Below are 57,293 nucleotides of genomic sequence, written 5' to 3' on the forward strand. Positions count from 1 at the left end.
AGCGAGTCGGTCCCACCCCTTCCCATCCCGAACAGGACCGTGAAACGACTCTACGCCGATGATAGTGCGGATTCCCGTGTGAAAGTAGGTAATCGTCAGGCTCCCTAAGCCAGAAACCCCCGCCCGACAAGGCGGGGGTTTTTGCATTGGCGCGGCGGAAATGCATAGGGGAGCGGAGTGGTAGCCTGGCTGGAGTTTCCCCATCGCCTGTCCCAAGTAGAAGCGCTCGCCGCTCCCGGCACGCCAATCAGCCAGTATCATCCGCGATCCCTTGGCCTATTGCTGCTATCTCCGATCAAAGCTGCAATTTCTCTCTCCCGCACCTCGGGCAGCACACTCGTAGGTGATTAGCTTGCCAAAGTCGACAACGAGCGTCGGGTCGCCATGCAAATACGCCGGGACGACGCACCGGACCACCGAAACTGGATCGACTCCCCCATCGCGTTCCGGCCAAATACCTCAGAAACCGCACGGAATGAACGCTTTATTCGGCGTGTCCACGTAAAATTTGCGAATCCCCATCTCTGCACACAAAACGATGAACGCCGCCATTCAGGTAGCTAGGGCCGTTTGCCCGCATGATTGTCCGGACACGTGCGCAATGCGTGTGACCGTCGAAAACGGCAAGGCGATCAAGGTCACGGGCGATCCCGACCATCCGCCGACACAAGGCGTGTTGTGTACGAAAGTCAGTCGATACGCCGATCGCGTTCATCACCCCGACCGCCTCACCGTCCCGCTCAAGCGCGTCGGCGCCAAAGGGGAAGGGCATTTCGTACCCATCAGCTGGGACGAGGCGTTCGATGAGATCGGCCGTCGTCTCGGTGAAATCGCGGCGCGCGCGCCGGAAGCGATCATGCCGTACAGCTACGCAGGGACGATGGGGCTCGTGCAGGGGGAGGGCATCGCCCAGCGATTCTTCCACAAGCTCGGCGCCTCGCGGCTCGAACGCACGATCTGCGCGGCGGCCGGTGCAGCGGGGTTACGTTACACCTATGGCGGCAGTCTCGGCATGCACCTCGAGCATTTCGAGGAAAGCGAGCTGATTCTGATTTGGGGAGCAAACCCGATCGCGTCGAGCCTGCACTTCTGGACGCGCGCGCAGGAAGCGAAGCGCCGAGGCGCACGTCTTGTCGCCATCGATCCGTATCGTTCGCTGACAGCCGAGAAGTGTCATCAGCACATCGCGTTGAAGCCTGGTACCGACGGCGCGTTCGCACTCGGCATGATGCACGTGCTGATGACCGAAGACCTGCTCGATCACGATTACATCGCAAGCCATACGCTCGGCTTCGACGCGCTCAAGGAGCGGGCGATGTCCTATCCGCCGGAACGCGTTACGCAGATCTGCGGGATCGACGCGTCGGAGCTGATCGACCTTGCACGTCGTTACGGTGCCACCCGCAAGGCATCGATCCGCCTCAACTACGGCATGCAGCGCGTTCGCGGCGGTGGCAACGCCGTACGCGCGATCGCAAGCCTGCCAGCGCTGACGGGCGCCTGGCGGGACCGCGCCGGCGGGCTGTTGCTCTCGTCGTCGGAATCCGCGCCGGTCAACCAGGCTGCGCTGCTTCGCCCGGATTTGATGCCGGGCTGGCCGCACAAACTGCCGCGCATCATCAACATGAACGCAATCGGCGACGCGCTACTGCATCCGGGCGATGCCACCTTCGGGCCGAAGGTCGAAGCGGTGATCGTATACAACTCGAATCCGGTGGCGGTCGCGCCGGATTCATCGAAGGTCGCGGCAGGGTTTGCGCGTGATGATCTGTTCACAGTTGTTCTCGAGCATTTCAAGACAGATACCGTCGATTTCGCCGATATTGTGTTGCCGGCCACCACCCAGCTCGAGCATCTGGACATCCACAAATCGTACGGCCACACCTACGTGATGGCGAACCTGCCGTCGATTCCTCCGGTGGGAGAGACACGGCCGAATACGGAGATCTTTCGTGGCATCGCGCGCAGCATGGGGCTCGACGAGCCGGCGCTTTATCACAGCGACGAAGAGGTCGCGCGCGCGGCGCTCCGCTGGGACGATCCGGTGCTCGATAGCGATTGGGACACGCTCAAGCGCGATGGCTGGTTGAAGCTCAAGCTGCCGGAGGCGCCGTTCGCGAACGGTGGTTTCCGCACGCCGTCCGGCAAGTGTGAGTTCTACAGCCCCCGACTCGAGCAGATGGGCGCGGATCCCGTGCCCGACTACCTGCCGCCATTCGAGTCGGCCGAGGCCGCGCCCGAGCTCGCCGCGCGCTATCCGCTCGCGATGATCTCGCCGCCGGCTCGCCACTTCCTGAACAGTACGTTCGTGAACGTCGACAGCCTGCGTCATACCGAAGGCGAGCCGCATCTCGACATCCACCCGTCTGACGCCGACGCGCGCGGGATCGCGGAAGGTGACGTCGTTCGCATCTTCAACGACCGCGGATCGATGCAGGCGCTCGCGAGAGTTACCGATCGCGCCCGCGCGGGGCTCGTCGTCGGGCTGTCGATCTGGTGGAAGAAGCTGTCGCCGGACGGCAGGAACGCGAACGAAGTGACGAGCCAGGCACTCACCGATCTCGGCAATTCGGCGACGTTCTACGACTGCCTTGTGGAAGTTGAGCGCATTTGATCGGATATCCCCGTATGATCAGACGAATTTCCATGGAAGTTCGAAGTGGACATCTAACCCTGTTGTCTCGGAACGAGCGAGCCGTTACGATGCGTTTTAGCACGACCATTCGAAAATCAGTGAGGAGACGCGCGGTATGGACAAAATTTGGCTGAAATCGTACCCACCCGGCGTTCCAGCCGAAATTGACGCGTCTCCTTATCCCTCTGTTCCCGACCTGCTCGACGAAAGCTTCCGGCAGTATCGCGACCGCACGGCATTCGTCTGCATGGGCAAGGGCATCACGTACGGCGAACTCGACAAGCTGTCGCGCCAGTTCGGCGCATGGCTGCAATCGCGCGGGCTTGCGCGCGGGGCGCGCGTCGCGATCATGATGCCGAACGTGCTGCAATACCCCGTGGCGATCGCCGCGGTACTGCGCGCGGGCTACACCGTCGTCAACGTCAACCCGCTCTATACGCCGCGCGAGCTCGAGCATCAACTGAAAGACAGCGGTGCGGAGGCGATCGTCATCCTCGAGAATTTTGCATCGACGCTGCAGGCCGTCATCGCGAATACGAGCGTCAAGCACGTTGTCGTCGCTTCGATGGGCGATCTGCTGGGCATCAAGGGATGGCTCGTCAACTACGTCGTGCGCAACGTGAAAAAGATGGTGCCTGCCTGGCAGCTGCCGTCGTTCACGCGCTTCAAGGCCGCGCTGTCGGAAGGTGCGCGCCAGGCATTCAAGGCGCAGAAGATCGGCCCCGATGACGTCGCGTTCCTGCAATACACGGGCGGTACGACCGGCGTGGCGAAGGGGGCGACGCTGCTGCACCGGAACATCGTGTCGAACGTGCTGCAGGCGGGCGCCTGGCATCATCCGGCTCACGAGAAGTTCCCGGACGTGAAACAGTTCGTGACCGTTGTCGCGCTGCCGCTGTATCACGTGTTCGCGCTGACCGTCTGCGGCTTCCTGACGATGCGTACCGGTGGCATGGGCATCCTGATCCCGAATCCGCGCGACATCGCCGGCATGATCAAGGAGCTGAAGGGCTACCAGATCTCGACGATCCCGGCGGTCAACACGCTGTACAACGCACTGCTGAACCACCCGGAATTCAATCAGCTCGACCTGTCGAAGCTCGTGATCGCCAACGGCGGCGGCATGGCGATCCAGGAAGGTGTCGCGAAACGCTGGTATGAAAAGACCCATACCGCGATTATCGAAGGTTACGGGCTGTCTGAAACGTCGCCGGTGGCGACCTGCAACCCCGTGACGGCGACCGAGTACAGCGGGACGATCGGCTTGCCGCTGCCGTCGACCGAGGTGGCGATTCGCGACGACGCGGGCAACGACGTCGCGCTCGGCGAACCGGGCGAGATCTGCATCCGCGGCCCGCAGGTGATGGCCGGTTACTGGAACCGGCCGGACGAGACCGCGAAGGTCATGTTCGCGGACGGCTTCTTCAAGACGGGCGACGTCGGCGTGATGGACGCGCGAGGTTACGTGAAGATCGTCGACCGGAAGAAGGACATGATCCTCGTGTCGGGCTTCAACGTGTACCCGAACGAAGTCGAGGACGTGGTGGCGTCGCATCCGGGCGTGTTCGAGGTGGCGGCCGTCGGGGTACCCGACGAACATTCCGGCGAAGCCGTGAAGCTGTTCGTCGTGAAGAAGGATCCGGCGCTCACCGACAAGGACATCCTCGCTTACTGCAAGGAGCGGCTCACCGGCTACAAGCGGCCGAAGCTGGTCGAGTTCCGTACGGAGCTGCCGAAAACGAACGTCGGCAAGATCCTGCGGCGCGAACTGCGTGACGGACGCGCGTAACGGCGGCCGATCGGAACGAAAAAGCCCGGCCTGTGCCGGGTTTTTTGTTTGCGACCGGAAGAGGCTGTTTCCGCGCGAGGCGGCTTCTGGGGGAGGTGTTCGATACGGCGGTAATGCGCTACGACGCGGCAAGGACGGCACGGTGCCTCCTCGACGAGCGCATCGTAGTCGATACGATTCGCTGCGCTCCGGCTTCGCGGCTGCACCGACCGGAAAAGAAAAAGGCGCCCGAAGGCGCCTTCAATATGCTGCGGCTTGTCAGGCAAGCTGATTAGAACTTGTGACGGATACCGACGCGTGCTGCGACCTGGTTGCTGGTGCTCGAACCTGCGAGACCGTTGATCGCTGCGGTTGCCTGGATCACGTTGCCGTTCGCGTCGAGCACGTTGCCCGATGCGTGCTGGTACACGCCGATCGCGTAGACGTCGGTGCGCTTCGACAGGAAGTAGTCGACACCCAGCGAGCCCTGGTGGTACTTGGCTGCCGAGCTGCCGTTGATCTTGCTGCCTTGCGTGTAGTCGTACGCTGCGCCGAGAATCAACGCCGGGGTCAGCTGATACTTGAAGTTGAGTTCGCCGTTGTTGAACGTCGCGGACTGGTTCACGAACGGGCCTGCCGAGAAGCCCTTGAACTTCGTGTTCGAGTACGTTGCACCGATCGTCGCTGCGCCGAACGTGTAGGCGCCGCCGGCACCGATGACCTGGTACGTGTTCGCGTTGTTCGCGTACGCGCCGTAGATCGGCGACGAGACCGACGAAGACGCCGAGCCGTTGTTGAACATGCCGCCGAACTGGTTCGGCGTGCGTGCGTTCAAGTAGCCGACGCCCAAGACCAGCGGGCCGTTGTTGTAGCCTGCGCCGAGCGACCAGACCTGGTTCTTCGAGAACTGGCCTGCCTGACCGCCGAAGCTGTACAAGCCGCCGAACGAGAAGCCGCCGTAGGTCTGGCTCGTGAACTTGACTGCGTTGTTCACGCGATACGCGTTGTTGAAGTTGTCGAGGTCACCCGGGTGAGCAGCGATGTAGCCACCCCATTGGTCGCCTGCCTCGAGCGGGCCGACGAAGTCGACGACGGAGTCGTATTGACGACCCAGCGTGACCGTACCGTACTGGCTCGACAGGCCGACGTAAGCCTGACGACCGAACATCAGGCCGCCCTGACCGAGCTTGCCGCTGTTCACGTCGAAACCGTTTTCGAGGGTGAAGATCGCCTTCAGGCCGCCACCGAGGTCTTCGGTGCCGCGCAGGCCGAAGCGGCTGCCTTGCATCACGCCGCTGGCCATGCTGTACAGGTGCTTGCCGCCCGCGTTGTTGTTGAAGAGCAGGCCTTCATCGATGATGCCGTAAAGCGTCACGCTGCTTTGCGCATGGGCAGCGCCAGCAAACGCGCCCAGCGCGACGAGCGCGAGAAGCGACTTTTTCATTAACGGATCTCCAAAATTCACTGAATTTTTTCTGGCGGGGCGGATAGTTATGTTCTGTTGACGGGCCCCATCAACTTCGCAAGAAGTCGCACGTAATGTAGCAAAACCGTTTTTTGCCACAAAGCGAAATGCCGCAGCTCAAGGTCGCCATGTTTCCTTTATGCAACAATGGTTAAAATCACGGGTTAACCGCAATTTCCGCTGAATAATCAAGTCGGTTACGCAGCGGACTCGTGCCCTTGCCGCTCGCGGCAGCACCTGCAGCCAGGAGAACAGGATGGTGTTGGATGAACTGATCAGCGAATTCGATCGCGGCCTGCGATCGCTGACCGGCATTAGCCGGATGAGCCGGCCGGTGCCCGCGCCGGCGGAGGCGCCGGCCGTCGAGCTGACGCCTGCGGAGCGTACGCATGCCGCCGGGCTGATGCGCGTGAACCACGTCGGCGAGGTCTGCGCGCAGGCGCTGTACCAGGCGCAGAAACTCACCGCGCGCACGGCGTCGGCGAAGGCGATGTTCGAGGAGGCCGCACGCGAGGAGGAGGATCACCTCGCGTGGACCGCGCATCGCCTGAAAGAACTCGACTCGCGCCCGAGCCTGCTGAACCCGCTCTGGTATGCGGGTTCGCTCGCAATCGGCGTGGCGGCCGGCGCGCTCGGCGACAAGGTCAGCCTCGGCTTCATGGCCGAGACCGAACGGCAGGTCGAGAGCCATCTCGAAGGCCACATGTCCGAGTTGCCGGCGGCCGATACCGCGTCGCGCGCGATCGTCGACCAGATGCGTATCGACGAGGTGAAGCACGGCAAGGCCGCGGCCGACGCAGGCGGGATCGAGCTGCCGCTGCCCGCGCGGATGCTGATGCGCGCCGCGTCGAAAGTCATGACGAGCACTGCGTACTATCTGTGAGATTCCCACCGGGGCGATGCGTGACGTCGCCCCGGTTCCCCGCCGCTGATACCGCCCGTTTATTCCTCGTTTTCCCGCCCCCGAAAGCCCCGTCCGCACACCCGTCTGGCCTGTCTTTCTCACGTATCACCTTCACAAGTTGCACTAGCTCATTCATTTATAACGGTTTTTGGAATGAGGGGGCGCATGAGCATGTGCGCGTAAGTCCTTGTTCTAACTAACAAAATTCGTCAAAAAAGCGGGCCGCTCCCTTGACCGTGCCACACCCTTCCTCTAAAGTGGGAGACAGTGTGAGAAAGTGTATTTTTGTGTGATTTGGCGGGCTATTCCGGCTAAATTCTCAGCATGTAGCGGGTGCTTCGGTGCCCTGAACGGGAGAGCGGAAAGTGTTCCAAGGGGCGTCGGCGCTGACGCTCGATGCGAAAGGGCGGATGTCGGTGCCGGCTCGCTATCGCGAAGCGCTGCAAGGACAGGCAGAAGGACGGGTGACTGTGACCAAGCACCCGGACGGCTGCCTGTTGCTGTTTCCGCGCCCCGAATGGGAGGTATTCCGCGCCAAGATCGCCGCGCTGCCGATGGACGCGCACTGGTGGCGGCGCATTTTTCTCGGCAATGCGATGGATGTCGATCTCGACAGCGCGGGCCGGATTCTCGTATCGCCCGAGCTGCGCATGGCAGCCGGACTGGAAAAGGAAGTCATGTTGTTGGGAATGGGTAGTCACTTCGAGCTGTGGGATTCGCAAACCTACAACGCGAAGGAGCAGGCAGCGATGGCGCAGGGCATGCCCGACGCGCTGAAGAATTTCACGTTCTGATTGCGGTGACGGAGACGCCCGCGATGGGAAACGAATTGCAGCATCGGACCGTGTTGTTGGACGAAGCGGTCGAATCGCTCGTGACGCGACCGGATGGCGTTTATGTCGACGGTACGTTCGGGCGCGGCGGCCATAGCCGCGCGGTGCTCGCGCGGCTGGCGCCGGGCGGGCGGCTGATCGCGTTCGACAAGGATCCGAGGGCGATCGAGACGGCGCAGGGTATCGAGGATGCGCGCTTCTCGATCGTGCATGACAGCTTTGCATCGATGCGTGACGCGCTTGCGGCGCGCGGCGTCGAGAAGGTGTCGGGGGTGTTGCTCGACCTGGGCGTGTCCTCGCCGCAGGTGGACGATCCGGCGCGCGGCTTCAGCTTCCGCGCCGATGGTCCGCTGGACATGCGGATGGATCCGACGCGCGGCGAGTCGGCGGCGGAATGGCTCGCACGGGCTTCGGTGCAGGAATTGACGGAGGTGATACGGGATTATGGGGAAGAACGGTTTGCTTTTCAGATTGCAAAGGCGCTTGTTGCTCGCCGGGCAGAGTCCGACCGTCTTGGGCCTCTCGACACCACGGGCGAGCTTGCCCAAATCGTGGGTCACGTCGTCAAAACCCGTGAGAAGGGCAAGGATCCGGCAACCCGCACCTTTCAGGCTATACGGATTCACGTCAATCAAGAGCTTGCGGACCTGCAAGTCGTACTAGACGCGGCATTGTCGTTGCTGGAGCAAGGGGGGCGGCTGGTGGTCATCAGCTTTCATTCACTCGAGGACCGGATCGTCAAGCGATTCATGCAGGCGCACGCGAGTGCGCCTGCGGTCGATCGTCGCCTGCCGATCCGCGCCGTCGACCTCCCGAGCCCGCCGCTCAAGATCATCAGCCGCCAGTTTCCGAGTGAAGCGGAAGTCGCTGCGAATCCGCGCGCCCGCTCCGCCGTGATGCGCATTGCGGAGCGCGTCACGCCATGAGCCGCTTCAACATCTTCCTGCTGATCATCGTGATGGGTTGCGCGCTATCGGTCGTCAATTCGACGAACCAGCAGCGCCAGATCTTCATCCAGCTGCAGCGTGCGCAGTCGCAGGAGCGTCAGCTCCAGCAGGACTACGCGCAGCTTCAATATCAGCAGAGCGCGCTGTCGAAGACGTCGCGCATCGAGCAGCTCGCGAACGATTCGCTGAAGATGCAGCCGATCACGACCGGCCGCACGCAATACCTGACGCTGCCGCCCGGCGCCGCGAAGGCGATCGATGCGCCGATCCCGGCTTCGGCGGACACGGTCGGCAAGGGCAAGGGAGGCGCGCGATGAAGCCGTCCCAGAAGCGCCAGAACGTGAAGTTCTCGTCGAGCCCCGTGCTGGGCGTGCATCTGCCGATGTGGCGCTCGAAGCTCGTCGTGTTCCTGCTGTTCATGGCGTTCGTCGCGCTGGCCGCGCGCGCGTTCTGGATCCAGGGGCCCGGCAACGCGTTCTATCGGAAGCAGGGCGAAAGCCGCTACCAGCGCACGATCGATCTGCCGGCGACGCGCGGCAAGATTCTCGACCGTAACGGGCTCGTGCTCGCGACGAGCCTGCCCGTGCGCGCGATCTGGGCGATTCCCGACGCGGTGCCGGACGATCTCGATGCCGACAAGGTCAACCAGCTCGGCAAGCTCCTCGGCATGACGTCGAAGGAACTGCGCGTGAAGCTGTCGGAAGACAAGGGTTTCGTCTACGTCAAGCGCCAGGTGCCGATCGACGTCGCGGACAAGGTCGCCGCGCTCGACATTCCCGGCATCTATCAGCGCAACGAATACAAGCGCTTCTATCCTGAAGGCGAGATCACCGCTCACCTGATCGGCTTCACGAACGTCGAGGACGAAGGGCAGGAGGGCGTCGAGCTGGGTGACCAGAAGATGCTGTCCGGTACGTCTGGCATGCGTCGCGTGATCAAGGACCGGATGGGGCACATCGTCGAGGACGTCGCCGAGCAGATCCCGCCGCACAACGGCACCGACGTCGACCTGTCGATCGACAGCAAGATCCAGTACATCGCGTACGCGAACCTGAAGGCCGCCGTCGAGAAGTTCAAGGCGAAGGCCGGCGCGGCGATGGTCGTCGACGTGCGCACCGGCGAGGTGCTCGCGCTCGTCAACTACCCGACGTACAACCCGAACGACCGCTCGCGTATGACGGGCGAGCAGTTGCGCAACCGGATCATGACCGACGTGTTCGAGCCCGGCTCGATCATGAAGCCGTTTACGGTGTCGCTCGCGCTCGACCTGCACCGCGTGACGCCGAACACGCTCGTCGAGACGGGCAACGGGCATTTCGTGCTCGATGGCGCGCCGATCACCGACGACGCGGGTTTCGGCACGTTGACGGTCGGCGGCGTGATCCAGAAGTCGAGCAACATCGGCGCGACGAAGATCGCGATGACGATGCGGCCCGAGGAAATGTGGAATATGTATACGAGCATCGGCCTCGGCCAGGCGCCGAAGGTCGGGTTCCCGGGTGCAGTGGCCGGCCGCCTGCGTCCGTGGAAGAGCTGGCGCCGCATCGAGCAGGCGACGATGTCGTACGGCTACGGCCTGTCGGTGTCGCTGTTCCAGCTCGCGCGCGCCTACACGGCGATCGCGCATGACGGCGAACTGATGCCCGTGACCATTTTCAAGACCGACCCCAACCAGCCGGTCGTCGGCACGCAGGTGTTCAACCCGACCACCGCGCGCGAAGTGCGCGCGATGCTCGAGACGGTGGTGGCGCCGGGCGGCACGTCGCCGGATGCGGCCGTGCCGGGCTATCGCGTCGGCGGCAAGAGCGGTACCGCGTACAAGCATGAAGGGCACGGCTACACGCGCAAGTACCGCGCGTCGTTCGTCGGGATGGCGCCGATGCCGAATCCGCGCATCGTCGTCGCGGTATCGGTCGACGAGCCGACCGCCGGCAGCCACTTCGGCGGCCAGGTGTCCGGCCCCGTATTCTCGGCGATCGCCGGCGACACGATGCGTGCGCTGAACGTGCCGCCGAACATGCCGATCAAGCAGCTCGTCGTGTCTGACGATTCGCCGGCAGCACCTTCTGCGACGGGGCCGCAAAAGCTGCCCGCGGGTGGCGGTGCGAAGCATATGATCGTGTCCAGCACGACGCGTAATTCACCAGGAGTTGTTCGATGAGCGCCGCTCGCAGTTCCCATCCGGCGCATCAGCAGATCGCAGCCGCGCTTGCGTGGCTGCGTCAGCATGTGGCCCCCGCAGCGCAACTGCATGCCGACACGCGCAGCCTCGAGGCGGGCGACGTGTTTTTTGCGTATGCAGTCGACGGGGCCGACAACCGCGCATTCATTGCCGAAGCCGTCGCGCGCGGTGCGGCCGCCGTGCTGTATCAGCCGGAAGGGCTGGCCGCTGCGCCGGCGGTGCCTGTCGCACTGGCCGTGCCGGCGCTCGACCAGCTCGCCGGCGAGATCGCCAGCGGCTGGTACGGCGATCCGAGCGACAACCTGCTCGCGGTGGGGGTGACCGGCACGAACGGCAAGACCTCGTGCACGCAGTGGATTGCCACCGCGCTGACGGCGCTGCACCAGCCGTGCGCGGTGATCGGCACGCTTGGCACCGGGATGCCCGGCCAGCTGGTGCCGACCGGTTTCACGACCCCCGACGCACCGCAACTGCAGCGCAGCCTGGCGCAATTGTGCGACGCGGGCGCGAAGGCCGTGGCGATGGAGGTGTCGTCGCACGCGCTGCACCAGGGGCGCGTGAACGGTACGGCTTTCGACATCGCGGTGTTTACGAACCTCACGCAGGATCACCTCGACTATCACGGCACGTTCGACGCGTACGAAGCCGCGAAGGCGAAGCTGTTCGCATGGCGGGGCTTGCGCGCGGCGGTCGTCAACCGCGACGACGCAGCAGGTCGGCGCCTGCTCGAGAAACTGGCCGGTCGCGTGCGTACGATCGCGTACGGGATCGGCGATGCACCGGTGCCGGACGCCGATCGCGAACTGGTCGCGCTCGACGTGCGCGCCACCGCGACCGGCACGGCGTTCCGCCTGCGTTCGTCGTGGGGCGACGCGGACGTCGAGGTCGGCACGCTCGGCACGTTCAACGTCAGCAACCTGCTCGCGGTGCTCGGTTCGCTGCTCGCGGCCGATGTGCCGTTCGACGCGGTGCTCGCCGAGATCGCACGGCTCGAGTCCGTCAACGGCCGGATGCAGCGGCTCGGCGGCCGGCTGCAGAACGACGAACCGCTGGTCGTGATCGACTACGCACACACGCCCGACGCGCTCGAAAAGACGCTCGACGCGCTGCGCCCGATCGCTACGGCACGCGGCGGGCGGCTCGTCTGCATGTTCGGCTGCGGCGGCGATCGCGATGCGACGAAGCGCCCGCTGATGGGCGCGATCGCGGAGCGGCTCGCCGATGAAACCGTCGTCACGAGCGACAACCCGCGCAGCGAGGATCCGCAGCGCATCATCGACCAGATCGTCGCAGGCATGACCGCGCCCGATCACGCACGCCGTATCGAGGATCGCGCGAGCGCGATCCTGCAGGCCGTGCGCGGCGCAGCACGCGAGGATGTCGTCGTGCTGGCCGGCAAGGGCCACGAGGCCACGCAGGAAATCATGGGCAAGAAGCGCACGTTCTCCGACCAGGATCACGCGCGGCTCGCGCTGGCAGCACGCGCGACGCACGGCAAGGGAGGCGCCGAATGACGATGCTCAGTCTCGGCGAAGCCGCTCGCCTGATCCCCGGCGCAACTGTTCACGGCGACGCGGGCGTCACGTTCGACCGCGTGTCGACGGACAGCCGCACGGCCGGCCCCGGCGACCTGTTCGTTGCATTGAAAGGCGAGCGCTTCGATGCGCACGACTTCCTCGGCGATGTCGCCGCGCGCGGGGCTGCCGCGGCGCTGGTCGCGCACGTGCCGGCGGGCGTCACGATGCCGGTGATCGAAGGTGGTGAAACGCGTGCTGCGCTCGGCGCGCTTGCGCATGGCTGGCGCCAACGATTCGCACTGCCGCTCGTCGCGGTGACGGGCAGCAACGGCAAGACGACCGTCAAGGAAATGATCGCGTCGATCTTCGCGGCGGCGGTCGGCGCCGATGCGCGGCTCGCGACGGCCGGCAACCTGAACAACGATGTCGGCCTGCCGCTGACGCTGCTGCGCCTGTCGGCCGCGCATCGTCTCGCGGTGATCGAGATCGGGATGAATCACCCGGGCGAGACGGAGGTCCTTGCGCGCCTTACCGCCCCGACGGTCGCGCTCGTCAACAACGCGCAGCGCGAGCACCAGGAGTTCATGGCGACGGTCGAAGCCGTCGCACTCGAGCACGCGGCCGTGATTCACGCGCTGCCGCCGGACGGCATCGCGGTGTTCCCGGCCGATGACGCATACGCGGGCATCTGGCGCGTTGCGGCAACCGGCAACCGGATCCTCGATTTCGCGCTGCACGATGCCGAACGGCAAAGCGACGCGCAGGTCACGGGCCGCCTGCACGGCGGCGAACTCGCGATCGACACGCCCGCGGGCGCCGTCACGGTGCGGCTGCGTGCGCTCGGCGAGCACAACGCGCGCAACGCGCTGGCCGCTACGGCCGCGGCGCTGGGCGCCGGCGTCGCGCTGTCGGCGATCAAGCAGGGCCTCGAATCGTTCGAACCGGTCAAGGGCCGGCTGCAGGTGAAACAGGCGATCGCAGGCAGCCTCGCGGGCGCAACGGTCGTCGACGATACGTACAACGCGAATCCCGATTCGATGCGTGCCGCGATCGACGTGCTCGCCGCGCAACCGGCGCCGCGCGTGCTGGTGATCGGCGACATGGGCGAGGTCGGCGACGAAGGCCCGGCCTTCCATCGCGAGGTCGGTGCCTACGCGCGCGAGCGCGGAATCGACGCGCTGTTCGCGCTCGGCGACGCGTCGCGCGATGCCTGCACCGCGTACGGCGACACGGCCCGCCATTTCGGCGACGTCGGCGCGCTGGTCGGCGCATTGCTCGGGGCGGGTTACGGCGCGCAGGCGACGCTGCTCGTGAAGGGCTCGCGGTACATGAAGATGGAGCGCGTGGTCGACGCGCTGACGAACCAACCCGCGGCGGGCACGACGCCCGCTGCACACTGAGTAGAAGGAAGGAAGCATGCTGCTGGCGCTGGCGCAATGGCTGCAAGGAGACGCAAGCTTTTTGCGCTTGTTCACGTACCTCACGTTCCGTGCGGTGATGGCCACCATCACCGCGCTCGGGATCGGGCTCGTGTGCGGACCGTGGGTGATCCGCAAGCTGACGCAAATGAAGGTCGGTCAGGCCGTGCGCAAGGACGGCCCGCAGACGCACCTGGTCAAGTCCGGCACGCCGACGATGGGCGGCGTGCTGATCCTGATCGGCATCGCGGTCGCGACGCTGCTGTGGGGCGACCTGACGAACCGTTTCATCTGGATCGTGATGCTCGTGACGTTCGGTTTCGGCGTGATCGGCTGGGTCGACGATTACCGCAAGGTCGTCCACAAGGACCCGCGCGGGATGTCGTCGCGCGAGAAGTATTTCTGGCAATCGGTGATCGGGCTGTTCGCGGCCGTCTACCTCGCCTTCAGCGTGTCCGAGGCGAACAACGTGCGCGTGTTCGACCTGTTCATGGCATGGGTGAGGAGCGGCCTGTCGATGGGGCTGCCGGCACGTGCCGACCTGATGCTGCCGTTCCTGAAGTCGATCAGCTACCCGCTCGGCGTGTGGGGCTTCATCGTGCTGACGTACTTCGTGATCGTCGGCGCGAGCAACGCGGTGAACCTGACCGACGGCCTCGACGGCCTCGTGATCATGCCGGTCGTGCTGGTCGGTGCGTCGCTGGGTGTGTTCGCGTACGTGATGGGCAGCGCGGTCTATTCAAAATACCTGCTGTTCCCGCACATTCCGGGCGCGGGCGAATTGCTGATCTTCTGTTCGGCGATGGGAGGGGCAGGGCTCGCGTTCCTCTGGTACAACACGCACCCCGCGCAGGTGTTCATGGGTGACGTCGGCGCGCTGGCGCTCGGCGGCGCGCTCGGCACGGTCGCGGTGATCGTACGCCAGGAAATCGTGCTGTTCATCATGGGCGGCATCTTCGTCGCGGAAACGCTGTCGGTGATGCTGCAGGTTTCGTGGTTCAAGTACACGAAGAAGCGCTACGGCGAAGGGCGGCGCCTGCTGAAGATGGCGCCGCTGCATCACCATTTCGAATTGTCCGGCTGGAAGGAGACGCAGGTGGTCGTGCGTTTCTGGATCATCACACTGATGCTGTGCCTGTTCGGTCTGACCACCCTCAAGCTGCGGTAAAGGAAAGGTAACAAGGATGTCTGGCGAGATGTTTGGAGATCGGCAACGGCCGATGGTGCTCGTACTGGGGCTCGGGGAATCGGGTCTCGCGATCGCGCGATGGTGCGCGAGGCACGGGTGCCGGCTGCGTATTGCCGATACCCGCGAGGCGCCGCCGAACCTTGCCGCGCTGCAGGCCGAAGGCATCGATGCGGAATTCGTCGGCGGGGCATTCACGCCTGCGCTGCTCGACGGCGGCGTCGAGCTCGTCGGGCTGAGCCCCGGGCTGTCGCCGCTCGAACCGGCACTCGCGTCGCTGGTCGCGGCCGCGAACGAACAGGGCGTCGCGGTGTGGGGCGAGCTGGAATTCTTCGCGCAGGCACTGCGTGCGCTCGGCACGAGCGGCTACCAGCCGAAGGTGCTCGCGATCACGGGCACCAACGGCAAGACCACGACGACGAGCCTCACCGGCCTGCTGTGCCAGCGCTCGGGCAAGAAGGTCGCCGTCGCAGGCAATATCAGTCCTGCGATGCTCGACCGGCTCGCCAGTGCGATCGACGAGACCGCGCTGCCCGACGTGTGGGTGCTCGAACTTTCGAGCTTCCAGCTCGAGACCGCGCGCACGTTCGCGCCCGATGCGGCCGCGATCCTCAACATCACGCAGGACCACCTCGACTGGCACGGCAGCTTCGACGCGTACGCGCAGGCAAAGGGCCGGATCTTCGGCGCGACGACCACGCGCGTGCTGAACCGCGACGATGCGACGGTGATGAGGTTCGCCCCGGCAGCCGGCGCGGCCGACGCGCCGCGCACGGTCACGTTCGGCCTGAGCGAACCGGTGCAGGACGGCGACTACGGGCTGTCGCGCGATAACGGTATCGCGTGGCTGGTCGAAGCGGTCGATCGCGACGCCCCGGATGAAACCGCGACGACGACCCGCCGGCGCAAGCGCGATGCTGCGCATACGCCCGACATCGCGCAGAAGCGCCTGATGCCGGCCGACGCGCTGCGCATCCGCGGGCTGCACAACGCGGCGAACGCACTGGCCGCATTCGCGCTCGCACGCGCGATCGACCTGCCGGCCGCGCCGCTGCTGCACGCGCTGCGCGAGTACCGCGGCGAACCGCATCGCGTCGAAGTGATCGCGACGATCGACGACGTGGACTACGTCGACGACAGCAAGGGCACGAACGTCGGCGCGACGGTTGCCGCACTCGACGGGCTGGCGCAGAAGATCGTGCTGATCGCGGGCGGCGACGGCAAGGGGCAGGATTTCGCACCGCTGGTTGCGCCGGTCGCGCGCTGGTGCCGTGCGGTGATGCTGATCGGCCGCGACGCACCGGCGATCCGCGACACGCTCGCCGAAACAGGCGTGCCGCTCGCCGACCACACGACGCTCGAAGGTGCGGTGCACGCGGCAGCCGACCTCGCGGAGCCCGGCGATGCGGTGCTGCTGTCGCCTGCCTGCGCGAGCCTCGACATGTTCAGGAACTACGCCCATCGCGCGGATGTGTTCCGCGCGGCGGTCGACGAAATCGCCATCGACAAAGGAGCGACGCCATGAGCTGGTCCGATCGCCTCGTCTCCCGTTTCAACGATCGTCGCGACACCGGCGGCAATGCCGCGGGCGGCCGCGTCGCGTCGGCCACGCGCGCCGCGACGGGCGGCCTCGCGAGCGTCGTCAACGGCGTGCGCCCGAGCCGTTCGCGGATGCTCGACTTCGACTACTCGCTGCTGTGGGTCGCGATCGCGCTGCTCGGGCTCGGCGTCGTGATGGTGTATTCGGCGTCGATCGCGATGCCCGATTCGCCGAAATACGCGTCGTATCACGACTACGCGTTCCTGATGCGCCACTGCATCTCGCTCGCCGTCGCGTTCGTCGCGGCGGTGGTCGCGTTCCGCGTGCCGGTGTCGACGTGGGACAAATACGCGCCGCAACTCTTCCTGATCGCGCTCGTCGGCCTCGTGATCGTGCTGATCCCGCACGTCGGCAAGGGTGTGAACGGTGCGCGCCGCTGGATTCCGCTCGGCATCACGAACATGCAGCCGTCGGAAATCATGAAGCTCGCGGTGACGATCTACGCGGCGAACTACACGGTGCGCAAGCAGGAATACATGCAGAGCTTCGCCAAGGGCTTCCTGCCGATGGCGTTCGCGGTCGGCTTGGTCGGTGCGCTGCTGCTCCTCGAGCCGGACATGGGCGCGTTCATGGTGGTCGCGGCGATCGCGATGGGTGTGCTGTTCCTCGGCGGTGTGAACGGCAAGTTGTTCGGCGGCCTCGTCGCGACCGCGATCGGCACCTTCACGATGCTGGTGTGGCTGTCGCCGTGGCGTCGCGAGCGGATCTTCGCGTACCTCGATCCGTGGGACGAGCGCTACGCGCAGGGCAAGGCGTACCAGCTCACGCATTCGCTGATCGCGTTCGGCCGCGGCGAGTGGTTCGGCGTCGGCCTCGGCGGCAGCGTCGAGAAGCTGAACTACCTGCCGGAAGCGCATACCGACTTCATCCTCGCGGTGATCGGCGAGGAGCTCGGTTTCGTCGGCGTGCTGGTCGTGATCCTGCTGTTTTACTGGATCGTGCGCCGCGCGTTCGAGATCGGCCGCCAGGCGCTCGCGCTCGATCGCACGTTCGCGGGCCTGATGGCGAAGGGTATCGGTATCTGGTTCGGCGCGCAGACCTTCATCAACATGGGCGTGAACCTCGGGCTGCTGCCGACCAAGGGCCTGACGCTGCCGCTCGTGAGCTACGGCGGCTCGGGCATTTTGCTGAACTGCGTCGCGCTCGCGGTGCTGCTGCGGGTGGACTATGAAAATCGCGTACTGATGCGGGGAGGGAAGGTATGACCTCCCCGCGTCAGTACGCGATTTCGGTGAAGGCTAACTTCGTGCGCGGAGCGCGCGAAGTTAAGCGAAGCGGCCGTAGCCAAAACATTCGTTCATTCTTGCTGATGCGGGGAGGGAAGGTATGACCGCGTCGCAACGCACGCTGATGGTGATGGCAGGCGGCACCGGCGGCCACGTGTTCCCGGGGCTCGCGGTCGCGCACCGGATGGAAGCGGCGGGCTGGCGCGTCGTGTGGCTCGGCAATCCGGCCGGGATGGAAGCGACGCTCGTGCCGAAGCACGGCATTCCGATGGAGTACGTGCGGTTCGGCGGGCTGCGCGGCAAGGGTTTGAAGACCAAGTTGACGCTGCCGTTCAACCTGCTGCGCGCATGCGGGCAAAGCCTCGCCGCGCTGCGCCGCGTGCGGCCCGACGTCGTGCTCGGGATGGGCGGCTACATCACGTTCCCGGCGGGCGTGATGACCGCGCTGTCGGGCCGTCCGCTCGTGCTGCATGAACAGAATTCGATCGCGGGCCTGACGAACAAGGTGCTCGCGAAATTCGCGAAGCGCGTGCTCGTCGCGTTCCCCGGCGCGCTGCCGCACGCGGAATGGACGGGTAACCCGATTCGCGCGGAACTTGCCGGCACGCAAGCGCCCAAAGCACGCTATGCATCGCGCAGCGGCCCGCTGAACGTGCTGGTCGTCGGCGGCAGCCTCGGGGCGGCCGCGCTGAATGAAGTCGTGCCGCGCGCGCTGGCGATGCTGGCGCCGGGCGGACGCCCGCGCATCGTGCACCAGGCCGGCGCGAAGCACATCGAAGCATTGAAGGCGAATTACGAAGCGGCCGGTTTCGCGGCCGGCGAGGACGTGCGGCTCGTGCCCTTCATCGACGACATGGCGGCCGCGTATGCGGCGGCGGATCTCGTGATCTGCCGGTCAGGGGCGATGACGGTGTCGGAGATCGCGGCGGTGGGCGTGGCGGCGCTGTTCGTGCCGTTCCCGTACGCGGTCGACGATCACCAGACGAGCAACGCCGCGTTCCTTGCCGATGCGGGCGCGGCCGTGCTGGTGCAACAACGCGACCTGTCGGCGGAATTGCTTGCCGACTGGCTGCGCGGCCAGTCGCGGGCATCGCTCGCGGACATGGCGGAACGTTCGCGCTCGCTGGCGAAGCCCGAGGCCACCGACGAAGTCGCGCGCGTGTGCGCGAAGGCGGCCGGCGCGAACCTGGAACCACTTAAATGAAACAACCCCGACGCTCACTTCGTTCGCTTGGGGGGGCGCAGCCCCCCCATAAAGCCTGTCCATCGGGATTTGGGGCGGCCCGGCGGAGGCTGACATGAAACACATCGTCAAACACATTCATTTCGTCGGGATCGGCGGCGCGGGCATGAGCGGCATCGCCGAAGTGCTCGTCAACCTCGGTTACGAGGTCAGCGGCTCGGACCTGTCACGCAACGCGGTGACCGATCGTCTCCAGGCGCTCGGCGCGCGGATCGCGATCGGCCACGACGCGGCGAACATCGAGGGCGCGAACGCGGTCGTCGTGTCGACGGCCGTGCGTTCGGACAACCCGGAAGTGCTGGCCGCGCGCGCGAAGCGCGTGCCGATCGTGCAGCGTGCGGTGATGCTGGCGGAGCTGATGCGCCTGAAGCAGGGCATCGCGATCGCCGGCACCCACGGCAAGACCACGACGACGAGCCTCGTCGCGAGCGTGCTCGCGGCGGGCGGGCTCGATCCAACCTTCGTGATCGGCGGGCGCCTGATCAGCGCCGGCGCGAACGCGCGGCTCGGCACGGGCGACTTCATCGTCGCCGAGGCCGACGAGTCGGACGCGTCGTTCCTGAACCTGTATCCGGTGATCGAAGTCATCACGAACATCGACGCCGACCACATGGACACCTACGGCCACGATTTCGCGCGGCTCAAGCAGGCGTTCATCGAATTCACGCAGCGCCTGCCGTTCTACGGCAGCGCGGTCGTGTGCGTCGACGATCCGAACGTGCGGCAGATCATCCCGTTCATTTCGAAGCCGGTCGTGCGCTACGGGCTGTCGCCGGACGCGCAGGTGCGCGCCGAAGACATCGATGCACGCGACGGCCGCATGCATTTCACGGTGATCCGCGAAGGGCGCGCGCCGCTCGCGGTCGTGCTGAACATGCCGGGCCTGCACAACGTGCAGAACGCGCTCGCGGCGATCGCGATCGCGACCGATCTTGGCGTGTCGGACGACGCGATCCAGCTGGCGCTGGCGGAATTCAACGGCGTCGGCCGGCGCTTCCAGCGTTACGGCGAGGTGCCGACCGCGGACGGCGGCCAGTACACGCTGATCGACGACTACGGCCATCACCCGGTCGAGATGGCCGCGACGATCGCGGCCGCGCGCGGCGCGTTCCCGGGGCGCCGCCTCGTGCTGGCGTTCCAGCCGCACCGTTACACGCGCACCCGCGACTGCTTCGACGATTTCGTCAACGTGCTGTCGACGGTCGACGCGCTGGTGCTGACCGAAGTCTACGCGGCGGGCGAGGCGGCGATCTCGACCGCCAATGGCGACGCGCTGTCGCGTGCGCTGCGCGCGGTGGGGAAGGTTGACCCGGTGTTCGTCGCGACGGTCGACGACGTGCCGGACGCATTGGCGAAGGTCGCGCAGAACGGCGACGTGGTGATCACGATGGGCGCGGGTTCGATCGGCGGCGTGCCGGCGAAGGTTGCGCAGCACACTCAACAGAAGGCATGACATGAGCGGGATTGATCCGAAACGTTTCGGCAAGGTGGCGGTGTTGTTCGGCGGCGAGTCCTCGGAGCGCGAGGTGTCGCTCACGTCGGGCAAGCTCGTGCTGCAGGGCCTGCGCGACGCGGGCATCGACGCGCACCCGTTTGACCCGGCCGAGCGTCCGCTGGCGGCGCTGAAGGATGAAGGCTTCGTGCGCGCGTTCAACGCACTCCACGGCGGCTACGGTGAGAACGGCCAGATCCAGGGCGCGCTCGATTTCTACGGCATTCGCTACACGGGCAGCGGCGTGCTCGGGTCGGCGCTCGGCCTCGACAAGTTCCGCACGAAGCTCGTGTGGCAGCAGACGGGCGTGCCGACGCCGCCGTTCGAGACGGTGCTGCGCGGCGACGACCTCGCGGCGCGCGCGACGGACATCGTCGCGAAGCTCGGCCTGCCGCTGTTCGTGAAGCCGGCGAGCGAGGGCTCGAGCGTGGCGGTGCTGAAGGTGAAGACGGCCGACGCGCTGCCGGCCGCGCTCGTGGAAGCCGCCAAGCATGACCCGATCGTGATCGTCGAGAAGAGCATCGAGGGCGGCGGCGAGTACACCGCCTGCATCGCCGGCGATCTCGACCTGCCGGTGATCAAGATCGTACCGGCCGGCGAGTTCTACGACTATCACGCGAAGTACGTCGCCGACGACACGCAATACCTGATTCCGTGCGGGCTGCCCGCCGACAAGGAAGCGGAGCTCAAGCGCGTCGCGCGCCGGGCGTTCGACGTGCTCGGCTGCACCGACTGGGGTCGCGCGGATTTCATGCTCGACGCCGACGGCAACGCGTACTTCCTGGAAGTGAACACCGCGCCGGGCATGACCGACCACTCGCTGCCGCCGAAGGCCGCGCGCGCGGTCGGCATCAGCTATTCGGAGCTGGTCGTGAAGGTGCTGTCGCTCACGCTCAACGACTGACGCAGGAACGGAACGACGTATGTGGAACAACGTTCGCCAACTCAACCTTGCCGCCAGCGCGCTGTATGCGCTGCTGCTGCTCGTGTTGGCGGCGGCCGGTTGCTACTGGCTGATCCAGCGCCCGACGTTCGCGCTGCGGGAAATCCGGATCGACGGCGACACCGAGCACATTAATTCACCGACGGTGCGCGCGGGCGTGGTCGGCCGGCTGAAGGGCAATTTCTTCACGGTCGATCTCGACGCCGCACGCGCCGCGTTCGAGCAGATGCCCTGGGTGCGCCATGCGAGCGTGCGCCGGGTGTGGCCGAATGCGCTGGCTGTCACGCTCGAGGAGTACAAACCGCTCGGGACCTGGGGCAGCGACCAGCTCGTGAGCGTCGATGGCGAGCTGTTCACCGCGAACCAGGGCGAGCTGGAGCAGGAACTGCCGGCGTTCGACGGCCCGGAGGGCAGTGCGAAGGAAGTCGTCACGCGGTATCGCGACTTCGGGAAATGGTTTGCGCCGCTGAAGGCGGCGCCGGAAGAAGTGACGCTGTCGGCGCGGTACGCGTGGACGGTGAAGCTGTCGAACGGCATGCAGGTCGAGCTGGGCAAGGAACGCAACAGCGAGTCGCTGCATGACCGGAGCCAGCGCCTGGTCGCCGCATGGCCGGCCGTCACGGAACGCTGGGGCAACGACATCGAGTACGCGGACCTGCGCTATCCGAACGGATTCGCGATTCGCGCGGCAGGCATGCGGTTCCTGACCGATACCGACAAGCGCAAGAAGTAACGAGAGATCACACGCAAGAGCACTTTATGAGCAAAGACTACAAGGATCTGCTGGTTTCCCTCGACATCGGCACGTCGAAGGTGGTGGCCATCGTCGCCGAGCTGAAGGGCGAAGGCCACTACGAGGTGATCGGCCTCGGCCAGAGCGAGTCGAAGGGTCTGAAGAAAGGTGTGGTGGTCAACATCGAGGCCACCGTGCAGTCGATCCAGCGCGCGCTCGAGGAAGCCGAGCTGATGGCCGACTGCAAGATCACCAACGTGTTCACGGGGATCGCGGGCAGCCACATCCGCAGCTTCAACTCGAGCGGGATGGTCGCGATCAAGGACAAGGAAGTCACGCAGACCGACGTCGCGCGCGTGATCGAGACCGCGAAGGCGATCAACATCCCGACCGACCAGCAGGTGCTGCACATCCTCACGCAGGAATTCATCATCGACGGCCAGGAAGACGTGCGCGAGCCGATCGGCATGAGCGGCATCCGGCTGGAAGTGAAGGTGCATATCGTGACGGGCGCGGTGAGTGCCGCGCAGAACATCGTCAAGTGCGTGCGCCGCTGCGGGCTCGAAGTGAACGACCTGATCCTGCAGCCGCTCGCCTCGTCGCTGGCCGTGCTGACGGAAGACGAGAAGGATCTCGGCGTGGTGCTGGTCGACATCGGCGGCGGCACGACGGACATCGCGATCTTCGCCGAAGGTGCGATCCGCCACACCGCGGTGATTCCGATCGCCGGCGACCAGATCACGAGCGACATCGCGATGGCGCTGCGCACGCCGACGCCGGATGCGGAAGACATCAAGGTCGGCTACGGGATCGCGAAGCAGGCGCTGGCCGATCCGGACGAAATGGTCGAAGTGCCGGGCCTCGGCGAACGCGGCCCGCGCACGCTGTCGCGCCAGGCGCTGGCAGCCGTGATCGAGCCGCGCGTCGAGGAGCTGTTCTCGCTCGTGCAGCAGGTCGTGCGCGAATCCGGTTACGAAGAACTCCTGAGCTCCGGCGTGGTCATTACCGGCGGTGCGTCGATGATGCCCGGCATGGTCGAGCTCGGCGAAGACATTTTCCTGAAACCGGTGCGCATCGGCGCGCCGGAGTATGCAGGCGGCCTTTCCGACGTCGTGCGCAATCCGCGCTACTCGACGGCGATGGGGCTGCTCGTCGAAGGCAGTGCCCAGCGCATGCGCGGCCGCAAGGTCGCCGTGCAGTCCGGCAACGCGGGACAGGTGTTCTCGCGGATGAAGGAATGGTTCCTGAGCAACTTCTGACATACCGAATCGAAATTCGCGCTGGTGCCGGCGGCTGGCGCGCGACAGGGGGTTGCCCGATCTCCTGCCGAATAACGGCCGAGTAGCAGTCATTCTCTTGACGGAGGCAACAATGGAATTCGAAATGCTGGAAACCGAGACCAACGGCACCATCATCAAGGTGGTCGGCGTTGGCGGCGCTGGCGGCAATGCCGTCCAGCACATGATCAACCGCGGCGTGCAGGGCGTCGACTTCATCGTGATGAACACGGATGCGCAGGCGCTGTCGCGTTCGCGCGCGTCGTCGGTGATCCAGCTCGGCAACACGGGCCTGGGCGCCGGTGCGAAGCCGGAAATGGGCCGTGCGGCAGCGGAAGAAGCGCGTGAGCGCATCGCCGACGCACTGCGCGGCGCGCACATGGTGTTCATCACGGCCGGCATGGGTGGCGGCACGGGCACGGGCGCGGCACCGGTGGTCGCGCAGATCGCGAAGGAGATGGGCATCCTGACGGTGGGTGTCGTCAGCAAGCCGTTCGAATTCGAAGGCGGCAAGCGCATGCGCGTCGCTGAAGCCGGTTCGCAGCAACTGGAGGATCACGTCGACTCGCTGATCGTCGTGCTGAACGACAAGCTGTTCGACGTGATGGGCGACGACGCCGAGATGGACAAGTGCTTCCAGTGCGCGGACGACGTGTTGAACAACGCGGTCGCAGGCATCGCTGAAATCATCAATGTCGATGGCCTCGTGAACGTCGACTTCGAAGACGTGAAGACGGTGATGGGTGAGCAGGGCAAGGCGATGATGGGCACGGCGACGGTCGCCGGCGTCGATCGCGCACGCCTCGCGGCGGAACAGGCCGTGGCGAGCCCGCTGCTCGAAGGCGTCGATCTGTCGGGCGCGCGCGGCGTACTGGTCAACATCACGTCGAGCCGTTCGCTGCGTCTGTCGGAAACGCGCGAAGTGATGAACACGATCAAGAGCTACGCGGCGGAAGATGCGACGGTGATCTTCGGTGCGGTGTACGACGACGCAATGGGCGATGCGCTGCGCGTGACGGTCGTGGCAACGGGTCTGGGCCGTGCGGCGAAGAAGCAGCAATCGGCACCGATGACGCTGCTGCGCACGGGTACGGACAACCAGCCGGTCAGCGCGGTATCGCACGGTTATGCGCCGACGCATCACGTCAGCACGGCAGACTACGGCGCGCTCGACACGCCGGCGGTGTGGCGCAATTCGCGCGAAACCGCGGCATCGCACGTGCAGGCGCTGCAGGAGAAGGGTGTCGACACGTACGACATCCCGGCTTTCCTGCGCAAGCAGGCTGACTGACGCAAACACAGGCGAAGCCGCGGCGAATCTGCCGCGGTATCGCCGGCGTGACGGATGCTACGGACCACGACAGGCCGCGTCGGCTGCGACGCCGGGCCGGGAAACGTGCCCTCTCCGCTCGAGCGGGGCGGGATGGACCGTGCTGTCCGCGACACGCTGAAAAACCGTATCGCTATGAGGGACCAGCCATGATTCAAGTGGGCGACGCGCTGCCCGACGCGCAATTGTTCGAGTACATCGACGACGCGCGCGAAGGGTGCACGCTGGGGCCGAATGCCTACAGCGTGCGCGACCAGGTTGCGGGAAAGCGGGTGGTGATCTTCGGATTGCCGGGCGCTTTCACGCCGACCTGCTCGGCGCAGCATGTGCCGGGCTATGTCGAACACGCCGAGCAATTGCGCGCGGCGGGCATCGACGAGATCTGGTGCGTGTCCGTCAACGACGCATTCGTGATGGGCGCATGGGGACGTGATCTGCACACCGCGGGCAAGGTGCGCATGATGGCGGACGGTAGCGCGGCTTTCACTCATGCGCTGGGGCTGACGCAGGATCTGTCCGCGCGTGGCATGGGAATTCGTTCCCTGCGCTACGCGATGGTGATTGACGGCGGTGTGGTCAAGACGCTGGCCGTCGAGGCGCCGGGCAAATTCGAAGTGAGCGATGCGGCGAGTGTTCTCGCGACGTTGACGTCCTGATCGTGCGGTGCGCCGTTGCCTTCCGGCAACGCTGCTCACCGGCCTCAGGGCAGTTGTAACACGGGCTGATGACCGGAAACGCCTCCGTTCCGGGCATCGGCCCGTCCCGTATCGGCGCGGGTAAACAGTCGAAACAGATTGATACGCAGTTTCAAACGACGCTGAATAGGGAATTACGCTATAATCTCCCCTATCGAATATAACTCCTGATTGATATCTTCAATCACGACGAAGAACATCATGCTGAAGCAGCGCACCATCAAATCCATCGTGAAGACCGTGGGTATCGGTGTCCACTCGGGCCGCAAGATCGAGCTGACGCTCCGTCCTGCCGCACCCGGCACGGGCATCGTCTTCTCGCGCGTCGACCTTCCCACGCCCGTCGACATTCCCGCCGCGGCGACGTCGATCGGCGATACGCGGCTCGCGTCGGTGTTGCAGAAGGATGGCGTGCGCGTGTCGACCGTCGAGCACCTGATGTCGGCATGTGCCGGCCTCGGTATCGACAACCTCTATGTCGACGTGACAGCCGAGGAAATCCCGATCATGGACGGCAGCGCGGCGACCTTCGTGTTCCTGATCCAGTCCGCCGGGATCGAGGAGCAGAACGCGCCGAAGCGCTTCGTCAAGGTGAAGAAGACGGTCGAAATCCGTGATGGCGACAAGTTCGCGCGTCTCGATCCGTACTTCGGTTTCAAGCTGAAATTCTCGATCGACTTCCGTCACCCGGCCGTCGACAAGACCGGCCAGGAGCTCGAGGTCGATTTCGCGAATACGTCGTACGTGCGCGAGATTGCGCGTGCACGCACGTTCGGCTTCGCACATGAAGCCGAGATGCTGCGCGAGATGGGTCTCGCCCGTGGCGGCAGCATGGAAAACGCGATCGTGCTCGACGAGTACCGCATCCTGAACAACGACGGGTTGCGCTACGACGACGAGTTCGTGAAGCACAAGATGCTCGACGCGATCGGCGACCTGTACGTGATCGGCCATCCGCTGCTGGCGTCGTATACGGCGTACAAGTCGGGCCACGGGCTGAACAACGCGCTGCTCCGCGAACTGCTCGCGAACGAAGATGCGTACGAGATCGTCACGTTCGACGATCCGCAAGCCGCACCGAAAGGCTTCGCGTTCGACATGCAGACGGCCTTCGCCTGATCTGCGTTCGACGCAAGCAATAAAAAAGCAGCCTTCGGGCTGCTTTTTTATTGGCCGGCTGCGGGGCGTGCCGTCAGCGTGGTTTAGCGCCATGCCGGGCCGCCATCCGCGCGAGCGCGTCCTGCAGCGGTGACGGTTCGAGATGATCTGCCAGGTCGCGCAACGCGGCCGCGCCGACCGACGTCATCCGCGCCTGCTTCACGTGGGGCGGCTCCGGCGCATCCTTCGGGCGTACGCGTACGCGTAGCGTCGAGACCGGCCAGCCGCGTTTTTGCAGATCGCCGAGCAACCGCGGTTCGACCTGTCGCAGACGAGCGGCCAACGCGTTGTGCGCAGCAAAGAGGGTCAGGGTGCCATCCTTCACGAAGCCGGGCTCGATATGGTTCGCCAGATAGTCGGGCAGGAGCGCGGCAAGATCGCGCTGCAGCGATGCGATCTGTTCGACGCCGGCGCGCAGCGCCGCGAACGCGTCGGTGCGGCCGAGCACTTCGGACACGGGTTGCGGGCGATACGGGGCGAGCGGGCCGAAACGCTTGGAAAATCGGTTCATCGAGACATTCTTCGGGCGCGCACGCGCGCGGACGTTGACGCCGATTGTACCCGTGCGGGCCCGTGCACGGGCGGCTTTCGCCCCGACGGCCCGGCGGTCTGCGCGCAGTGTCCGTCCGGCCGAGACACGGGCGCACGCTTCCCCGCGTGCTAAAATTCATCGTTTGAGTCCACTAATTCGCTAAGCCGCCGAGGCTCGGGCGCCGGGGCGCGCAACACGCGCCGGGCGCCGGTGCTGCGACGCAGGATCCGATCCGATGACAACCGGTTTTCTCCAGAAAATTTTTGGCAGCCGCAACCAGCGGCTCGTCAAGCAATACCAAAAGACCGTCACGACGATCAATGCGCTCGAAACGCAGATCGAGAAGCTGACGGACGACCAGTTGCGCGGCAAGACGGACGAATTCCGCCAGCGGGTCGCGGCCGGCGAGTCGCTCGACAAGCTGCTGCCCGAGGCCTTCGCGGTCTGCCGCGAGGCCAGCCGTCGCGTGCTGAAGATGCGGCACTTCGACGTGCAGATGATCGGCGGCATGGTGCTCCACTACGGCAAGATCGCGGAAATGCGCACCGGCGAGGGCAAGACGCTCGTCGCGACGCTGCCCGTGTACCTGAACGCGCTGGCAGGCCGCGGCGTGCACGTGGTGACCGTCAACGATTACCTCGCACAGCGCGACGCCGAATGGATGGCGCGCCTCTACAACTTCCTCGGTCTGTCGGTCGGCATCAACCTGTCCGGCATGGAGCACGACCAGAAGCAGCAGGCCTACGCGGCGGACATCACGTACGGCACGAACAACGAATTCGGCTTCGACTACCTGCGCGACAACATGGTCTACGAGACCGACGCGCGCGTGCAGCGGGCCCTGAATTTCGCGGTCGTCGACGAAGTGGACTCGATCCTGATCGACGAGGCGCGTACGCCGCTGATCATTTCGGGCCAGGCCGAGGATCACACCGAGCTGTACGTGCGGATGAACGCACTGCCGCCGCTGCTCGAGCGCCAGATCGGCGAAGAGAAGGCCGACGGCACGGGCGTCGAGAAGCCGGGCGACTACACGCTCGACGAGAAGGCGCGCCAGGTGTTCCTGACGGAATCGGGCCACGAGAAGGCCGAGCGCCTGCTCGCAGAATGGGGCCTGATCGGCGAGGGCGAGAGCCTGTACGCACCGCAGAACATCACGCTGATGCACCACGTGTACGCGGCGCTGCGCGCGCACACGCTGTTCCACAAGGATCAGCACTACGTCGTGCAGAACGGCGAAGTGGTCATCGTCGACGAATTCACGGGCCGCCTGATGGCCGGCCGCCGCTGGTCCGACGGCCTGCACCAGGCGGTCGAGGCGAAGGAGCACGTGAAGATCCAGAGCGAGAACCAGACGCTCGCGTCGATCACGTTCCAGAACTACTTCCGGATGTACGCGAAGCTGGCCGGCATGACCGGTACCGCCGACACCGAAGCGTACGAATTCAACGAGATCTACGGCCTCGAGACGGTCGTGATCCCGACCAACCGTCCGCCGAAGCGGATCGACAAGCAGGACCAGATCTACAAGACGGCCAAGGAGCGCTATGACGCGGTGATCCGCGACATCCGCGAATGCTACGAACGCGGTCAGCCGGTGCTGGTCGGCACGACGTCGATCGAGAACTCGGAGCTGCTGTCGCACCTGCTGAAGCAGGCGGGGTTGCCGCACGAGGTGCTGAACGCGAAGCAGCACGAGCGCGAAGCGGCGATCGTCGCGGAAGCCGGCCGCCCGAAGCGCGTCACGATCGCAACCAACATGGCCGGCCGCGGTACCGACATCGTGCTCGGCGGCAATGCCGAGAAGCAGGCCGCATTCATCGAGGCCGACGAAGCGATCCCGGCCGACGAGAAGGCGCGCCGCATCCAGCAGCTGCACGACGAATGGGAAACGCTGCACGAGCAGGTGAAGGCCGCGGGCGGCCTGCACATCATCGGCACCGAGCGCCACGAATCGCGCCGGATCGACAACCAGTTGCGCGGCCGTGCGGGCCGCCAGGGCGATCCGGGCTCGTCGCGCTTCTACCTGTCGCTCGACGATCCGCTGCTGCGCATCTTCGCGGGCGACCGCGTGCGTTCGATCATGGACCGCCTGAAGATGCCGGAAGGCGAGGCGATCGAGGCGGGCATCGTCACGCGCTCGATCGAGTCCGCGCAGCGCAAGGTCGAAGCGCGCAACTTCGACATCCGCAAGCAGCTGCTCGAATACGACGACGTGTCGAACGACCAGCGCAAGGTGATCTACCAGCAGCGTAACGAGTTGCTCGAAGCGCACGACATCACCGAGACGATCACCGCGATGCGTCACGGCGTCGTTACCGAAGTCGTCCGCCAGTTCGTGCCGGAAGGCAGCATCGAAGAGCAGTGGGACGTGCCCGAGCTCGAGGAAGCGCTGCGCAACGACTGGCAGCTCGACCTCGCGATCCAGGAAATGGTGAACGAGTCCTCGTCGATCACGGCCGAGGAGATCCTCGACGCGGTGATGACGGCCGCCGACGAGCAGTACGAGGCGAAGGTCGCGATGGTCGGCCGCGAATCGTTCAGTGCGTTCGAGCGCTCGGTGATGCTGCAGACGGTCGACCGCCTGTGGCGCGAGCATCTCGCGGCGCTCGACCACCTGCGCCAGGGCATCCATCTGCGCGGCTATGCGCAGAAGAATCCGAAGCAGGAATACAAGCGCGAAGCGTTCGAACTGTTCGCCGCGATGCTCGAAGCGATCAAGCAGGAAGTCACGCGCGTCGTGATGAACGTGCAGATCCAGTCGCCGGAACAGCTCGAGCAGGCCGCCGAGCAGATCGAAGAGCGTGGCGGTCATCTCGAGAACGTCGAGTACCAGCACGCCGATTACGCGGAAGCCGGTGCGCCGGTGGCCAACGTCGCGGCTGCCGTGGCGGCCACGGCGACAGCCGACATGGTCGGTAGCGCGATGACGCACAGCGGCCCCGGCGGCGAAATGCCGAGGGTCGGCCGCAACGACCCGTGCCCGTGCGGCAGCGGCAAGAAGTACAAGCAATGTCACGGGAAGCTGTCATGATCGACGGCGGCGCGCATCGCGCGTGCCGCGTCATTCGCAGCTTCGCGTGAGTGATGTGAGTTGCGGCGGCCCGCGCGTGCGGCCGCTGGTTCTTCCAATCGATGCCGGCGCATGCCGGCATTTTCCATCCGGCAGGTGTGCCCCATGGCTGTCAATTTTCCGTCGATCGATCCCGCCCAACTGCATCCCGTCGCCGGCGTCACGCTCGGCTGGGCGGAAGCGAACATCCGCAAGCCGAATCGCAAGGACGTGCTGGTCATCTCCGTCGACGAAGGCGCGACGGTCGCGGGCGTGTTCACCGAAAACCGTTTCTGCGCAGCGCCGGTCACCGTCTGCCGCGAGCATCTGGCGAAGGTGCGCGCGGGCGGCGCGGGCATTCGCGCGCTCGTGGTGAATACGGGCAATGCGAACGCGGGCACCGGCGAGCCGGGCCTCGTGAACGCACGCGAAACCTGCACGGAACTCGCGCGCCTCGCGGGCATCGAGCCGGCGCAGGTGCTGCCGTTCTCGACCGGCGTGATCCTCGAGCCGCTGCCGATCGATCGCCTGAAGGCCGGCCTGCCGGCCGCGCTCGCGAACCGCAAGGCCGCGAACTGGTTCGACGCCGCGCAGGCGATCATGACGACGGACACGCTGCCGAAGGCCACGTCGCGCCAGGTGACGATCGACGGCCATACGGTCACGTTGACGGGCATCAGCAAGGGCGCGGGCATGATCAAGCCGAACATGGCGACGATGCTCGGCTTCCTCGCGTTCGACGCGAACGTCGCGCAGCCGGTGCTCGACACGCTCGTAAAGGAAGTCGCGGATCGCTCGTTCAACTGCATCACGATCGACGGCGACACGTCGACGAACGACTCGTTCATCCTGATCGCGTCGGGCAAGAGCACGCTGCCGGCGATCACGTCGACCGATTCGCCGGCCTACGCGGCGCTGCGCGATGCGGTGACGGAAGTTGCGCAGGTGCTGTCGCAATTGATCGTGCGCGATGGCGAAGGCGCGACGAAATTCATGACGGTGCACGTCGAAGGCGGCAAGAACGTCGCGGAATGCCGCCAGATCGCTTATGCGATCGGCCATTCGCCGCTCGTGAAGACGGCGTTCTATGCATCCGACCCCAACCTCGGCCGGATTCTCGCGGCGATCGGCTACGCAGGTGTCGCGGATCTGGACGTCGACAAGATCGACCTCTATCTCGACGACGTGCTCGTCGCGAAGGCGGGCGGCCGCAACCCGGCTTACCAGGAAGAAGACGGCCAGCGCGTGATGAAGCAGAGCGAAATCACGATTCGCGTGCTGCTCGGCCGCGGCGACGCGCAGGCCACCATCTGGACGTGCGACCTGTCGCATGACTACGTGAGCATCAACGCGGATTACCGCTCCTGATCGGGAGCGTTCGAACGACATGGACAAGCTTGAACAGTTTCTGACGCGCGCCGAAGCGCTGCTCGGCCGTCTCGAGGGGATGCTGCCGCCCGCGCCGGCCGCGGTCGACTGGAATGCCGCGCATGCGTTCCGCTGGCGCAAGCGCCAGGGGCGCGGCTATCTGCAGCCGGTGCCGGCCGTGTCGTCGATCACGCTCGGTGACCTGCACAACATCGATCGCCAGAAAGGGCTGATCGAACAGAACACGCGGCAGTTCGTGCAGCAGAAGCCGGCCAACAACGTGCTGCTGACCGGCGCGCGCGGTACCGGCAAATCGTCGCTGATCAAGGCGTGCCTGAACGCGTATGCGAACGACGGCCTGCGCCTGATCGAAGTCGACAAGGACGACCTGCACGATCTCGGCGACATCGTCGACCTGATCTCGCAGCGTCCCGAGCGATTCATCGTGTTTTGCGACGACCTGTCGTTCGAGGAGGGCGAGTCGGGCTACAAGGCGCTGAAGGTCGCGCTCGACGGCTCGATCGCCGCGCAGTCGGACAACGTGCTGATCTACGCGACGTCGAACCGCCGCCATCTGCTGCCCGAGTACATGAGCGACAACGAGTCGTACAAGCATCTTCCGGATGGCGAGATTCACCCCGGCGAAGTCGTCGAGGAAAAGATCTCGCTGTCGGAGCGTTTCGGCCTGTGGGTCAGCTTCTATCCGTTCAAGCAGGACGACTACCTCGACATCGTCGGGCACTGGCTGCGTCATTTCGGCTGCCCGGATGCGGAAATCGAATCCGCACGCGGCGATGCGCTCGTGTGGGCGCTCGAGCGCGGTTCGCGGTCGGGACGCGTCGCGTGGCAGTTTGCGCGTGACTGGTCGGGCCGCAAGGAGCAGGCATGAGCGCGGATCTCGCACAAGGCGCGGTGCGCGCGCCCGATGGCCGCAAGGTGACGGAAGTCGCGGTCGGCGTGATGGTGCAGCCGGACGGAAGCTACCTGCTCGCGCAGCGGCTGCAAGGTAAGCCGTATGAAGGCTACTGGGAGTTTCCGGGCGGCAAGCTGGAGGCCGGTGAAAGCGTCGAGGACGCGCTTGCGCGCGAACTGCACGAGGAGCTCGGCATCGAAGTCACGGCCAGCCACCGCTGGCACACGCTCGAGCACGATTATCCGCATGCGTACGTGCGGCTGTATTTCTGCAAGGTGACGAGCTGGACGGGCGAGCCGCACAGCAAGGAAGGGCAGGCGTTCGTGTGGCAGCAACTGCCGGTCGCCGTCGCGCCGCTGTTGCCGGCCGCGCTGCCGGTGCTCGAACTGCTCGAGAAGGAAGCCGCGTCGAACTGACGCCATGATGGCCTGCCGGAAAGGCGGGCCATATCACTAGCAGGCGGTGCTGTGCGCCGCTCAGCTGTCGCGGCGGCCGTCCGTGCCGTCTTCTTCCGACGAGGGGCCCTCGTCGGAGGATCCACCGATCCGGTACTTTTCCGCGGCCCATGCGCCGAGGTCGAGCTGCTTGCAGCGGGCCGAGCAGAACGGGCGGAACTGATTTTCGGGCGTCCAGCGCACTTCGGCGCCGCACGACGGGCATTTCACAACGGTAGTCATACGAAAGCGATCCGGCCCGCGGCCGTTACAGATTGCACAATGTCAGATGGAACGGCACGTCGATATCCACCGCGCGCGGACGCACATCGCCGTCCTGCATGGTGAACCGTACCCACAGCATGTATTTGTTCGCGCTCGCTTCGGGAATGACGCGCAACTCCGGCGGCACGCGCACCTGCATCAGCTGGTAGGTGCGGCCGGACAGCATCTGCTGGTAGCTGCCCTGCATCGCCATGACCTTCGACGCCTGGCCCGATTCGCGCGCGAGCCGCAGCACGATCGTCACCGCGTCGCGCAGCGGCAGCATCGGCAGGATCCACTTCGCGATGTCCTGGCGCCGCTGCTCGGCGGGCCACTGCTGCCATGCGTAGTACGACGGCAGGTCGAACTTGCACGTGCCGCCGGGAATCACCGCACGGCTGCGGATGCTGGCGAGCCACTCGTTGTCGACGAGGTGCTGCCCGGTCTTGCCCTGCATCTGCGCGAGGTTCGCGAGCGTCTGCTCGATTTCGCCGAGCACGGCTTCGAGCGCGTTCTGCTCGATGCCCGGATTGCCGCGAAAGGGGGCGAGCGTCTGGCGCTGACGTTCGAGCTCCTTCATCAGATCCGATTTCAGGTCCGCGCGGCCCGTTACCTCGGCGATTTCGAACAGCGTCGTCAGCGCGACGTGGTGTTCACGCGGGTCCTCCTGAGCCAAAAAGAACGCGAAGCGCTCGAAGAGATCTTCGAGGCGCAACAGCGTGCGAATTCGCTCGTTGAACGGATACTCGTAAAGAATCAAGCGCGCTCGCCTCTTGGGTAGGGATTGAAACAATGCAGGACATTCTAATGCTCACTCTCTACCCTAGCAACGCGCCAATTTCGTACACCATCACGATTGGGCACGAGGTTCAGCGCGCGGCGGCCGCAAACCCGAGATAGCGTTGGTGCAGTGCATCGACCTGTGCGGCGAGCGTATCGGGTGTCGTCGCGTCGTTGACGATCACGTCGTCGGCCGCCGCGAGACGGGCTTCGCGCGTGGCCTGTTTCGCGATGATCGCTTCGACCTGCTCGCGCGTGAAGCCGTTGCGCCGCATCACGCGTGCGATCTGCGTGTCGACCGGGCAATCGACGACGAGCACGCGGTCGCTGCGCGCCTTCCAGTTGCCTGACTCGACGAGCAGCGGCACCACGAACATCACGTACGGGCCCTGCGCTTCGCGGGCTTCGCGATCGGTTTCCGCGCGGATCAGCGGATGCGTGATCGCTTCAAGGCGCCGGAGCGCGGCGTCGTCGCTGAAGATCAGTGCGCGCATCTTCGCACGGTCGAGCGAGCCGTCGGCGGCAACGAAGGCCCGGCCGAATGCCTGTTCGATCGCCGGCATCGCGAGACCGCCCGGTGCGGTGATGCGATGGGCAATCAGATCGGTATCGACCAGTGACGCGCCGCGGGCGCCGAACAGGTCGGCGACGGTCGTCTTGCCGCTGCCGATGCCGCCGGTGAGTCCAATGGCGAACATGTCAGCCTCCGAGCGCCGAATAGAACGGGGTGCCGAAAAACAGCGTCGCGGCGCCGCCTGCCGCGAGGAACGGGCCGAACGGAATCGGCTCCTCGAAGCGCATGCGGCCGCGCCAGGTCGCGATGAGCCCGACGATCGCGCCCGTCACCGCGGCGAACAGCACGACCTGCGGCAATGCGGCCCAGCCCATCCATGCGCCGAGCGCGGCGAGCAGCTTCAGGTCGCCAAAACCGATGCCCTCGATGCCGCGCAGCCATTTGAACAGCCAGTAGATTGCCCACAGGAACAGGTAGCCGGCCATGGCCCCGATCACCGCCGAGCGCAGCGACGTGAACGTGCCGCCGAGGTTCAGCACGAGCCCGGCCCAGAGGAGCGGTAGCGTCATCGAGTCGGGGAGGTAGCCCGTCCGGATATCGATCGCGCTCATCGCGAGCAGTGCGGCGCACAGCGCGAACGCGGCAAGCGCGGCGACGGTCGGGCCGAATACCGCGAGTGAGCCGGCGGCGAGCAGCGCGCACGCGAGCTCGACGAGCGGATATACGATGCCGATCCCGTGGCCGCAGCGCCGGCAGCGCCCGCGCAGCATCAGAAAGCTGACGAGCGGGATGTTTTCCCATGCGCGCAGCACGTGGCCGCAATGCGGGCAGGCGCTGCGCGGGCGCCACAAATCGTAGCGCGGCGGGTAGCCGTCGTCGGGCGGGGCGCTCGCGTTGCCGGTCGCTTCATCGATCTCGGCCTGCCACGCACGCTGCATCATCACGGGCAGCCGGTGGACGACCACGTTCAGGAAGCTCCCGACGCACAGGCCGACGACGATCGCGAACGCATACTGCAGCGCGGGCGGCAGCATCGCCAGCGCGAGCAGCGTGCTCTCGGGCGAATCGGTAACGGAGTACAGGGGCGCTGGCGTCATGAGGCTCAAGGTTCGGACTAAAAGGCGACAGAATCGGTTGCGATGCTACACCACGTTGCCGAGCTGAAGGATGGGCAGGTACATCGCGATCACGAGGCCGCCGACGAGTGCGCCCAGTACGATCACGATCAGCGGTTCGCCGAGCGCGGCGAGTGCATCGAGACGCGCGTCGAGCTGGCGTTCGCACAGCGCCGCGATGTCGGCGAGCATCACGTCGAGCGCACCCGTCTCCTCGGCGACGGCGATCGGCTGCACGACGTCGTCCGGAAAGCATCCGGCCGACTGCATGGCGTCCGCGAGGCGTGCGCCGCGCAGCACGCGGGCTGCGATGTGCGCAGTGGCGTGCTCGAACACCGGATGGCCGGCAGTGCGCTCGAGCGTGGCGAAGGCGTCGGCGAGCGGCACACCGGCGCCGAGCAGCGTCGCCAGCGAGCGGCACCAGCGTGCGGCCGCGTACCGGCTGAGCGCGCTACCCGCGAGCGGCGCGTGCAATAGTTGCCGCGCGACAGCGTGGCGCAGCGGTGCCGAGCGCCGCAGCGCGTGATGCGCGGCCAGCCCGGCTGCCGCGGCAATGGCAAGGAGCCCACCGCCCCATGCCGACAGTGCGGAGGACAGCGCGAGCAGCGCGCGGGTTGGCGCCGGCAGTGCGGCGCCGAACCCGTCGAAAATCTGGCGGAACGTCGGTACCACCCACACCATCAACGCGGCCGAGATCGCGAGCCCGAACAGGATGACGGCCGCCGGGTACGCGAGCGCGGCCCGCAGCTTGCGCCACTGCGCGTCGGCGCGCTCGCGGTGTTCCGCGACCCGCGTCAGCACGATGCCGAGCGAGCCGGACGCTTCGCCGACCTCGATCAGCTGGCGATACAGCGTGCCGAACTGGGAGGGATAGCGTGCGAGTGCATCGGCGAAGCGCCGGCCGCCGACGATCTCGCGAGCGAGCCCGGCTGCGATGCGCGGCAGGCCGTCGTGTGGCCGCGTACGCGCGAGCATCTCGAGCGACGGCGCGAGCGGCAACCCGGCCTGCAGCAGGCTCGCGAGCTGGCGCGTGAAGCGCGTGACGTCCCGCGCGCTGGCCATGGGCGGCCGGGCCGCCCCGCGGACATCGAGCGACAGTACGGCGATGCCGTCGCGTGCGAGCGCGGCACGTGCGCCCGCGGCGTCGAATGCAATGACGGTCCCGCGGCGCGATGTGCCGTCGCGACGGCGGCCGCGCCACGCGAAGCGGGTTTCGCGCGGCGGCGTGTGCATGCTCATGCGGCAGATGTCGCGGCGAGGGCTTCCGCGATGCTCGTCGTGCCGTCACGGACGCGCGCAAGCGCCGCGTCGCGCAGACTGCGCACGCCTTCGGCCGCCACGCATTGCGCGAGCTCGCCAACACTCGCCCGTGCGACGATGCGTTCCGCCAGCCCGGACGACACCGGCATCGTCTGATGCAGGCCGACGCGGCCGCGATAGCCGATGCCGTGACAGGCCGGACAGCCTCGCGCAACGAACGGCCGCCATCCGGTTGCGAGGGCGGCCGGGTCGCAGCCGGCTTCGCGCAGGACGGGCGCCGGTGCGTCCGAGTGCACGCGGCAGGCGGTGCACAGCCTCCGGACGAGGCGTTGCGCGGTGACGAGGTGCAGCGCGGCCGCGAGGTTGTACGGCGCGACACCGATGTCGAGCAGTCGCGCGACGGCGGCCGGTGCGTCGTTCGTGTGCAGCGTCGACAGCACGAGATGGCCGGTCTGCGCGGCCTTGATCGCGACGTCGGCCGTCTCCGCATCGCGAATCTCGCCGACCATGATGATGTCCGGATCCTGCCGCAGCAGTGCGCGTAGCGCCGTCGCGAACGTGAGCCCGGCCTTTTCGGCGACACCGACCTGGCTGATGCCGTCGAGCTGGATCTCGGCGGGATCCTCGACCGTGCAGACGTTGTGCGCGTCGCGATCGAGCATCTGCAGCGCGCAGTAGAGCGACAGCGTCTTGCCGCTGCCGGTCGGACCCGTGACGAGTACGAGGCCATGCGGGGCGCGTATCGCGGCCTCCATCGCGGCCGCCTGCTGCGCGTCGAAGCCGAGGCGGGCGAGTGTGAGGTCGGTCGGCATGGTTTCGAGCCGCCGCAGCACCAGCTTTTCACCGAACAACGTGGGCAGCGAGCTGACCCGGTAGTCGCCGCGTGTACCGCCGTCGATCACGATGCGCAGCCTGCCGTCCTGCGGGAGCCGCCGCTCGGCGATGTCCATGCGCGCGAGCACCTTGATCCGTGTGACGAGCGCGTCGCGCAGATGAAGGGGCGGCCGTGCATGTTCGTGCAGCACGCCGTCGATGCGCAGGCGGATGCGCCAGCTGGCTTCGAATGGTTCGACGTGGATGTCGGATGCATCGCGTACGCGCGCCGCGTGAAGCGTGTCCGTCAGCAGCCGCACGGCCGGCGCATCGTCGAGCTGGGCCGCGTCGAGCGCGCGCGGTGCGGCAGCAGGCGACGCATCGGAGTGGGCGGGCGGCTGCGTGCGCAGCGGCGCCCCGGGAGGAGGGAAATGCATGTGAGCCGGCTCGCTGGCCGCCTGTTGACCGTGACCAGCAGATGGTCGCGCGTCGCGGGCGGCGCCGGCAGTCAGCCGTTCGGCTAGCGCGACGTGGCGCGTGCGGTGCGCGAGCTGCGCGGCTTGAAGAGCTTGACGGTGCGCACGGCCTGATCGTCGCTGCGCATCACCTCGAGCATCACGTCGCCGATTTTCAGGCACACGTCGTCTTCCGGAATTTCCTCGAGGATTTCGAGCACCAGGCCGTTCAGCGTCTTCGGCCCGTCGGTCGGCAGCTTCAGATGCAACCAGCGATTCAGTTCGCGCAGCGGCATGCTCGCCGAGACGATGCATTCGCCGTTCTCGTCCCAGCCGCCCTTGCGCTCGCTGCGCGGCATCGACGTCGTGAATTCGCCGATCAGCTCCTCGATGATGTCTTCGGGCGTGACGAGCCCTTCGAGTTCGCCGTACTCGTTGACGACGAGCGCGGTCCGCTGGCGGGTTTCCTGGAAAAACTGGAGCTGCTGGACCACCGGTGTGCCGGACGGCACGTAGTACGGCTCGGCGAGCAGCGCGCGCAGCGTCTCGCGGTCGAATTCCTGGTTGTGCAGCGCGGTCAGCGTCTTGCGGACGTGCAACACGCCGAGCACCTTGTCGATGTCGCCTTCGTAGACGACGAGCCGGTTGTGATAGCAGGTTTCGAGCTGGTGCAGGACGTCGTCGAGCGGCGCGTAGAAATTGAGCGACTCGATCTGGCGGCGCGGCACCATCACGTCGTCGACCGTGATGTTCTCGAGATCGAACAGGTTGAGCAGGATGCTGCGGTGCTTGGTCGGCATGAAACTGCTCGACTCGAGCACGATGGCCCGCAGCTCGTCGGCCGACATTCGCTGGTCGCGACCCTTCTTCGTGTTGATGCGCAGCACCCACAGCACGCCGTTCGCGAGGGCGTTGACGAACCAGACGACGGGCTTGAACACGCGCATCAGCGGCGCGATCACGAGGCTCGCGGGCAGCGCGATGCGTTCGGGGAACGTCGCGCCGACGATCTTCGGCGCGATTTCGGCGAACACGATGATCAGGAACGCGACGATGCCGGTCGCGATCGACAGCGCGAGGTTGTTGCGGCCGAACGTATGCAGCGCGAGCGACGTCGTCAGGACCGGGATGATCGTGTTGAACAGGTTGTTGCCGATCAGGATCACGCTGAGCAGCAGGTCAGTGCGCGTGAGCAGGCCTTGCGTGGTTTTCGCGCCGAGTGCGCCCTGGCTGGCGAGATGCTTCAGCCGATGACGGTTGAGCGCCATCATCGCGGTTTCGGAAATCGAAAAGAAGCTGGAACAGAGGAGAAGCAGGAAGACGGCGCCGATTTGCGCCCATAAGGGAATTTGGTCCACGCGTTGGAAGGGCAGTGAAGGACTGGGATGGGAGAAATATAGCAGAGGCCGGCGACCGCGATGTGTCGTGCGCGACACGAGGAGCTAGCGGCGGCCGGGTAAAAAAAAACCGTGCACGAAGTGCACGGTTTTTTAAAATCTGGTCGGGGTGAGAGGATTCGAACCTCCGGCCTCTACGTCCCGAACGTAGCGCTCTACCAGGCTAAGCTACACCCCGATTTTTGCTCTTTGGACTTCGCCGTCTTCGTTAAGAATCGCCGCGTCGTCACAAGCAAGAACGTAACTATAACGATGTTTTTTCTAAAAGGGAATACTTTGATGAAGAAAATTTTCGAGACAAGGCATCGCGTCGCGTTCGCGGCGTGTTTACGATTGCCGCGACGTCGAGTATGAGCACAGCCCGAGCAGGCTTTCCTTATAGATCGAGTCCGGGAACGCGGCAATCGCCGCGGCTGCCGCCTGCGCCTCCTGGCGTGCGCATTCGAGCGTGTGATCCAGTGCGCCCGAGCGCGTGATTGCTTCGAAGATCGTGTCGAAGCGATCGGTGCCGCCCTGTTCGATCGCTTCGCGTGCCAGCGCCGACTGTTCGGGCGTGCCGCGTTCGATCAGATAGATGAGCGGCAGCGTCGGCTTGCCTTCGCGAAGGTCGTCGCCGGCATTCTTGCCCATTGCCTCGGCGGTGCCCGCGTAGTCGAGCCAGTCGTCCATGATCTGGAATGCAGTGCCGATCCGGCGGCCGTATTCGGCGGCGGCCGCCTCGGTCGGCGCATCGGCGCCCGCGAGTACCGCGCCCAGACGTGCCGAGGCCTCGAACAGCTTGGCCGTCTTGTAACGGATCACCTGCATGTAGCGCGTTTCGTCGACGTCCGCGTCGTGCATGTTGAGGAGCTGCAGCACCTCGCCTTCGGAAATGATCGTCGTCGCTTCCGACAGGATCTCCATCACGCGCATCTTGCCGACGCCGACCATCATCTCGAACGAGCGCGAATAGAGGTAGTCGCCTACCAGCACGCTCGCCGCGTTGCCGAACAGCGCATTGGCGGTCTGGCGGCCGCGGCGCAGCTCGGATTCGTCGACGACGTCGTCATGCAGCAGCGTGGCCGTGTGGATGAACTCGACGACGGCGGCCAGCACGTGCCGCTGGTGCGACGTCTCGCCGAGCGCGCCGGCGACGAGCAGCAGCAATGCCGGCCGCAGCCGCTTGCCGCCCGCGCCGATGATGTACTCGGCGATCTGGTTGATCAGCAGCACATCGGACGCGAGGCTTTGCCGGATAACGCGATTCACCTGCTCCATGTCACTGGTGATCGGAGCGAGCAGATGGGCGGCGCTGAGGGTGGGGGAGGCGGTGGACGACGACATGATGATGGAATTGGGTGATGCCGCGGATTATAAGTCGAATCCGCGATATGCCGGTCTGTCAGACGTACCAGCGGCGCGATTTTGGCCGTCCGGTAGAGGCCCGCGCGCGGCAATCGGCGATCGGCTTTGACTTGGGCGCTAAGCCCATGTATAATCACGTGTTTTCCGCGCGTGGTGTGCGGAAAAATTGGATCCAGAGTGAGGTTCTCAATGTACGCGGTCATAAAAACCGGCGGCAAGCAGTACAAGGTTGCCGTTGGCGAAAAACTCAAAGTAGAACAGATACCGGCTGACATTGACGCTGAAATCACGCTCGACCAGGTTCTCGCAGTGGGCGAAGGCGAATCGATTAAGTTCGGTACGCCGCTGGTCAGTGGGGCTTCCGTCAAGGCCACCGTTGTGTCGCACGGTCGTCATGCCAAGGTCACCATCTTCAAGATGCGTCGCCGGAAGCACTACCAAAAGCACGGCGGCCACCGCCAGAACTACACTGAGCTGCGCATCGACGCGATCAACGCGTAAGCGCCTCGGTAAAGGAGCAATCAGATGGCACACAAAAAGGCAGGCGGCTCTTCCCGGAACGGCCGCGACTCCGAGTCGAAACGTCTCGGCGTGAAAGTGTACGGCGGCCAGGCAATCAATGCCGGCGGCATCATCGTGCGTCAGCGCGGTACGCGCATGCACGCAGGCGAGAACGTCGGCATGGGCAAGGATCACACCCTGTTCGCGCTGGTCGACGGTCACGTCAAGTTCGCGACGAAGGGCGCGGACAAGAAGCATCTGGTCATCGTTGTCCCGGCGGCTGCCTAAGTTCAGGCACCCACGGGCTTCGTAGCCGAAAGGCCCCGCAGTCTTCGCGGGGCCTTTTTTTATTTGGCCGCCGGGCGCGTGTGCGTTCGGGCGGCCATCGCGCAACCGGCGTACGATCGGCCGAACGGCAGATTGTTCAAGCGCGCCGGCGCGCGGCACAATAGCGGAAATACTGGGCGGAGTGACGAATGAAGTTCATTGACGAAGCACGAATCGAAGTCATCGCCGGAGACGGAGGCGATGGCAGTGCGTCGATGCGCCGCGAGAAATTCGTCCCGTTCGGCGGGCCGGACGGCGGCGACGGCGGCCGGGGCGGTAGCGTATACGCGATCGCCGACCGCAACATCAACACGCTGATCGACTACCGTTACGCGAAGAAGCACCTGGCGCGCAACGGCGAAAACGGGCGCGGATCGGATTGCTACGGCAAGGGCGGCGACGATGTCACGCTGCGCATGCCGGTCGGCACGATGATCAGCGACATGGATACCGGCGAGCTGATCGCCGACCTGACCGAGCACGACCAGCAGGTCATGCTTGCACAGGGCGGCGCCGGCGGGCTCGGCAACCTGCATTTCAAGTCGAGCACGAACCGCGCGCCGCGCCAGAAGACGGACGGCAAGCCCGGCGAGCGTCGCATGCTGAAGCTCGAGCTGAAGGTGCTCGCCGATGTCGGCCTGCTTGGCATGCCGAACGCAGGCAAGTCGACGTTCATCTCGTCGGTGTCGAACGCGCGGCCGAAGATTGCCGACTATCCGTTCACGACGCTTGCGCCGAATCTCGGCGTGGTGCGCGTCGGTCCGAGCAAGAGCTTCGTGATCGCCGACATCCCGGGGTTGATCGAGGGCGCCGCTGAAGGCGCGGGCCTCGGCCATCAGTTCCTGCGCCACCTGCAGCGCACCGGCGTGCTGCTGCATCTGGTCGATCTCGCGCCGTTCGACGAAAGCGTCGATCCGGTGGCGGAAGCGACGGCGATCGTCGGCGAGCTGCGCAAGTACGACGAGGCGCTCTACGAGAAGCCGCGCTGGCTCGTGCTCAACAAGCTCGACATGGTGCCGGAAGACGAGCGCAAGGCGCGGGTCGCGGATTTCCTCGAGCGCTTCGAGTGGGACGGTCCCGTGTTCGAGATCTCGGCACTGACGGGCCAGGGGTGTGAAGCGCTGTGCTACGCGATTTACGACTACCTCTCCGAACATTCGGACGCGCATCGCGCCGCGGAGGCGGAAGATCTCGCGGCAGACGTGCGTTTCCGCGATGCGCCGCCTGCCAAGGGCGATGCAGCGCCGGGCGACGACGCCTGAGCGATTCCGGAACGCGCCGGGCGTGCCGCCCGGCGCCGACGTTCAATCGCGCCCGGTCGGAAAGGCAGCAGATACAGGAGACAGTGCAGGATGCGTTCGATCATCGCGGATTCGAAGCGATTGGTGGTGAAGGTGGGCTCCAGCCTCGTGACCAACGACGGCAAGGGGCTCGATCATGCGGCAATCGGCCGTTGGGCGGCCCAGATCGCCGCACTGCGCGCGCAGGGCAAGGAAGTCGTGCTCGTCAGTTCGGGCGCGATCGCCGAAGGGATGCAGCGGCTCGGCTGGAGCAAGCGACCGCGGGAAATCGACGAGTTGCAGGCTGCCGCCGCAGTCGGCCAGATGGGGCTCGCGCAGGTCTATGAAAGCCGCTTCACCGAGCACGACATCCGCACCGCGCAGATCCTGCTGACGCATGCCGACCTGGCGGACCGCGAGCGTTACCTGAATGCGCGTTCGACGATGCTGACGCTGTTGCGGCTTGGCGTCGTGCCGATCATCAACGAGAACGACACGGTCGTCACCGACGAAATCAAGTTCGGCGACAACGATACGCTCGGCGCGCTCGTTGCAAACCTGATCGAAGGCGATGCGCTGATCATTCTGACCGACCAGTCGGGGCTGTTCACGGCCGATCCGCGCAAGGATCCGAACGCGACGCTCGTTGCGGAAGCCAATGCAGGCGCGCCGGAACTCGAGGCGATGGCCGGCGGCGCCGGCTCCAGCCTCGGTCGTGGCGGGATGCTGACGAAGATCCTCGCGGCGAAGCGCGCGGCGCACAGCGGCGCGAACACCGTGATCGCGAGCGGCCGGGAGGCCGACGTGCTCGTGCGTCTGGCGGCCGGTGAGGCGATCGGCACGCAACTGATCGCACGTACCGCGCGGATGGCGGCGCGCAAGCAGTGGATGGCCGACCATCTTCAGGTGCGCGGCCATGTCGTGATCGACGCAGGCGCGGTCGAGAAGCTGACGGCCGGCGGCAAGAGCCTGCTGCCGATCGGCGTGATCGACGTGCAGGGCGCGTTCGCGCGCGGCGAAGTCATCGCGTGTGTCGGCCCCGACGGGCGCGAAGTGGCGCGTGGGCTCACGAACTACAGCAGCGCGGAGACGAAACTGATTCACCGCAAGCCGAGCGGCGAGATCGAATCCGTGCTCGGCTACATGCTGGAGCCCGAATTGATCCATCGCGACAACCTGGTGCTCGTGTGACCATTCGTGCCGGTTCCGGCCGTCAAACGAAAAAGCCCGCGTGATGCGGGCTTTTTTCATGCGACGAACAGGGGCGCGGTGGGCGCCGCGCGCCGTCAGCGCAACTGGCTCATCGCGGTGCGGTGAAACCGGATGTTCTCCAGGATCTGCTGGGTCGAGCCCTGCGGCATCTTGTTCGCGCAGAAGTAGTCCTGATAGAGCGCCGAGTGGTAGGCATTCAGTTCGCCGTTCTCGATGCGCCGCCAGTCGTTCTCGACGGTGCGGTCCCAGCCGTCGTGTTCCGAATTCAGGCCGGCGTACTGACGCCATTCGTAGGTGTCGCAACGGATGCCTTCGTAGTTCACGTTGCGCGCACCGGCCGGGCTCGTGATGACGACCGCGTAGCGCACGACGCCATCGGTGCCGACCGCCAGCGACTTCGCATCGACGAAGAACTTGAGCGGCGTGTTCTGCGATACGTTGAACGGCAGCAGGTCGCCTGTCTGCGGCAGCGGCGGCAGCGAGTCGACCGTGTTTTCCTTCCACGTGCCCTGGCGGTCCAGCAGATACACGAACTCGCTGTCATCCTTGTTGGTGGGCGTCTTCGAATTCGCGCAACCTGCCAGCGTGGCCACCGCGGTAATCGATGCGAGCGCGAGAGCAATCGCTTTCAATATGCATTCCTCGTAAAAAAAGGGCGCGACACCAAGGTCGCGCCCGGTCATGCAGTTCGATTCGTCATTTGCCGACGATCACATGGGGCGGCATCTCGTCGAGCGTGCCCGCTTCCACTTCGATCTCCGAACAGACTACCGATGTGTCGACAATCGTCAGCGTCTGCTGGGCCTGTACGCCAATGACGCGCGGATAGCGCGACAGACGCGGCCCACGCGGCTTCTCGGCTCGCTGCGCCGGGCGGCGCAGGAAGCGCGACAGTTCCGTCAGCGCCAACTGATAGACATCCCGCTTGAACTCGATCACCGCATCGAGCGGCACCCAGTACTCGTTCCAGCGCCACGCATCGAACTCCGGGTGGTCGGTCGCGCGCAAGCAAATGTCGCAATCGCGTCCAACCATCCGCAGCAGGAACCAGATCTGCTTCTGGCCGCGGTAATGACCGCGTACTTCGCGTTTAATGAACTTGTCAGGCACCTCATAACGCAACCAGTCGCGTGTGCGGCCGATTATCTTGACGTGTTCCGGGTGCAGGCCCGTTTCCTCGTGCAGTTCCCGGTACATCGCCTGCATGGGGGTCTCGCCGTACTTGATCCCACCTTGAGGAAACTGCCAGGAATGCTCGCGGAGCCGCTTGCCCCAAAACACCTCGTTGCGCGCGTTCAAGAGGATGATGCCGACGTTCGGGCGAAAGCCTTCACGATCCAGCATACAACCACCTTCGAATCCTTTAAAATTGCTTTGATTATAAACAGATAACGGGCGCTGCGCACCGTGACGGAGCGAATCCGCGCGGGGCACACCGGCTGAATTGTCCCTGATTAGTCTGCTACGTCATCTGCGCCATCGCTGTTCGTCGCGCGCAGCTTTTTCACCTTGAAACTTTTTCGGGCGCCCTGCCTGGGGGCGCCGTTTTTGGAACCGTCCGCATGAAAGCTTCCCGTTTCTTTATCGGCACCCTGAAAGAAGCACCCGCCGACGCAGAGATCGTCAGCCACAAGCTGATGGTGCGCGCCGGCATGATCCGTCGCGTCGCCGGCGGCATCTATAACTACCTGCCGGTCGGCCTGCGTTCGATTCGCAAGGTCGAGGCGATCGTGCGCGAGGAAATGAACCGGGCGGGCGCCATCGAGTTGCTGATGCCGGCCGTGCAACCCGCCGAACTGTGGCAGGAATCGGGCCGCTGGGAGCAGTACGGTCCCGAGCTGCTGCGCTTCAAGGACCGCAAGGACAACGACTTCGTGATCGGGCCGACGCACGAGGAAGTCATCACCGACATCGCGCGCAACCAGATCAAGAGCTACCGGCAGATGCCGGTGAACTTCTACCAGATCCAGACGAAGTTCCGCGACGAGATCCGTCCGCGCTTCGGCGTGATGCGCGGCCGCGAATTCATCATGAAGGACGCGTACTCGTTCGACAAGGACGCGGCCGGCCTGAACGAGTCGTATCGCAAGATGTACGACGCGTATGTGCGCATCTTCACGCGCCTCGGCCTCGAGTTCCGTGCGGTCGCGGCCGACAGCGGCTCGATCGGCGGCAACTTCTCGCACGAATTCCACGTGATCGCCGACACCGGTGAAGACGCGATCGCGTACTGCCCGACGTCCGAATTCGCGGCGAACATCGAGGCGGCCGAAGCGCTGCCGCTGATCGTCGAACGCGCGGCGCCGGCCGAAGCAATGGAGAAGGTCGCGACGCCCGGCAAGGCGAAGTGCGAAGCCGTCGCCGAGCTGCTGGCCATCCCGCTCGAGCGCACGATCAAGTCGATCGTGCTCGCGACCGACAACGAAGGCGCCGAGCCGACCATCTGGCTCGTGATGCTGCGCGGCGATCACGACCTGAACGAGATCAAGGTGTCGAAGCTGCCGGGCCTGAAGAACCACCGCTTCGCGACCGAGCAGGAAATCGTCGAGTGGTTCGGCACGCCGCCGGGCTATCTCGGCCCGGTCGGCACGAAGAAACCCGTGAAGGTGATCGCGGACCGCACGGTCGCGAACATGAGCGACTTCGTGGTCGGCGCGAACGAGGTCGACTACCACATCGCTGGCGTGAACTGGGGCCGCGACCTGCCCGAGCCGGACGTCGCCGACGTGCGCAACGTGAAGAAGGGCGACCCGTCGCCGGACGGCAAGGGTGTGATCGATATCTGCCGCGGCATCGAGGTCGGCCACGTGTTCCAGCTCGGCACCAAGTATTCGGAAGCGATGGGTGCGACGTTCCTCGACGAGTCGGGCAAGCCGCAGCCGATGCTGATGGGCTGCTACGGCGTCGGCGTCACGCGCATTCTCGGCGCGGCGATCGAACAGAACTTCGACGACCGCGGCATCATCTGGCCCGAGTCGATCGCGCCGTTCGAAGTCGTGCTGTGCCCGATGGGCTATGACCGCAGCGACATGGTGCGCGAGACCGCCGACAAGCTGTACGCGGAACTCGTCGCAGCCGGCATCGACGTGATCCTCGACGATCGCGGCGAGCGCCCGGGCGTGATGTTCGCCGACTGGGAACTGATCGGCGTGCCGCATCGCCTGGTGATCGGCGAGCGCGGCCTGAAGGAAGGCAAGATCGAGTATCAGGGCCGCCGCGACGCCGAAGCGACGCTGCTGCCGGCCGACGCGGCTGCGGCGACGGTCGCGGAGAAGATCCACGCCGCGCTCGCGCGCTAAGCGCACCGACCGGGGAACGCGGTGGAATACACCTTCCTGTCGGCCACCGTGCTCCTGGTGCTGATCACCGATCCGCTCGGCAATATCCCGCTGTTCATTTCGGCGATGCGGGATGTGCCGCGCGAGCGGCGCGTGAAGCTGATCCTGCGCGAAGTGGGGATCGCGTTCGTGATCCTGCTGTTCTTCATGCTGGTCGGCGACCGTTTCCTGCGGATGATGAGCCTCACCGACCTGTCGCTGCGGCTCGGCGGCGGGATCGTGCTGTTCCTGATCGCGCTGCGGATGATCTTTCCGCATCCGGACGGCGCGCTCGGCAACGATCCGCGTGCGGGCGGCGAGCCGTTCATCGTGCCGCTCGCGATTCCGGCGCTCGCCGGGCCGTCCGCGCTCGCGACGGTGATGCTGCTGACGTCGCAGGGGCCCGGCAAGATGCTCGAGTGGGTCGGCGCGCTGACGGTCACGATGATCGTCTGCGCGGTGACGCTGGTGCTGGCCGAGCGGATCCAGCAATGGATCGGCGAGCGGACCGTCGCGGCGTTCGAGCGGCTGATGGGCCTCGTGCTCGTCGCGATTTCGGTCGAGATGATGCTGGGCGGCGTCCGCGCGTTCGTGCACCAGCTGTAGGGCGGGGCGGCGCACACCCAAGACGCCGAAAAAAAGCGGCGCTCCGGGAAACCGGAGCGCCGCTTTCTATTTATATAGTGCGGAGCGGGGTGCTCAGACGTTCGTGGTCAGCGCACGGATCGTCGGCAGGTTGCGCCAGTAGCCCTTCGCATCCATCCCGCAGCCGAACACGTAGCGGTCCGGCACCGCGAAGCCGCAGAAGTCGGGGTGCAGCGGCTTGGCCTTCGCGAGCGTCTTCTCGCACAGCACGGCCGACATGAAGCGCTTGGCGCCCATGTCGAGAATGCGGTCGCGGATCGCGGCCATCGTCTCGCCTTCGTCGAGGATGTCGTCGAGCACGAGCACGATCCGGTCCTTCACCGATTCGCGCGGCGCGACGCGCCAGTGCATCTCCGGGCTGCCCTGCGTCGTGTTGCGGTAGCGGGTCAGGTGGATGTAGTCGAATTCCAGCGGGAAATCGAGGTGCGGCAGCAGCATCCCGGTAAACACCGCGGCGCCGCCCATCACCGAGAGAACGAGCGGGAACGCGTCGCCGATCTCGGCGCGGATCGCATCGGCCATCTTGGAGATCGACGCGTTGACGGCGTCCGCCGAGACGATCTCTTCGGAGTGGTTGAAAATGTGGAGGGCTTCTTCGCGGTTCATGTGTTCTGGCGGGCAGTCGGTATACAAATAAGAATGAAGCAGAACGGCCGCCGCGCGCTACAGCAAAAACCCGCGCGCCGGCCGATGGGCGGAATCAGCGCATGCCGGGCATCATGCCCTTCAGGCCGCGCATCATCTTCTGCATGTTGCCGCCCTTCAGCTTCTTCATCATCGTACGCATCTGGTCGTACTGGTTCAGCATCCGGTTGACTTCCTGCACCGGCACGCCCGCGCCGGCTGCAATGCGGCGCTTGCGCGTCGCCTTGATGATCTCGGGTTTCGCGCGCTCGGCCGGCGTCATCGAGCTGATGATGCCTTCCATCCGGCGGATCGACTTCTCGGCCTGGCCCATGTCGGCGCCGGCCGCCGCCTGCTGGAACTGCGCAGGGAGCTTATCCATCAGCGACGACAGGCCGCCCATGTTCTTCATCTGCGAGATCTGCGCGCGGAAATCGTTCAGGTCGAAGTCGCCGCCTTTCTTGACCTTGTCGGCGAGCTTCTGCGCGGCCTGCACGTCGACGCCGCGCTGCGCCTCCTCGACGAGCGCGAGGATGTCGCCCATGCCGAGGATCCGGTTCGCCATCCGGTCGGGGTGGAACACCTCGAGGCCGTCGAGCTTCTCGGCGACACCGACGAACTTGATCGGCTTGCCCGTGACGTGACGCACCGACAGCGCGGCGCCGCCGCGCGAGTCGCCGTCGAGCTTGGTCAGCACGACGCCGGTGAGCGGCAGCGTGTCGTTGAACGCCTTCGCGGTGTTGACCGCGTCCTGGCCGAGCATCGCGTCGACGACGAACAGCGTTTCGGCCGGCTTCAGCGTGCCGTGCAGCGCGGCGATTTCCTGCATCATCGCCTCGTCGATGCCGAGGCGGCCGGCCGTATCGACGATCAGCACGTCGTGGTAGTGGCGCTTCGCCCAGTCGACGGCCGCGATCGCGATGTCGACGGGCTTCTGGTCCGGCGTGGACGGGAAGAAGTCGGCGCCGACCTGTTCGCTCACCGTTTTCAGCTGCATGATTGCGGCCGGGCGATACACGTCGCACGACACGGTCAGCACCTTCTTCTTGTACTTCTCGCGCAGCAGCTTCGCGAGCTTGCCGGCGGTCGTGGTCTTGCCCGCGCCCTGCAGGCCGGCCATCAGGATCACGGCGGGCGGCGTGACCGCGAGGTTCAGCTCGGCGGCCTTGCCTTCGTAGTCGCCGCCGATCACGGCGGTCAGTTCCTTCTGGACCACGCCGACCAGCGCCTGACCCGGCGACAGGCTGCTGATCACTTCTTCGCCGAGCGCCTTTTCCTTGACCTTGGCGATGAATTCGCGGACGACCGGCAGCGAAACGTCGGCCTCCAGCAGGGCGAGACGCACCTCGCGGAGCATCTCCTGCGTGTTCGCCTCGGTAAGCCGGGCCTCGCCGCGCAGCGTCTTGACGACGCGCGCCATCCGTTGAGTGAGATTGTCGAGCATGGGGAGCGATGGACAGTGGGGCCCGAAGGCGCGGCGGAACCGAACAAAGGGAGCCGTCGCGGGAAGGGGGCCTAGTGTAAACTTCGAACATGGATATTGTACTGTATGCCCTCACCGCATTCCTGTACGGCGGCCTCGCCGTCGCAGGCTGGCGCACGCACCGCCAGGGCGCGACGCCGCTCGTCGCGAGCGTGCCGGCCGTGCCGGTTCCCGCGTCCGCCGCGTCCGGGATGAGCGGGGCCGGCCGCGCGCTGCTGTTCGCCGCGCTGGTCGCGCACGGCGTGCTGCTCCACATGACGATCTTTCCGAACGACGCGATGGTGTTCGGCTTCGCATTCGCGCTGTCCGCGATGTTCTGGCTCGGCGCCGGCATCTACTGGATCGAGAGCTTCTTCTTCCCGCTCGACAGCCTGCGCCTGCTGGTACTGCCGCTCGCGTGCGGCGCGTCGCTGCTGCCGCTCGTGTTCGGCGGCGTGCGGGTGCTTCCTTATGCCGCAGCGCCGCTGTTCAAGCTGCATTTCCTGATCGCGAACATCGCATACGGCCTGTTCGCGATCGCGGCGCTGCACGCGGTCCTGATGCTGATGGTCGAGCGGCGCCTGCAGTCGCTGAGGAGCGGCGGGCGCGACGGCTCGACGGGCTGGATCGCGAGCTGGCTCGAGACGCTGCCGCCGCTGCTCACGCTCGAGAAGCTGCTGTTCCGCCTGATCGGCGCCGGCTTCGTGCTGCTCACGCTGACGCTCGCGTCGGGCATCCTGTTCAGCGAGCAGGTCGACGCGCGCGCGCTGCGCCTCGACCACAAGACGGTATTCGCGATCCTGTCGTGGCTGATGTTCGGCGGCCTGCTGATCGCCCGCAAGACGTCGGGCTGGCGTGGCCGCGGTGCCGCGCGCTGGGTGCTCGTGTCGTTCGCCGCGCTGCTGCTCGCGTATGTCGGCAGCCGGTTCGTTTTCGAGGTGCTGCTGCACCGTTCCGTGGTTTGAACGCAGGTTTCCGATGCGACAGATTCTTCTCCTGATTCTTCTCTTCTTCGCGGGCTCGTGGATCGCGCGCAAGCTGCGCCAGGCCCAGGAGCACGCGCAGGCGCGCACCGGCCGCGGCGCCGGTTACGACGGCATGCCCGGCGCCGGCGGCGCGGGTTCGGGGCGCCCGAACGGCGACGCGCGGGCGCTGCCCGAGCCGATGGTGCGCTGCGCCGAATGCGGCGTGCATGCGCCGAAGGGCGACGCCGTCGCCGCGGGCGGTGAATACTTCTGCAGTGCCGAGCACGCGCAGCGCCACGCCGCGCGGTCGAGCGGTCGCGACGCACGATGAGCGACGCGCAGGTGCTGTCGGTCGACACGCACGGCTGGGTGCGCGAAGCGCGCCATGCGCCGTCGCCGAACTTCGAGGTGCGGCCCGCGGGCGCGGTGCCGACCCTCGTGGTCGTCCACAACATCAGCCTGCCGCCCGGCGAATTCGGCGGTGACGCGATCGAGGCGCTGTTCCTGAATCGTCTCGACTGCGATGCGCACCCCTATTACCAGAGCCACCTGCGCGACGTGCGCGTGTCCGCGCACTTCCTGATCCGCCGCAACGGCGAACTCGTGCAGTTCGTGTCGTGCGACGAGCGTGCGTGGCATGCGGGCTCGTCCGAGTTCTTCGGCCGGGCGCGCTGCAATGATTTCTCGATCGGCATCGAACTCGAGGGCGCGGACGACGTGCCGTTCGACGACGCGCAGTACGCCATGCTCGCCGCGCTCTCCCGCGCGCTCGCGGCACGCTACCCGGTCGACGCATTCGCGGGGCACTCGGACGTCGCGCCGGGCCGCAAGACCGACCCGGGCCCGCATTTCGATTGGCAACGCTTTGCGAGCGATGCCGGTTTTTCCGCCGAATACTTTCCTTTCCGTCAGCACTGATCGCAGGGTTTTTGAGGGCGCGAAATTTTTTTTCCCGACCAATGCCTTGTCGCGTCTGAGCCTGCGCGGGGTGGGGGTGATGTCAATACCTTCAGCGCAAATTATCCATTTTGATGTCCTCCGAATGTCCACTATACTTGGTGCCAGTTGAGCAGTTCTGCACTAGATATAGTGTGTGTCGCAGGGGAAACCCGAGCGGCACCGGCCGGCGGGCAACGCCGGCGGGCAGGGTTCTCAGGGCGGCGCGTCAGGCCGGGCGGTCCGGGCGTCGCGATCAGCGCAGCGAACATCGACGGGGCAGGGTACACATGACGAAGCACACGACCGGATCGGTTGTCGCGCATCGACCGAACCGGCTTCCCCGGCGCATCGCTCGCCTCTTACCGCTCGCGCACCGCGTTGCGCAGCGTTCGTTTTAATCCGCGGTTCTCTCCGCACCATCCAACACCAGGAGCTTTGCACATGCAAACCACCGACAACGCGACGTCCCAGTACGAGAGCGCCTCGAGCCGTCCGCTCGGCGGGACCGAACAGGGCGCGAAGGCGCTCGCGCCGCAGGCCACGTTCGCCGACTACAAGGTGATCCGCCGCAACGGCAGCGTCGTCTCGTTCGAACCTTCGAAGATCGCGATTGCGGTGACCAAGGCTTTCCTGGCCGTCAATGGCGGGCAGGGCGCGGCATCGGCGCGCGTACGCGAGCAGGTCGAGCAACTGACGCACAACGTCGTGCGCGCGCTCGTGCGCAGCCGCCCGAACGGCGGTACGTTCCATATCGAAGACATCCAGGACCAGGTCGAACTCGCGCTGATGCGCGGCGGCGAGCACAACGTCGCGCGTGCGTACGTGCTGTATCGCGAGAAGCGTCACCTCGAGCGCCAGCATGCGGGCGAGGACGCAGCGGCAGCCGGCGGCGAGGCGAGCACCGGCATCAACGTCGTCGACAACGGCGTCACGCGCCCGCTCGACCTGAACGCGCTGCGCGCGCTGATCGTGTCGGCATGCGACGGCCTCGGCGCTGCGGTTAACCCTGATCCGATCGTCGCCGAGACGGTGAAGAACCTGTACGACGGCGTGCCGATGAGCCAGGTCTACGACTCGGCGATCCTGGCTGCACGCACGATGATCGAGAAGGATCCGGCATACAGCCAGGTTACGTCGCGCATCCTGCTGCACACGATCCGTCGCGAAATCCTCGGCGAGGAAGTGGTGCAGGCCGAGATGTCGACCCGCTACGCGGAATACTTCCCGCAGTTCCTGAAGCGCGGCGTCGACGCCGGCCTGCTCGACGACAAGCTGCTGCAGTTCGACCTGAAGCGCCTCGGCGAAGCGCTCGACGCGAACCGCGACCTGCAGTTCGGCTATCTCGGCCTGCAGACGCTGTACGACCGCTACTTCCTGCACGTCGAAGGCACCCGCATCGAAATGCCGCAGGCCTTCTTCATGCGCGTCGCGATGGGCCTGTCGCTGAACGAGATCGACCGCGAAACGCGCGCGATCGAGTTCTACAACGTGCTGTCCAGCTTCGACTTCATGAGCTCGACGCCGACGCTGTTCAACTCGGGCACGCACCGCTCGCAGCTGTCGTCGTGCTACCTGACGACCGTCGCGGACGATCTCGACGGCATCTATGAAGCGCTGAAGGAAAACGCGCTGCTGTCGAAGTTCGCCGGCGGCCTGGGCAACGACTGGACGCGCGTGCGTGCACTCGGCTCGCATATCAAGGGCACGAACGGCAAGTCGCAAGGCGTGGTTCCGTTCCTGAAGGTCGTCAACGACACGGCCGTCGCGGTCAACCAGGGCGGCAAGCGCAAGGGCGCGGTCTGCGCGTACCTCGAATCGTGGCACCTCGACATCGAGGAGTTCCTGGAGCTGCGCAAGAACACGGGCGACGATCGCCGCCGCACGCACGACATGAACACGGCGAACTGGATTCCCGACCTGTTCATGAAGCGCGTGATGGAAGGTGCCGACTGGACGCTGTTCTCGCCGTCGACCTGCCCGGACCTGCACGACAAGTTCGGCGCGGAATTCGAGGCGGCTTACACGGCTTACGAAGACAAGGTCGCGCGCGGCGAGATCAAGCTGTTCAAGAAGATCCCGGCGGCGCAACTGTGGCGCAAGATGCTCGGCATGCTGTTCGAGACGGGCCACCCGTGGATCACGTTCAAGGATCCGTGCAACATCCGCTCGCCGCAGCAGCACGTCGGCGTCGTCCATTCGTCGAACCTGTGCACGGAAATCACGCTGAACACGAGCGACACCGAAATCGCGGTGTGCAACCTCGGCTCCGTGAACCTCGTCGCCCACCTGGTGAAGCAGGCCGACGGCAGCTACGCGCTCGATCACGACAAGCTGAAGCGCACGATCAGCGTCGCGATGCGCATGCTCGACAACGTGATCGACATCAACTACTACGCGGTGGCGAAGGCGCGTAACTCGAACCTGAAGCACCGCCCGGTCGGCATGGGCATCATGGGTTTCCAGGACTGCCTGCACCTGCTGCGCACGCCGTACGCGTCGGAAGCGGCCGTCGAGTTTGCCGACCGTTCGATGGAAGCGGTCTGCTACTACGCCTACCACGCGTCGACCGAGCTGGCCGAGGAGCGCGGCCGCTACTCGAGCTACCGCGGTTCGCTGTGGGATCGCGGCATCCTCCCGCAGGACACGCTGAAGCTGCTCGCTGAAGCGCGTGGCGGTTACGTCGAAGTCGACACGTCCGAATCGCTCGACTGGACGGCGCTGCGTTCGCGGATCGCCACGCACGGCATGCGCAACTCGAACTGCGTCGCGATCGCGCCGACGGCGACGATCTCGAACATCATCGGCGTGTCGGCCTGTATCGAGCCGACCTTCCAGAACCTGTACGTGAAGTCGAACCTGTCGGGCGAATTCACGGTGGTGAACGAGTACCTGGTGCGCGACCTGAAGGAACGCGGCCTGTGGGACGAAGTGATGGTCGCCGACCTGAAGTACTTCGACGGCATGCTGTCGCGCATCGACCGCATCCCGGCCGACCTGCGCGCGATCTACGCGACCGCGTTCGAAGTCGACCCGACGTGGCTGGTCGAAGCGGCATCGCGTCGCCAGAAGTGGATCGACCAGGCGCAGTCGCTGAACATCTACATGGGCGGCGCGTCGGGCAAGAAGCTCGACGAGGTCTACAAGCTCGCATGGCTGCGTGGCCTGAAGACGACCTACTACCTCCGCACGATGGCGGCGACGCACGTCGAGAAGTCGACGGTCGCACACGGCGCGCTGAACGCCGTGCCGACGGGCGGCGGCTCGAGCAGCGGCGGCGCGCAAGGCGCAGCCGGCGGCTTCGGTGCGGCAGGCGGCGATGCGTCGTCGGGCGCGGTCAACGCGGCACCGGCACTCGCACCGGTCGAGGCAGATGGTCCGGTGTGCACGATGCGTCCGGGCGATCCTGGCTTCGACGAATGCGAAGCGTGCCAGTAACGCAGTGCGCCTGACCTGGGAAGCAGGTCAGCGCGGCGCACACGACGACCGATCGAGGTTGAAGTGTGCGCCGCTCTCAACTAAAAAAATGATAAGGAATCTGTAACGCGGCACCTGCGTTGCAGGCAGTGACAAGCGATCGAAACATCCCCGACGACGTCGCGTTTCGATCAGCGTTCGATGCGTCGAGCGCACCTCGCGATACACGCGCGACGCACATCGCGCGCTGCATGAACGACGATGCGTTGCTCAAAGTGTTGTATCGAGGTCGCAACGCGAATCGAAAAAAGGATTTTTCGTGAGCGAACCCTTTTATCGCTCAGGAAAAGATGGTACAAACCGTTCTAAATTGATGGTGAGAATTTATGCTCAACTGGGATGAAGAGAAGACTGCCGTAACTCCCGCGAGCGGAGCGCAGCAAAACGCGATGCGCACCTCCGCAGGAACGGCTGTCGGACTGCAGGCTGCAACGCCTGCCGCCCATCAGGTCCGCGACATTTTCGAAGGCGATCTTGCGGTGCCCCCGCAAGCATCGGCTGTTCCCGCCGGCGGTTCGGAAGCGCGGGTCAATGTCGCCGACAAGCGCATCATCAACGGCCAGACTGACGTCAATCAGCTGGTGCCGTTCAAGTACAAGTGGGCGTGGGAAAAGTATCTGGCCGGGTGCGCGAACCACTGGATGCCGCAGGAAATCAACATGTCCCGCGACATCGCTCTGTGGAAGGACCCGAACGGTCTGACCGAGGACGAGCGCCGCATCGTGAAGCGCAACCTCGGCTTCTTCGTGACGGCCGATTCGCTCGCGGCGAACAACATCGTGCTCGGCACGTACCGCCACATCACGGCGCCCGAGTGCCGGCAGTTCCTGCTGCGCCAGGCGTTCGAAGAGGCGATCCACACGCACGCGTACCAATACATTGTCGAATCGCTCGGCCTCGACGAAGGCGAGATCTTCAACGCGTACCACGAGGTCACGTCGATCCGCGCGAAGGACGAATTCCTGATCCCGTTCATCCACACGCTGACGGATCCGGCCTTCAAGACCGGCACGCTCGAAGCGGATCAGAAGCTGCTGAAGTCGCTGATCGTGTTCGCCTGCATCATGGAAGGCCTGTTCTTCTATGTCGGGTTTACGCAGATCCTCGCGCTCGGCCGCCAGAACAAGATGACGGGTGCTGCAGAGCAATATCAGTACATCCTGCGCGACGAGTCGATGCACTGCAACTTCGGCATCGACCTGATCAACCAGATCAAGCTCGAGAATCCGCATCTCTGGACCGCCGAATTCCGCGCCGAGATCCGCGAGCTGTTCAAGCAGGCTGTCGAACTCGAATACCGCTACGCCGAGGACACGATGCCGCGCGGCGTGCTGGGTCTGAACGCGTCGATGTTCAAGAGCTATCTGCGCTTCATCAGCAACCGTCGTTGCCAGCAGATCGGCCTCGATCCGCTGTACCCGAACGAGGAAAACCCGTTCCCGTGGATGAGCGAGATGATCGACCTGAAGAAGGAACGCAACTTCTTCGAGACGCGTGTGATCGAGTATCAGACGGGCGGCGCGCTGTCCTGGGAATAACCCGCAGCAGCGAACCCGTCACATGATGGAACAGCCGGCGGCCCCTCGGCCCCGGCTCAAGGTTTAGGAGCAAGAACGCCTGATGCAAAGCATGCCCGGTGCCTTAACGGCACGACGACACGACAGGCACTTTGCGAACCCTTCAGTGGGATGGGCAAACTTCCCTCCGGAAAAAGCGGACGGCCGTGTGGTGGTCCGCTTGATCAAGCGATTAGG

General features: G+C 65.5%; 50 protein-coding genes, 1 tRNA gene and 1 rRNA gene (1 of these 52 running past the window's edge). 37 read left to right on the forward strand and 15 right to left on the reverse strand.

Annotated elements, in window-relative coordinates; translation table 11 throughout:
• From rrf to CFB43_RS02520, 3 genes are all read left to right on the forward strand, one after another.
• Positions 1-101: ribosomal RNA gene (gene rrf / locus CFB43_RS02510) — 5S ribosomal RNA — on the forward strand; the annotation flags it as partial.
• A gap of 437 nt (positions 102-538) precedes the next feature.
• A complete protein-coding gene (locus tag CFB43_RS02515) occupies positions 539-2,614 on the forward strand; it encodes a molybdopterin-containing oxidoreductase family protein (RefSeq protein ID WP_089494035.1) in 2,076 nt (691 codons plus the stop codon).
• Positions 2,615-2,750: 136 nt separating this feature from the next.
• Positions 2,751-4,424: a long-chain fatty acid--CoA ligase gene (locus CFB43_RS02520; protein WP_089494036.1), complete on the forward strand. Its 1,674-nt coding sequence runs from the start codon at positions 2,751-2,753 to the stop codon at positions 4,422-4,424.
• Between the two features lie 271 nt (positions 4,425-4,695).
• Here the strand turns inward: CFB43_RS02520 and CFB43_RS02530 are convergent, their stop codons facing one another.
• Positions 4,696-5,847: a porin gene (locus CFB43_RS02530; RefSeq protein WP_089494038.1), complete on the reverse strand. Its 1,152-nt coding sequence runs from the start codon at positions 5,845-5,847 to the stop codon at positions 4,696-4,698.
• 277 nt (positions 5,848-6,124) lie between these two features.
• Here CFB43_RS02530 and coq7 point away from each other — a divergent pair, with 277 nt between their 5' ends.
• The 18 genes from coq7 (at position 6,125) to lpxC (ending at position 26,513) form a co-directional block, all read left to right on the forward strand.
• Positions 6,125-6,751 (forward strand): 2-polyprenyl-3-methyl-6-methoxy-1,4-benzoquinone monooxygenase, encoded by a 627-nt coding sequence (gene coq7 / locus CFB43_RS02535; RefSeq protein ID WP_089424416.1) that lies wholly within the window; start codon positions 6,125-6,127, stop codon positions 6,749-6,751.
• Between the two features lie 386 nt (positions 6,752-7,137).
• The gene (gene mraZ / locus CFB43_RS02540) at positions 7,138-7,566 is read left to right on the forward strand and encodes a division/cell wall cluster transcriptional repressor MraZ (RefSeq protein ID WP_006487094.1); all 429 of its coding nucleotides are present in this window, start codon (positions 7,138-7,140) and stop codon (positions 7,564-7,566) included.
• Positions 7,567-7,589: 23 nt separating this feature from the next.
• A complete protein-coding gene (rsmH, locus tag CFB43_RS02545) occupies positions 7,590-8,531 on the forward strand; it encodes a 16S rRNA (cytosine(1402)-N(4))-methyltransferase RsmH (RefSeq protein WP_089494039.1) in 942 nt (313 codons plus the stop codon).
• The gene (gene ftsL, locus CFB43_RS02550) at positions 8,528-8,869 is read left to right on the forward strand and encodes a cell division protein FtsL (protein ID WP_069255674.1); all 342 of its coding nucleotides are present in this window, start codon (positions 8,528-8,530) and stop codon (positions 8,867-8,869) included. Before rsmH ends, ftsL begins: the two co-directional genes overlap by 4 nt.
• Entirely contained in the window at positions 8,866-10,713 is a 1,848-nt protein-coding gene (locus CFB43_RS02555) for a peptidoglycan D,D-transpeptidase FtsI family protein (protein WP_089494040.1), read from the forward strand. The genes ftsL and CFB43_RS02555 overlap by 4 nt, the downstream gene beginning before the upstream one ends.
• A complete protein-coding gene (locus tag CFB43_RS02560) occupies positions 10,710-12,248 on the forward strand; it encodes a UDP-N-acetylmuramoyl-L-alanyl-D-glutamate--2,6-diaminopimelate ligase (protein ID WP_089494041.1) in 1,539 nt (512 codons plus the stop codon). The genes CFB43_RS02555 and CFB43_RS02560 overlap by 4 nt, the downstream gene beginning before the upstream one ends.
• Positions 12,245-13,651, forward strand: a complete 1,407-nt coding sequence (locus CFB43_RS02565) for a UDP-N-acetylmuramoyl-tripeptide--D-alanyl-D-alanine ligase (protein ID WP_089494042.1) — start codon at positions 12,245-12,247, stop codon at positions 13,649-13,651. Before CFB43_RS02560 ends, CFB43_RS02565 begins: the two co-directional genes overlap by 4 nt.
• A gap of 16 nt (positions 13,652-13,667) precedes the next feature.
• Complete coding sequence (mraY, locus tag CFB43_RS02570) at positions 13,668-14,837, forward strand: phospho-N-acetylmuramoyl-pentapeptide-transferase (protein WP_006477019.1); 1,170 nt, start codon at positions 13,668-13,670, stop codon at positions 14,835-14,837.
• Positions 14,838-14,865: 28 nt separating this feature from the next.
• Positions 14,866-16,380, forward strand: a complete 1,515-nt coding sequence (gene murD / locus CFB43_RS02575; protein WP_089494043.1) for a UDP-N-acetylmuramoyl-L-alanine--D-glutamate ligase — start codon at positions 14,866-14,868, stop codon at positions 16,378-16,380.
• The gene (gene ftsW, locus CFB43_RS02580; protein WP_089439163.1) at positions 16,377-17,660 is read left to right on the forward strand and encodes a putative lipid II flippase FtsW; all 1,284 of its coding nucleotides are present in this window, start codon (positions 16,377-16,379) and stop codon (positions 17,658-17,660) included. Before murD ends, ftsW begins: the two co-directional genes overlap by 4 nt.
• Before the next feature lie 121 nt (positions 17,661-17,781).
• Complete coding sequence (gene murG / locus CFB43_RS02585; protein WP_089494044.1) at positions 17,782-18,885, forward strand: undecaprenyldiphospho-muramoylpentapeptide beta-N-acetylglucosaminyltransferase; 1,104 nt, start codon at positions 17,782-17,784, stop codon at positions 18,883-18,885.
• Between the two features lie 94 nt (positions 18,886-18,979).
• A complete protein-coding gene (gene murC / locus CFB43_RS02590) occupies positions 18,980-20,377 on the forward strand; it encodes a UDP-N-acetylmuramate--L-alanine ligase (protein WP_089494045.1) in 1,398 nt (465 codons plus the stop codon).
• 1 nt (position 20,378) lies between these two features.
• Positions 20,379-21,320 carry a D-alanine--D-alanine ligase gene (locus tag CFB43_RS02595; RefSeq protein ID WP_089494046.1) on the forward strand — a complete coding sequence of 314 codons (942 nt, stop codon included), beginning with the start codon at positions 20,379-20,381 and terminating at the stop codon, positions 21,318-21,320.
• A 19-nt stretch (positions 21,321-21,339) separates the two neighbouring features.
• Positions 21,340-22,092 (forward strand): cell division protein FtsQ/DivIB, encoded by a 753-nt coding sequence (locus tag CFB43_RS02600; RefSeq protein WP_011350842.1) that lies wholly within the window; start codon positions 21,340-21,342, stop codon positions 22,090-22,092.
• A 26-nt stretch (positions 22,093-22,118) separates the two neighbouring features.
• Positions 22,119-23,351 carry a cell division protein FtsA gene (gene ftsA, locus CFB43_RS02605; protein WP_006487138.1) on the forward strand — a complete coding sequence of 411 codons (1,233 nt, stop codon included), beginning with the start codon at positions 22,119-22,121 and terminating at the stop codon, positions 23,349-23,351.
• A gap of 112 nt (positions 23,352-23,463) precedes the next feature.
• Positions 23,464-24,660: a cell division protein FtsZ gene (gene ftsZ / locus CFB43_RS02615; protein ID WP_011350843.1), complete on the forward strand. Its 1,197-nt coding sequence runs from the start codon at positions 23,464-23,466 to the stop codon at positions 24,658-24,660.
• A gap of 188 nt (positions 24,661-24,848) precedes the next feature.
• Complete coding sequence (locus tag CFB43_RS02620; protein ID WP_011350844.1) at positions 24,849-25,355, forward strand: peroxiredoxin; 507 nt, start codon at positions 24,849-24,851, stop codon at positions 25,353-25,355.
• A 240-nt stretch (positions 25,356-25,595) separates the two neighbouring features.
• On the forward strand, positions 25,596-26,513 hold the full coding sequence (gene lpxC / locus CFB43_RS02625) for a UDP-3-O-acyl-N-acetylglucosamine deacetylase (RefSeq protein ID WP_011350845.1): 918 nt from the start codon (positions 25,596-25,598) through the stop codon (positions 26,511-26,513).
• Between the two features lie 73 nt (positions 26,514-26,586).
• On the opposite strand, the gene CFB43_RS02630 is transcribed toward lpxC, so the two are convergent.
• Positions 26,587-27,063 carry a DUF721 domain-containing protein gene (locus tag CFB43_RS02630; RefSeq protein ID WP_043191463.1) on the reverse strand — a complete coding sequence of 159 codons (477 nt, stop codon included), beginning with the start codon at positions 27,061-27,063 and terminating at the stop codon, positions 26,587-26,589.
• A 256-nt stretch (positions 27,064-27,319) separates the two neighbouring features.
• Between CFB43_RS02630 and secA the strand changes: the two genes are divergently transcribed.
• The 4 genes from secA (at position 27,320) to CFB43_RS02650 (ending at position 32,833) form a co-directional block, all read left to right on the forward strand.
• Entirely contained in the window at positions 27,320-30,118 is a 2,799-nt protein-coding gene (gene secA / locus CFB43_RS02635; protein ID WP_089494047.1) for a preprotein translocase subunit SecA, read from the forward strand.
• Between the two features lie 144 nt (positions 30,119-30,262).
• Positions 30,263-31,504: a bifunctional glutamate N-acetyltransferase/amino-acid acetyltransferase ArgJ gene (gene argJ / locus CFB43_RS02640; RefSeq protein WP_089495228.1), complete on the forward strand. Its 1,242-nt coding sequence runs from the start codon at positions 30,263-30,265 to the stop codon at positions 31,502-31,504.
• A 19-nt stretch (positions 31,505-31,523) separates the two neighbouring features.
• Positions 31,524-32,393, forward strand: coding sequence for an ATP-binding protein (locus tag CFB43_RS02645; protein WP_089439171.1), 870 nt, complete (start codon positions 31,524-31,526; stop codon positions 32,391-32,393).
• On the forward strand, positions 32,390-32,833 hold the full coding sequence (locus CFB43_RS02650; RefSeq protein WP_089494048.1) for an NUDIX domain-containing protein: 444 nt from the start codon (positions 32,390-32,392) through the stop codon (positions 32,831-32,833). Before CFB43_RS02645 ends, CFB43_RS02650 begins: the two co-directional genes overlap by 4 nt.
• A 60-nt stretch (positions 32,834-32,893) precedes the next feature.
• Here the strand turns inward: CFB43_RS02650 and CFB43_RS02655 are convergent, their stop codons facing one another.
• From CFB43_RS02655 to CFB43_RS02695, 9 genes are all read right to left on the reverse strand, one after another.
• A complete protein-coding gene (locus CFB43_RS02655; protein ID WP_027788444.1) occupies positions 32,894-33,094 on the reverse strand; it encodes a DNA gyrase inhibitor YacG in 201 nt (66 codons plus the stop codon).
• A gap of 25 nt (positions 33,095-33,119) precedes the next feature.
• Entirely contained in the window at positions 33,120-33,875 is a 756-nt protein-coding gene (gene zapD, locus CFB43_RS02660; protein WP_039353119.1) for a cell division protein ZapD, read from the reverse strand.
• 109 nt (positions 33,876-33,984) lie between these two features.
• Positions 33,985-34,593, reverse strand: a complete 609-nt coding sequence (gene coaE / locus CFB43_RS02665) for a dephospho-CoA kinase (protein ID WP_089494049.1) — start codon at positions 34,591-34,593, stop codon at positions 33,985-33,987.
• Position 34,594: 1 nt separating this feature from the next.
• Positions 34,595-35,506, reverse strand: a complete 912-nt coding sequence (locus CFB43_RS02670; protein ID WP_089494050.1) for a prepilin peptidase — start codon at positions 35,504-35,506, stop codon at positions 34,595-34,597.
• A gap of 45 nt (positions 35,507-35,551) precedes the next feature.
• Positions 35,552-36,763, reverse strand: a complete 1,212-nt coding sequence (locus tag CFB43_RS02675; RefSeq protein WP_089494051.1) for a type II secretion system F family protein — start codon at positions 36,761-36,763, stop codon at positions 35,552-35,554.
• Positions 36,760-38,034 (reverse strand): GspE/PulE family protein, encoded by a 1,275-nt coding sequence (locus CFB43_RS02680; protein WP_089494052.1) that lies wholly within the window; start codon positions 38,032-38,034, stop codon positions 36,760-36,762. Before CFB43_RS02680 ends, CFB43_RS02675 begins: the two co-directional genes overlap by 4 nt.
• An 83-nt stretch (positions 38,035-38,117) precedes the next feature.
• Positions 38,118-39,410, reverse strand: a complete 1,293-nt coding sequence (locus CFB43_RS02685) for an HlyC/CorC family transporter (RefSeq protein WP_179254791.1) — start codon at positions 39,408-39,410, stop codon at positions 38,118-38,120.
• Positions 39,411-39,550: 140 nt separating this feature from the next.
• A tRNA-Pro gene (locus CFB43_RS02690) sits at positions 39,551-39,627 on the reverse strand.
• Between the two features lie 149 nt (positions 39,628-39,776).
• Positions 39,777-40,772 (reverse strand): polyprenyl synthetase family protein, encoded by a 996-nt coding sequence (locus CFB43_RS02695; protein WP_011544516.1) that lies wholly within the window; start codon positions 40,770-40,772, stop codon positions 39,777-39,779.
• Positions 40,773-40,982: 210 nt separating this feature from the next.
• Here CFB43_RS02695 and rplU point away from each other — a divergent pair, with 210 nt between their 5' ends.
• The 4 genes from rplU to proB all read left to right on the forward strand — a co-directional run bounded on the left by rplU (position 40,983) and on the right by proB (position 44,092).
• The gene (gene rplU / locus CFB43_RS02700; RefSeq protein ID WP_006025184.1) at positions 40,983-41,294 is read left to right on the forward strand and encodes a 50S ribosomal protein L21; all 312 of its coding nucleotides are present in this window, start codon (positions 40,983-40,985) and stop codon (positions 41,292-41,294) included.
• A 24-nt stretch (positions 41,295-41,318) separates the two neighbouring features.
• Positions 41,319-41,582 carry a 50S ribosomal protein L27 gene (gene rpmA / locus CFB43_RS02705; protein WP_006476999.1) on the forward strand — a complete coding sequence of 88 codons (264 nt, stop codon included), beginning with the start codon at positions 41,319-41,321 and terminating at the stop codon, positions 41,580-41,582.
• 188 nt (positions 41,583-41,770) lie between these two features.
• Positions 41,771-42,883 (forward strand): GTPase ObgE, encoded by a 1,113-nt coding sequence (gene obgE, locus CFB43_RS02710; protein WP_089455548.1) that lies wholly within the window; start codon positions 41,771-41,773, stop codon positions 42,881-42,883.
• A gap of 90 nt (positions 42,884-42,973) precedes the next feature.
• On the forward strand, positions 42,974-44,092 hold the full coding sequence (gene proB, locus CFB43_RS02715; protein WP_039353092.1) for a glutamate 5-kinase: 1,119 nt from the start codon (positions 42,974-42,976) through the stop codon (positions 44,090-44,092).
• Between the two features lie 95 nt (positions 44,093-44,187).
• Here the strand turns inward: proB and CFB43_RS02720 are convergent, their stop codons facing one another.
• Together CFB43_RS02720 and CFB43_RS02725 are read right to left on the reverse strand one after the other, a co-directional pair.
• Positions 44,188-44,796 (reverse strand): CNP1-like family protein, encoded by a 609-nt coding sequence (locus tag CFB43_RS02720; RefSeq protein WP_089494053.1) that lies wholly within the window; start codon positions 44,794-44,796, stop codon positions 44,188-44,190.
• Positions 44,797-44,809: 13 nt separating this feature from the next.
• Positions 44,810-45,457 carry an RNA pyrophosphohydrolase gene (locus CFB43_RS02725; RefSeq protein WP_069247070.1) on the reverse strand — a complete coding sequence of 216 codons (648 nt, stop codon included), beginning with the start codon at positions 45,455-45,457 and terminating at the stop codon, positions 44,810-44,812.
• 218 nt (positions 45,458-45,675) lie between these two features.
• Here CFB43_RS02725 and CFB43_RS02735 point away from each other — a divergent pair, with 218 nt between their 5' ends.
• Positions 45,676-47,412, forward strand: coding sequence for a proline--tRNA ligase (locus tag CFB43_RS02735; RefSeq protein ID WP_089494054.1), 1,737 nt, complete (start codon positions 45,676-45,678; stop codon positions 47,410-47,412).
• A gap of 21 nt (positions 47,413-47,433) precedes the next feature.
• Positions 47,434-48,036, forward strand: a complete 603-nt coding sequence (locus CFB43_RS02740; protein ID WP_011350864.1) for a MarC family protein — start codon at positions 47,434-47,436, stop codon at positions 48,034-48,036.
• 93 nt (positions 48,037-48,129) lie between these two features.
• Here the strand turns inward: CFB43_RS02740 and CFB43_RS02745 are convergent, their stop codons facing one another.
• Both CFB43_RS02745 and ffh read right to left on the reverse strand, forming a co-directional pair.
• Positions 48,130-48,681: a hypoxanthine-guanine phosphoribosyltransferase gene (locus CFB43_RS02745; RefSeq protein ID WP_089424439.1), complete on the reverse strand. Its 552-nt coding sequence runs from the start codon at positions 48,679-48,681 to the stop codon at positions 48,130-48,132.
• Positions 48,682-48,775: 94 nt separating this feature from the next.
• Positions 48,776-50,143, reverse strand: coding sequence for a signal recognition particle protein (ffh, locus tag CFB43_RS02750; protein ID WP_089424440.1), 1,368 nt, complete (start codon positions 50,141-50,143; stop codon positions 48,776-48,778).
• A gap of 89 nt (positions 50,144-50,232) precedes the next feature.
• On the opposite strand from ffh, the gene CFB43_RS02755 reads away from it, so the two are divergent.
• From CFB43_RS02755 to CFB43_RS02790, 6 genes are all read left to right on the forward strand, one after another.
• Positions 50,233-51,126 carry a cytochrome C assembly family protein gene (locus tag CFB43_RS02755; protein WP_089494055.1) on the forward strand — a complete coding sequence of 298 codons (894 nt, stop codon included), beginning with the start codon at positions 50,233-50,235 and terminating at the stop codon, positions 51,124-51,126.
• 13 nt (positions 51,127-51,139) lie between these two features.
• Positions 51,140-51,457: a PP0621 family protein gene (locus CFB43_RS02760; RefSeq protein ID WP_089430577.1), complete on the forward strand. Its 318-nt coding sequence runs from the start codon at positions 51,140-51,142 to the stop codon at positions 51,455-51,457.
• Positions 51,454-52,044: a 1,6-anhydro-N-acetylmuramyl-L-alanine amidase AmpD gene (gene ampD, locus CFB43_RS02765; RefSeq protein ID WP_089494056.1), complete on the forward strand. Its 591-nt coding sequence runs from the start codon at positions 51,454-51,456 to the stop codon at positions 52,042-52,044. Before CFB43_RS02760 ends, ampD begins: the two co-directional genes overlap by 4 nt.
• 462 nt (positions 52,045-52,506) lie before the next feature.
• A complete protein-coding gene (locus tag CFB43_RS02775; RefSeq protein ID WP_089494057.1) occupies positions 52,507-55,500 on the forward strand; it encodes a ribonucleoside-diphosphate reductase subunit alpha in 2,994 nt (997 codons plus the stop codon).
• 365 nt (positions 55,501-55,865) lie between these two features.
• The gene (locus CFB43_RS02785) at positions 55,866-57,077 is read left to right on the forward strand and encodes a ribonucleotide-diphosphate reductase subunit beta (RefSeq protein WP_039353057.1); all 1,212 of its coding nucleotides are present in this window, start codon (positions 55,866-55,868) and stop codon (positions 57,075-57,077) included.
• Between the two features lie 82 nt (positions 57,078-57,159).
• A protein-coding gene (locus CFB43_RS02790) for a hypothetical protein (RefSeq protein ID WP_089494058.1) crosses the window boundary here: on the forward strand, positions 57,160-57,293 show its 5' end (the start). The gene runs 193 nt beyond the window's last position; only the first 134 of its 327 coding nucleotides appear in the window; the start codon lies at positions 57,160-57,162; its stop codon lies off the right edge, out of view.

The sequence above is a fragment of the Burkholderia sp. AU15512 genome (assembly GCF_002223325.1).
GTDB lineage: Bacteria > Pseudomonadota > Gammaproteobacteria > Burkholderiales > Burkholderiaceae > Burkholderia.

Excerpts from the sequence above, each read along its gene's own strand:
- CFB43_RS02515 (WP_089494035.1), top strand. The coding sequence starts at position 539 with ATGAACGCCGCCATTCAGGTAGCTAGGGCCGTTTGCCCGCATGATTGT.
- CFB43_RS02520 (WP_089494036.1), top strand. The coding sequence starts at position 2,751 with ATGGACAAAATTTGGCTGAAATCGTACCCACCCGGCGTTCCAGCCGAA.
- CFB43_RS02530 (WP_089494038.1), bottom strand. The coding sequence starts at position 5,847 with ATGAAAAAGTCGCTTCTCGCGCTCGTCGCGCTGGGCGCGTTTGCTGGC.
- coq7 (WP_089424416.1), top strand. The coding sequence starts at position 6,125 with ATGGTGTTGGATGAACTGATCAGCGAATTCGATCGCGGCCTGCGATCG.
- rsmH (WP_089494039.1), top strand. The coding sequence starts at position 7,590 with ATGGGAAACGAATTGCAGCATCGGACCGTGTTGTTGGACGAAGCGGTC.
- ftsL (WP_069255674.1), top strand. The coding sequence starts at position 8,528 with ATGAGCCGCTTCAACATCTTCCTGCTGATCATCGTGATGGGTTGCGCG.
- CFB43_RS02555 (WP_089494040.1), top strand. The coding sequence starts at position 8,866 with ATGAAGCCGTCCCAGAAGCGCCAGAACGTGAAGTTCTCGTCGAGCCCC.
- CFB43_RS02560 (WP_089494041.1), top strand. The coding sequence starts at position 10,710 with ATGAGCGCCGCTCGCAGTTCCCATCCGGCGCATCAGCAGATCGCAGCC.
- CFB43_RS02565 (WP_089494042.1), top strand. The coding sequence starts at position 12,245 with ATGACGATGCTCAGTCTCGGCGAAGCCGCTCGCCTGATCCCCGGCGCA.
- mraY (WP_006477019.1), top strand. The coding sequence starts at position 13,668 with ATGCTGCTGGCGCTGGCGCAATGGCTGCAAGGAGACGCAAGCTTTTTG.
- murD (WP_089494043.1), top strand. The coding sequence starts at position 14,866 with ATGTTTGGAGATCGGCAACGGCCGATGGTGCTCGTACTGGGGCTCGGG.
- ftsW (WP_089439163.1), top strand. The coding sequence starts at position 16,377 with ATGAGCTGGTCCGATCGCCTCGTCTCCCGTTTCAACGATCGTCGCGAC.
- murG (WP_089494044.1), top strand. The coding sequence starts at position 17,782 with ATGACCGCGTCGCAACGCACGCTGATGGTGATGGCAGGCGGCACCGGC.
- murC (WP_089494045.1), top strand. The coding sequence starts at position 18,980 with ATGAAACACATCGTCAAACACATTCATTTCGTCGGGATCGGCGGCGCG.
- CFB43_RS02595 (WP_089494046.1), top strand. The coding sequence starts at position 20,379 with ATGAGCGGGATTGATCCGAAACGTTTCGGCAAGGTGGCGGTGTTGTTC.
- CFB43_RS02600 (WP_011350842.1), top strand. The coding sequence starts at position 21,340 with ATGTGGAACAACGTTCGCCAACTCAACCTTGCCGCCAGCGCGCTGTAT.
- ftsA (WP_006487138.1), top strand. The coding sequence starts at position 22,119 with ATGAGCAAAGACTACAAGGATCTGCTGGTTTCCCTCGACATCGGCACG.
- ftsZ (WP_011350843.1), top strand. The coding sequence starts at position 23,464 with ATGGAATTCGAAATGCTGGAAACCGAGACCAACGGCACCATCATCAAG.
- CFB43_RS02620 (WP_011350844.1), top strand. The coding sequence starts at position 24,849 with ATGATTCAAGTGGGCGACGCGCTGCCCGACGCGCAATTGTTCGAGTAC.
- lpxC (WP_011350845.1), top strand. The coding sequence starts at position 25,596 with ATGCTGAAGCAGCGCACCATCAAATCCATCGTGAAGACCGTGGGTATC.
- CFB43_RS02630 (WP_043191463.1), bottom strand. The coding sequence starts at position 27,063 with ATGAACCGATTTTCCAAGCGTTTCGGCCCGCTCGCCCCGTATCGCCCG.
- secA (WP_089494047.1), top strand. The coding sequence starts at position 27,320 with ATGACAACCGGTTTTCTCCAGAAAATTTTTGGCAGCCGCAACCAGCGG.
- argJ (WP_089495228.1), top strand. The coding sequence starts at position 30,263 with ATGGCTGTCAATTTTCCGTCGATCGATCCCGCCCAACTGCATCCCGTC.
- CFB43_RS02645 (WP_089439171.1), top strand. The coding sequence starts at position 31,524 with ATGGACAAGCTTGAACAGTTTCTGACGCGCGCCGAAGCGCTGCTCGGC.
- CFB43_RS02650 (WP_089494048.1), top strand. The coding sequence starts at position 32,390 with ATGAGCGCGGATCTCGCACAAGGCGCGGTGCGCGCGCCCGATGGCCGC.
- CFB43_RS02655 (WP_027788444.1), bottom strand. The coding sequence starts at position 33,094 with ATGACTACCGTTGTGAAATGCCCGTCGTGCGGCGCCGAAGTGCGCTGG.
- coaE (WP_089494049.1), bottom strand. The coding sequence starts at position 34,593 with ATGTTCGCCATTGGACTCACCGGCGGCATCGGCAGCGGCAAGACGACC.
- CFB43_RS02670 (WP_089494050.1), bottom strand. The coding sequence starts at position 35,506 with ATGACGCCAGCGCCCCTGTACTCCGTTACCGATTCGCCCGAGAGCACG.
- CFB43_RS02675 (WP_089494051.1), bottom strand. The coding sequence starts at position 36,763 with ATGAGCATGCACACGCCGCCGCGCGAAACCCGCTTCGCGTGGCGCGGC.
- CFB43_RS02680 (WP_089494052.1), bottom strand. The coding sequence starts at position 38,034 with ATGCATTTCCCTCCTCCCGGGGCGCCGCTGCGCACGCAGCCGCCCGCC.
- CFB43_RS02695 (WP_011544516.1), bottom strand. The coding sequence starts at position 40,772 with ATGTCGTCGTCCACCGCCTCCCCCACCCTCAGCGCCGCCCATCTGCTC.
- rplU (WP_006025184.1), top strand. The coding sequence starts at position 40,983 with ATGTACGCGGTCATAAAAACCGGCGGCAAGCAGTACAAGGTTGCCGTT.
- rpmA (WP_006476999.1), top strand. The coding sequence starts at position 41,319 with ATGGCACACAAAAAGGCAGGCGGCTCTTCCCGGAACGGCCGCGACTCC.
- obgE (WP_089455548.1), top strand. The coding sequence starts at position 41,771 with ATGAAGTTCATTGACGAAGCACGAATCGAAGTCATCGCCGGAGACGGA.
- proB (WP_039353092.1), top strand. The coding sequence starts at position 42,974 with ATGCGTTCGATCATCGCGGATTCGAAGCGATTGGTGGTGAAGGTGGGC.
- CFB43_RS02720 (WP_089494053.1), bottom strand. The coding sequence starts at position 44,796 with ATGACCGGGCGCGACCTTGGTGTCGCGCCCTTTTTTTACGAGGAATGC.
- CFB43_RS02725 (WP_069247070.1), bottom strand. The coding sequence starts at position 45,457 with ATGCTGGATCGTGAAGGCTTTCGCCCGAACGTCGGCATCATCCTCTTG.
- CFB43_RS02735 (WP_089494054.1), top strand. The coding sequence starts at position 45,676 with ATGAAAGCTTCCCGTTTCTTTATCGGCACCCTGAAAGAAGCACCCGCC.
- CFB43_RS02745 (WP_089424439.1), bottom strand. The coding sequence starts at position 48,681 with ATGAACCGCGAAGAAGCCCTCCACATTTTCAACCACTCCGAAGAGATC.
- ffh (WP_089424440.1), bottom strand. The coding sequence starts at position 50,143 with ATGCTCGACAATCTCACTCAACGGATGGCGCGCGTCGTCAAGACGCTG.
- CFB43_RS02755 (WP_089494055.1), top strand. The coding sequence starts at position 50,233 with ATGGATATTGTACTGTATGCCCTCACCGCATTCCTGTACGGCGGCCTC.
- CFB43_RS02760 (WP_089430577.1), top strand. The coding sequence starts at position 51,140 with ATGCGACAGATTCTTCTCCTGATTCTTCTCTTCTTCGCGGGCTCGTGG.
- ampD (WP_089494056.1), top strand. The coding sequence starts at position 51,454 with ATGAGCGACGCGCAGGTGCTGTCGGTCGACACGCACGGCTGGGTGCGC.
- CFB43_RS02775 (WP_089494057.1), top strand. The coding sequence starts at position 52,507 with ATGCAAACCACCGACAACGCGACGTCCCAGTACGAGAGCGCCTCGAGC.
- CFB43_RS02785 (WP_039353057.1), top strand. The coding sequence starts at position 55,866 with ATGCTCAACTGGGATGAAGAGAAGACTGCCGTAACTCCCGCGAGCGGA.